This is a genomic window from Streptococcus oralis, assembly GCF_026782375.1.
GTDB classification, from domain to species: Bacteria; Bacillota; Bacilli; order Lactobacillales; family Streptococcaceae; genus Streptococcus; species Streptococcus oralis_CL.
The window spans coordinates 346,030-403,700 of sequence record NZ_JAKUWJ010000001.1; the positions used below are offsets into that span (position 1 = coordinate 346,030).

Genomic DNA, 57,671 nt, shown 5'->3' on the forward strand with positions numbered 1-57,671 from the left:
AGATGACAACGATAGTTCTTCTGTTACAGAATTTAATAAGTCAGACGGAAACAAGGATTTTAAAATATCTATTTCAGTTAATAATGTAGATGATTCATCTAACATTTTAAAGGTAATCATCTTATCTGACGGAAATAAGAATCATGAGATGGTATTTGCTAGTAGGAGTGATTATTTTAAAAATAGTAAGGATAATATTCTTCAAGGAGATTTAAGCTCTTTTGAAGGGACATACTCTAATGACTATTTAGAAAAAGCAATAGCGGAATCAAACTTTACTTTGTATGGGTACAGTCCTGAAGATTATTTTGAAGATAAAACTTCGGCCTTCCCCAAAATATCCAAACAAGAGGGAAATTGGCTGTTTTGGAGTAGTTCTACACATGCCCAATTCAAACTAGATAAAAGTAAAAAACCGAAGAAAAATAATGGTTATTATGAAGTCTATTTTGTAGGGGATAATAAAAATGCAATTATTGGGCAAGAGTTAGTGTTAACATTTATCCCTGCTAATGAAACTGGACCAGATAATGACAAAACTCAAGAGAACAGAATTCTTTATGGGAAAAGTTATCTTAGACCGTATAGATTGGATTGGTGGAAACTTTATCAACATAACTCAATTTTAGAAGTTGATTTAGATATTGAAGCGATTGAAAATGGAGATATTTCAACACTTGTTGGAACATGGAGAAATGGTCGTGGTAAGGAATTGATAATTAATTCTGATGGAACAACTGGGGACGGAAATAGGATTAAAGTAATAAAAGATTCATCTAAGAAGAGCAGTGTTCCATATGTTAGTTTACAAAGTGGTCCTACGAGTGCTGCTATTGGATTGTTTAAAATAGGTTTTAAAAATCCAATGGGTGATCAATCAGATAGCTCACGACCGCGATTAATTATTACTCAATCAGCTGGAAATTATGATGAAGATTTTTATTATTATAGAGTAGAGGCAAGTGTTTCTCATTAGTAGGTGAAATGTTCAGTAATCAGATAGCATTTGAGCTTTTTTTCGAGTTTAATAATTTTATGAAATACTTATTCTGATATACTCCTCTCAGCTGAACATGATGGCAAATTAACCCTTCTCACAGTTGATCCAGCTGTACCAAACGGAAGTGTGATTGGGTAAAAGCAAACAACCAACGTTAGGCACGTTGGTTTTTCTTGTTATGTACGAGATTTTCTAAGAAGTGGTCCATCTCCTTTTGCGATCTGAGGACAATTACTTTCTCTGGATAGGTTTCTTGAACCCGTTGATAACGTTCTTTAGCAGTTTTGGTCCGCCCATCCCAGAGAATCCATCTGATAAACTCCCAGTCAAAGCGTTCTGGGCAACCTGCAGCCATGCTTTCTCGAACTTGACCTCTGTATTTGAGATAACGCTTAAAGGCCCTCAGTAAGCAAGTCCAAGGTGAAAAATTGAGAAAGATGATTTGGTTAGCTTCCAGCATTCTTTCCTCGTAATAACACCAAGAGTAGTTGCCATCGATGACCCAGTCTGAGTGATTGGTGAGGAAGTTTTTCATCTCAGTTTTCATCCAATCACGATCACTGTCTTGCCAGCCTGGTTGAAATTGGAGGGTATCCATATGCAGTTTGGGTATGGAGTAGTAGTTAGATAAGTTCTCAGCTAGAGTTGACTTACCAGCTCCAGAATAGCCGATGATTGCGATTTTCATTTTCTACCTTTTCGTAATGGAGGACAAAAAAACAGCCTCGGTGGACTGTTTCTTATTTAGCAAGTTTAGCTGAAAGACGAGCTTTATCGCGGCTTGCTTTGTTTTTATGAATCAAACCTTTAGTTTCTGCTTTGTCGATAGCTGAGCTAGCAGCACGGAAAAGTTCTTCAGAAGGGTTTGCTTCGAAAGCTTTGATAGCAGTACGCATAGCTGATTTTTGAGCTGAGTTTTTTTCGTTTTGTTTAACGTTCAATTCAGCGCGTTTGATAGCTGATTTAATGTTTGCCAATGTTCTTACCTCCATATTTACTAACTATACTATTATATCTGAAAACTTATGTTTTGACAAGGGGAAATTATTTTTTTAGGTAAATTTCATCGATTTCATGGTTTTTAGCCTTGTGGAGAATAACCTCAGCCCGATTCCTTGTTGGTTCAATATAGTTTTGTAGATTTGTAAGGTTGATATCACTCCATACTTGGTGGGCAAAAGACTCTACTTCCCCTATTGGCATTTGCGTAAAGTGGTGGTAGTAGCTGTCTGGATCGTTTTGAGCAAAGCTGAGAAGTTTCAAAAAGCGGTCTAAATACCAGCTTTCAATGTCTTCGACAGCGGCGTCTACGTAGATGGAAAAATCAAAGAAGTCGGTGATGTAAAGACGCTCATTTTGAGGATTCTGAAAGACATTGATTCCTTCAACAATCACAAAATCTGCAGCCTTAACACGTTGTTTCTCCCCAGGAACAATATCATAAACCTCATGAGAATAGACAGGAATATCAACGTCTTGGCCATTTTTTAGGCGGTCAAGAAAATTCAGTAAGGCCTCCATGTTATAACTCTCTGGAAAACCTTTGCGATTTAAGATCCCTTGGTCAATTAACGTTTGATTGGGATAGAGAAAACCATCAGTCGTCACTAACTCCACAGTGGCGTCAGTCACTGTACGAGACAGAAGGATTTGCAGAAGTCGGCTAGTCGTTGATTTGCCAACAGCAACACTTCCCGAAACTCCGATGATGAAGGGTTGAGATTTACTCTCTCTTTGGAGAAAAATTCCCTTAGAAAAGGCTAAATCCTCTTTGGTGCGTTTGTAAATTTGGATGAGATGAGCTAATGGTAAATAAATATCTGTCACATCTTGTAGGCTGATTTGATCGTTAAAACTCTTGATTGAGTCTAGTTCTTCTTCCGTCAAGGGAGGAGTTGACTTGCGGTGCAAGGACTGCCAGGTTTCACGGCTGATTTTTTCAAAATGTAAAAATTCGTTGGTCATATTCTTTCCTCGTTCGATATCTTAGTATATCATATTTCTCATCTAAAGAGAGAACGAAATTCGATATTTCTCATTCTGATTCTTGAAAGTTGCTATAAGTTGCTCTAAAAGGTAAAAATAGAGGAAATAATACTGAAATTCTTTAATTATTATTATAACAGTTTTAGTTTGTTTGTTGAATTTTAGCTTTGTAAACGATTTTATATTTCCTTAAATTATGGTAAAATAGTTTTATGAGTAAAATGTATTATGCAGAAAATCCTGATGCAGCTCACGATATTCATGACTTGAGAGTAGAGTTGCTGGGACATAAATTGACCTTTTTAACGGACGCAGGTGTCTTTAGTAAAAAGATGATTGACTTTGGTAGTCAGCTTTTACTAAAGTGCCTCGAGGTTGAAAAAGGCGAGCGAGTGCTAGATGTCGGCTGTGGGTACGGTCCCTTAGGGATTTCTTTGGTCAAGGCTTATGGAGTTCAAGCAACCATGGTCGATATCAATAGTCGTGCTCTAGACTTAGCGCGAAAAAATGCTGAGAGAAACCAAGTTTCAGCAACTATTTTCCAATCCAACATCTATGAGCAAGTTGAAGGGAAATTTGACCATGTCATCTCCAATCCTCCGATTCGTGCGGGCAAGCAAGTTGTTCATGAGATTATCGAAAAGAGCATGGATTTTCTGGAAGACGATGGCGACTTAACAATCGTTATTCAGAAAAAACAGGGTGCCCCTAGTGCCAAAAGCAAGATGGAAGAAGTTTTTGGAAATTGTGAAATCATAAAGAAGGACAAGGGGTATTATATCCTTAAGAGTGTGAAATCATGAGAGCAGTTGATTTAATCCAAAAGAAACGAGATGGTCAAGAACTGTCTTCAAGTGAAATCAAGTGGTTGGTAGAGGGCTATGTGGCTGGAACAGTCCCAGACTATCAAATGTCTGCCTTTGCTATGGCGGTTTATTTCAAAGGAATGACCACACGTGAGATTTCTGACCTGACGATGAACATGGTAAAGACGGGGCAAGAGTTTGATTTGTCAGCCATAGAGGGCATCAAAGTAGATAAACACTCGACAGGTGGTGTTGGTGATAAGGTGACCTTGATTTTAGCTCCTTTAGTAGCCAGTTTTGGTGTTCCAGTAGCCAAGATGAGTGGTCGTGGACTAGGACACACTGGAGGGACCTTGGATAAGTTAGAGGCAATCAAGGGCTACCAAGTGGAGCGTAGTCAAGAGGATTTCATCAAACAGGTTCAAGATATTGGTGTATCTGTCATTGGTCAGTCTGACCAGCTGGTTAAAGCAGACAAACTTCTCTATGCTCTTCGTGATGTGACAGCGACTGTTGATACGATTCCTTTGATTGCTAGTTCTGTCATGAGTAAGAAAATCGCTGCTGGGGCAGATGCCATTTTGCTAGATGTGACTGTCGGTGAGGGTGCCTTTATGAAGACTGTTGAGGAGGCACGCGAATTGGCTCAAACCATGGTTGATCTTGGAAAGGCTGTTGGAAGAAAGACTGTAGCAGTTATTACCGATATGAGTCAGCCCTTGGGTCGAGCTATTGGCAATCGTCTCGAAATTCTAGAAGCAATCGAAATTCTTCAAGGAAAAGGTCGAGAAGATATCAGTCACTTTATCTGTGAACTAGCTCAGATTATGCTTAGTTTAGCAGATGTTGAGAAGACGGTAGAAGAAGTACGTCAACACCTTGAAAATGGGCAAGCCCTTGCCAAATTTGAGGAAATGGTGGCGGCTCAAGGCGGTGATCTAGAAGATCTCTACCGCCCAGTAAATGTTGCCCATGTAGTGGATATCCCGGCTCAAGAGACAGGTGTCATTTCAGCCCTTCCAGCTATGGATTTTGGCCTATATGCCATGCGATTAGGAGCTGGTCGTGCAGTCAAGTCTGATGACTTGGACTATGAAACAGGGATTGTTTTTGAAAAGAAAGTTGGTGACTCCGTTCAAAAAGGAGAAATTGTTGCAAAAGTTTATACAAATGGAAAAATTTCTTCTGAACTAGTTACAGAATTTCAAAAATATGTTAAAATAAATGATGGAGTGCAAAGTTTACGAGAAATTATAGAAATTATCTCATAAAATCAGGGAGAATCCGAATATGGAGTTAAACAAATATATAGATCATACGCTTTTAAAACAAGATGCAAGTCAAGAACAAATTGATCGTTTGCTATCTGAAGCGCGTGAGTATGACTTTGCCAGTGTTTGTGTTAACCCGACTTGGGTTGCTTATTCAAAGGCGGAGCTTGAAGGTTCAGATGTAAAGGTTTGTACAGTAGTTGGTTTTCCTTTGGGAGCAACAACTTCAGCTGTCAAAGCTTTTGAGACCAAGGAAGCCATCCAAAATGGAGCAGATGAGATTGATATGGTTATCAATGTCGGAGCTCTCAAATCAGGAAATCGTGATTTAGTTGAATCAGACATTCGTGCTGTCGTAGAAGCAAGTGGCGATAAGCTAGTGAAGGTTATTATTGAAGCTTGCTTATTGACTGACGAAGAAAAGGTTGTGGCCTGCCAGCTGTCTCAAAAAGCGGGAGCAGACTTTGTTAAAACATCTACTGGCTTCTCAACTGGAGGAGCAACTCTGCCAGATGTCAAATTAATGCGTCAAACAGTGGGACCTGATATGGGTGTTAAGGCTGCTGGTGGAGCGCGTTCTTACGCAGACGCTCTTGCCTTTGTGGAGGCAGGTGCTACTCGTATTGGAACATCCGCTGGTGTAGCAATCTTAAAAGGAGAATTGGCTGATGGCGACTACTGAGTTAATTGAACTAGCAATTGAAGCCAGCAAGAATGCCTACGTGCCCTATTCTCACTTTCCTATCGGAGCTGTTTTAGTTGCCAAGGACGGTAGCATTTATACGGGTGTCAATATCGAGAATGCTAGTTATCCCTTGACTAACTGTGGGGAGCGTACAGCTATCTTTAAAGCAGTCTCTGAGGGACAATGGGAGTTTTCAGAATTGATTGTCTACGGTCAGACTGAGAAACCTATCTCACCATGTGGAGCTTGTCGCCAAGTCATGGTTGAGTTTTTTGAACAAGATCTAAAGGTGACGCTTGTCGCCAAAGATAAAACGACGGTCGAGATGACGGTCGGTGAGTTACTTCCATACTCATTTACAGACTTGAACTAGTCTGTGCTGCTCACTGAGTGGCAAGGGTCCTTGTGACCAAACAATCCATACTTGCAACATCGTTGCGTATCTTATTTAGGAGGTTCAGTAATGAACAAGAAACAATGGCTAGGCCTTGGTCTAGTTGCAGTAGCAGCATTTGGACTTGCTGCATGTGGTAATCGCTCTTCTCGTAACGCAGCTTCATCTTCTTCTGATGTGAAGACTAAAGCAGCTATCGTTACAGATACTGGTGGTGTTGATGATAAATCATTTAACCAATCAGCTTGGGAAGGTCTTCAAGCTTGGGGTAAAGAGCATAACCTTTCTAAAGATAAAGGTTACACTTACTTCCAATCAACAAGTGAAGCGGACTATGCAAACAACTTGCAACAAGCAGCTGGAAATTACAACTTAATCTATGGTATTGGTTTTGCACTTAAAAATGCAGTTGCTGATGCTGCAAAAGAACATACAGATATAAACTATGTTTTGATTGACGATGTGATCAAAGATCAAAAAAATGTTGTAAGTGCTACTTTCGCGGATAACGAAGCAGCATACCTTGCAGGTGTGGCTGCAGCTAAAACTACTAAAACAAAACAAGTTGGTTTTGTAGGTGGTATGGAATCTGAAGTTATTTCTCGCTTCGCAGCTGGTTTCAAAGCTGGTGTTGAGTCAGTTGACCCATCTATCAAAGTACAAGTAGACTACGCTGGTTCATTTGGTGATGCTGCTAAAGGTAAAACAATTGCTGCAGCTCAATACGCTGCAGGTGCAGATGTTATCTACCAAGCAGCTGGTGGTACCGGAGCAGGTGTTTTCTCAGAAGCTAAATCTTTGAATGAAAGCAAAAATGAAAGTGAAAAAGTTTGGGTTATCGGTGTAGACCGTGACCAAGTAGATGAAGGTAAATACACTTCTAAAGATGGTAAAGAAGCTAACTTCGTACTTGCTTCTACTTTGAAACAAGTTGGTACAGCTGTAAAAGACCTTGCCAACAAAGCTGAAAAAGGTGAATTCCCTGGCGGTCAAGTTATCGTTTACTCATTGAAGGATAAAGGTGTTGACTTGGCAGTGACAAACCTTTCTGAAGAAGGTAAAAAAGCTGTTGAAGATGCAAAAGCTAAAATCCTTGATGGTAGCATCAAAGTTCCTGAAAAATAATTGATGGAAGTCATTTCTTAGGAAGCGGCCAGTGGCCGCTTCTTTAAGAATTGAGGCAATTTTTGTCTCAATAGAGCTTGTTAATGTGATTAGCAGGTTTTATTGAAATAAAATAAACCTCTGAAAGGAAGAGCATATGGCACACGAAAATGTCATTGAGATGCGGGATATTACCAAGGTGTTTGGTGAATTTGTAGCAAACGACAAAATCAACTTGCAACTGCGAAAAGGTGAAATCCATGCACTTTTAGGAGAAAACGGAGCGGGTAAATCCACTCTGATGAACATGCTAGCGGGACTTCTTGAACCAACTAGTGGTGAGATTGCGGTGAATGGTCAGGTTGTAAAACTAGACTCACCATCTAAAGCTGCTAGTTTGGGAATCGGAATGGTTCACCAACATTTTATGTTGGTTGAGGCTTTTACAGTAGCTGAGAATATCATTTTAGGGAGTGAAATCACAAAAAATGGTGTTCTAGATATAGCTGGTGCTACTAAAGAAATCAAGGCTCTTTCTGAACGTTATGGTTTGGCAGTGGATCCTGCTGCCAAGGTAGCGGATATTTCCGTTGGTGCCCAACAACGTGTAGAAATCTTGAAAACACTCTATCGTGGTGCTGATATCCTTATCTTTGACGAACCAACAGCGGTATTAACTCCTTCGGAAATTGATGAGTTGATGGCAATCATGAAAAACCTTGTTAAAGAAGGCAAATCCATCATCTTGATTACCCACAAGTTGGATGAAATCCGTGCAGTCTCTGATCGTGTTACGGTTATCCGTCGAGGAAAATCTATTGAAACTGTTGAGATTGCAGGAGCAACCAATGCAGATTTGGCTGAAATGATGGTTGGACGTTCCGTATCCTTTAAGACAGCCAAACAAGCAGCCCAGCCGAAAGATGTTGTCTTGTCTATCAAAGACCTAGTTGTCAATGAAAACCGTGGTGTTCCAGCTGTGAAGAACCTTTCTTTGAATGTTCGTGCTGGTGAAATTGTCGGTATTGCGGGTATTGACGGAAATGGTCAGTCAGAACTGATTCAAGCTATCACAGGTCTTCGTAAAGTTGAGTCTGGTAGCATTGATTTGAAAGGAAAGTCAGTTGTCGGTATGCATCCTCGACAAATTACTGAGATGAGTGTCGGACACGTTCCAGAAGACCGTCATCGTGATGGTTTGATTTTGGATATGATGATTTCAGAAAACATTGCTCTTCAAACCTATTACAAAGAACCGCTCAGTAAAAATGGTATCTTGAACTATGCCAATATTACTTCTCATGCTAAGAAATTGATGGAAGAATTTGACGTTCGTGCTGCTAGTGAGTTTGTTCCAGCAGCAGCTCTCTCAGGGGGAAATCAACAAAAGGCCATTATCGCCCGTGAGATTACCCGCGACCCTGATCTCCTCATTGTTAGCCAACCAACACGTGGTTTGGACGTTGGTGCCATTGAGTACATTCACAAACGCTTGATTGAAGCCCGTGATAATGGTAAGGCTGTCCTTGTTGTCAGCTTTGAATTGGATGAGATTTTGAATGTCTCTGACCGCATCGCTGTTATCCACGATGGGAAGATTCAAGGTGTTGTGACACCAGAAACAACCAATAAACAAGAACTTGGTGTCTTGATGGCTGGCGGAAGCTTGGGAAAGGAGAAGAGTGATGTCTAAAAAATTACAACAAATTTCGGTTCCCTTGATTTCTGTATTCTTAGGAATCCTGCTCGGAGCCATTGTCATGTGGATTTTCGGCTACGATGCTATTTGGGGTTATGAGGAATTATTCTACACAGCCTTTGGTAGTCTTCGTGGAGTAGGTGAAATTTTCCGTGCCATGGGGCCTCTAGTCTTGATTGGTCTTGGTTTTGCGGTTGCCAGTCGTGCAGGTTTCTTTAACGTCGGTTTGCCAGGTCAAGCTCTTGCAGGTTGGATCCTCAGTGGTTGGTTTGCCTTGTCAAATCCTGATATGCCACGTCTCATCTTGATTCCATTAACAGTGATTATCGCTTTGATTGCAGGTGGAATTGTTGGTGCCATTCCAGGTGTCCTCAGAGCCTATCTGGGTACGTCAGAAGTTATCGTGACCATCATGATGAACTACATTGTACTGTATGTGGGAAATGCCTTTATTCATGCCTTCCCTAAAGATATCATGCAAAGTACAGACTCAACGATTCGTGTCAGTGCAAATGCAACTTACCAGACGCAATGGTTGTCTGAGTTGACTGGAAACTCTCGTATGAATATCGGGATTTTCTTTGCAATAATTGCTGTAGGAGTCATCTGGTTCTTGCTCAAGAAAACAACTCTCGGTTTTGAAATTCGTGCAGTTGGTCTTAACCCAAATGCTTCTGAATACGCAGGTATCTCTGCAAAACGTACAATCATTCTTTCGATGATTATCTCAGGAGCTTTGGCAGGTTTAGGTGGAGCAGTCGAAGGTCTAGGAACTTTCCAAAACGTATATGTACAAGGATCTTCATTGGCTATCGGATTTAATGGTATGGCAGTTAGTCTACTAGCTTCAAATTCACCAATTGGAATTCTATTTGCAGCCTTTCTATTTGGTGTTCTCCAAGTTGGAGCACCTGGTATGAATGCGGCGCAAGTACCATCAGAGCTTGTTAGTATCGTAACAGCATCAATTATCTTCTTTGTCAGCGTTCACTACCTAATCGAGCGCTTTGTCAAACCTAAAAAACAAGTAAAAGGAGGTAAGTAAGTATGTCTATTACAACAATGCTAACCCTCTTGGTATCATCCATGTTGATTTATTCAGCACCACTTGTATTTACAAGTATCGGAGGCGTTTTCTCTGAACGTGCTGGTGTTGTCAATGTCGGTCTTGAAGGAATTATGGTTATGGGTGCTTTTTCTGGAGTAGTCTTTAACCTTGAATTTGCAGAACAACTTGGAGCTGTAACTCCATGGATATCTTTATTAGTTGGGGGACTTGTTGGAGCAATCTTCTCCATCATTCACGCAGCAGCCACTGTTCACTTCCGTGCGGACCATGTTGTCAGTGGTACGGTATTGAACTTGATGGCGCCTGCTTTAGCAGTCTTTTTGGTCAAGGTTCTTTATAACAAAGGACAAACGGATAATCTAACCCAGACTTTTGGACGTTTTGATTTCCCAGTCTTGGCCAATATCCCAGTGATTGGAGATATCTTCTTCAAGTCAACAAGCCTACTTGGCTACTTAGCCATTGCCTTCTCATTCCTTGCTTGGTTTATCCTCTTCAAAACCCGCTTTGGTCTTCGACTTCGCTCGGTTGGTGAACACCCTCAAGCAGCGGACACCTTGGGAATCAACGTCTACAAGATGCGATATCTTGGAGTTATCATTTCAGGATTCCTTGGTGGAATTGGGGGAGCGATTTATGCTCAATCCATTTCCGTCAACTTCTCAGTAACAACCATTGTAGGGCCAGGATTTATTGCCCTTGCTGCAATGATCTTTGGGAAATGGAATCCAATCGGTGCTATGCTTTCAAGTCTCTTCTTTGGACTCTCTCAAAGTTTGGCCGTTATCGGATCTCAACTTCCTTTCTTGCAAGGAGTTCCTACGGTATACCTTCAAATCGCGCCTTATGTCTTGACAATTCTTGTCTTGGCAGCCTTCTTCGGAAAAGCAGTTGCTCCTAAGGCAGATGGGATTAACTACATTAAGTCTAAATAATCATACAAAAAACGCCAGTTTGAAACTGGCGTTTTATTTTTTAGGATTTTGATGTGTCAAGTTTAGTCCCCAAGGAACGAGGTTTTCAGTTTTGTTTTTGATGCGTGTGATATTATCCTTGTGACGAATGATAATTAGGCTAGCAAGAGCTAAGATAATTACGATAAAAAGAAGGTCATAGCTACTTAAGATAAACCCAAATAGTGGGAAAATTAGAACTCCAATTACAGCAGCAATAGAAGCAACAACGCTAGATAGTGAAATCATACTACCTAGATAGAGGGTTCCAAAGAATACGATTGCTAGATAGAGACAGAAGACAGGCGCAAATCCGAAAACAACCCCAGCGCTAGTTGCGACAGCCTTGCCCCCCTTAAATCCTGCAAAGATAGGAAAGGTATGTCCAATTACGGCCAAAAGTCCAAAGACGAGAGGTGATACACCTTGTTGGTAGAAAAGAATAGGAAGGAGAGTGGCCAAGGTCCCTTTAAAGAAGTCAATCACAAAGGTTGCCATACCTGCCTTCTTACCTAAAATACGGAAAGTATTGGTCGTTCCAGTATTTCCAGAACCGTGTTCACGCAAATTTGTTTGAAAAAAAGCTTGTCCAATCCAGAGACCAGACGGAATCGAACCTAGCAAATAAGCTAGAATTAATAATACAAATGTCATCATAGACCTATTATACCATGAAATGGTATAGAAAGTCAGAGAATATCTTGTGATATTGTGACAGCTGAATGGGAAAAACTTTGCAAAATCCCTAGAAAACCTGTAAAATAGTAAAGATGAACAAATAGGAGGTTCCTTGTGTCAAAAAAGGAAATCAATATTAATAACTACAATGATGACGCCATTCAGGTGCTAGAAGGGTTGGATGCAGTCCGTAAACGTCCGGGGATGTATATCGGATCGACTGACGGTGCTGGTCTCCATCACCTAGTCTGGGAAATTGTGGACAATGCAGTCGATGAAGCCTTGTCTGGATTTGGTGATCGCATTGATGTGACCATCAATAAAGACGGAAGTTTAACCGTTCAAGACCATGGTCGAGGAATGCCGACTGGGATGCACGCCATGGGAATTCCAACCGTTGAGGTTATCTTTACCATTCTCCACGCCGGAGGGAAATTCGGTCAAGGGGGTTATAAAACATCTGGTGGTCTCCACGGAGTGGGATCTTCAGTCGTTAATGCCCTATCAAGTTGGCTGGAAGTTGAAATCACCCGTGATGGTACAGTCTACAAGCAACGATTTGAAAATGGTGGCAAACCAGTAACAACTCTTCAAAAGGTTGGGACAGCAGCTAAGTCTAAGACAGGTACAAAGGTTACCTTCATGCCTGATGCAACTATCTTTTCCACGACAGACTTCAAGTACAATACCATCTCAGAACGCCTCAATGAGTCAGCCTTTCTCTTGAAAAATGTGACCTTGTCTCTAACTGACAAACGAACAGAAGAAGCGATCGAGTTCCACTATGAAAATGGGGTGCAGGACTTTGTTTCTTATCTCAATGAAGACAAGGAAACCTTGACGCCAGTCCTATACTTTGAAGGTGAAGACAATGGTTTCCAAGTGGAAGTTGCCCTCCAGTACAATGATGGATTTTCAGATAACATTCTATCCTTTGTCAATAACGTTCGCACCAAGGATGGGGGGACGCACGAGACAGGACTCAAGTCTGCTATCACTAAGGTCATGAATGACTATGCGCGTAAGACAGGTCTTCTCAAGGAAAAAGATAAAAACCTTGAAGGGTCAGACTACCGTGAGGGACTAGCAGCTGTTCTTTCTATCTTGGTTCCGGAAGAACACCTTCAGTTTGAAGGCCAGACCAAGGACAAGCTTGGAAGTCCACTAGCACGTCCGGTTGTGGATGGAATTGTGGCTGATAAGTTGACCTTCTTCCTTATGGAAAATGGTGAACTGGCTTCTAACCTCATACGTAAGGCTATCAAGGCTCGTGACGCTCGTGAAGCAGCACGTAAGGCGCGTGATGAGAGCCGAAATGGCAAGAAAAATAAAAAAGACAAGGGCTTGTTGTCGGGTAAATTAACGCCAGCCCAGTCTAAGAATCCTGCCAAGAATGAACTCTATCTGGTAGAGGGGGATTCTGCCGGTGGTTCTGCTAAGCAAGGTCGTGACCGTAAATTTCAGGCTATCTTGCCCCTTCGTGGTAAGGTGATTAATACAGCCAAGGCTAAGATGGCGGATATTCTCAAAAATGAAGAAATCAATACCATGATTTATACCATCGGAGCGGGTGTCGGAGCAGACTTCTCTATTGAAGATGCTAACTATGATAAGATTATTATCATGACCGATGCGGATACAGATGGTGCCCATATTCAAACTCTCCTTTTAACCTTCTTTTATCGCTATATGCGCCCCCTAGTAGAAGCAGGACATGTCTATATCGCCCTTCCGCCTCTCTACAAGATGTCCAAAGGAAAGGGCAAGAAAGAAGAAGTGGCCTACGCTTGGACGGACGGAGAGCTAGAAGAACTCCGCAAGCAGTTTGGTAAAGGCGCAACCCTCCAACGCTACAAGGGTCTTGGTGAGATGAACGCGGACCAACTCTGGGAAACAACCATGAATCCAGAAACCCGCACTCTTATCCGTGTTACAATCGAAGATCTAGCACGCGCTGAACGTCGCGTAAACGTCCTCATGGGAGACAAGGTCGAACCACGCCGTAAGTGGATTGAGGATAATGTCAAGTTTACGCTGGAAGAAGCGACAGTGTTTTAAGGAGCATGAATAATGATTGATTCAAGACATTCGATTTTTGGTAGTTACTTGGGTTTGATTTTCTTAGTTTCTTTACCCTCGGCTATTCTTGCATTCTACATTAACAGTCGAAAAAAAAGTTTCCAAGGATTATATGCACCGATTGTATTTACTTTATTTATGATCTTGATGCTTTTATTCAATATGGATTCTTCAGAATCCAGTGCTTTGGTGGCGTCTGCTATTATGCTTTTTATTGGTTTTCCTTTGATAGCGGGAGCCTTAGTATACACACTTATTCGATTGTGTTACGTCTATCCGGAGAAACGGTGGAAGGCTTTTTTGATTTTCCTATCCTATGTTTTAGGTCCCCTATCTGTAGGTATTCTGGGATGGTATGTGGTAAATTTAGTTCAGATCCATCTGTTGACATTCTTGGTAATGATTTTGATGATTCTAGTTTCCTATCTTCCTCCTCTCTACCTCCATTACACTAAACGAAATCAGTAAGACACAGAATACTTTTTGGTTGGGTATAGTGATTAATTGCTTAGATTATGTCAGAGATGGCAAATGGTTTACGATTTATAATGAAAAACAATTTTAAACAGCTCTAAGTGATGAAGAAGTGAAATATGAGAACAGAATCCTAAATGCTTGGACAGATTTTAAGAACAGTTAAAACTTTAAAAGTCGATGCTGTTGCTTTATCGGGTTCTAGAACAAATGAGCAAGCTCCAAAAGATGAATTTCAAGACTACGATGTTGTTTATATCGTGGATGATTTAGATAATCTAACGAGAGATCCTTCTTGGTTGGACCAGTTTGGCAAACGTATTATTGAGCAAGAAGTCATTCTTGGTCACCGTCGTCTTTATCTCCTGCTTTTTGAAGATGGCAATCGGATCGATTTGACTCTATGTCCTAAAGTGCATATCAAGGAGTGGGTAGATAGTGAGGCTGATTATATAGTATTGAAAGATGAGAAAGGCTTGTTTGAGTCCTATACTACAAGTCCAGAGCATTACTGGACAAGCCCAGCTAGTGAGACGGATTTTGAAAAAACTTGTAATGAATTTTGGTGGGTTTCCGCTTACGTGGTCAAGGGGATATGCCGTAAGCAAGTCATATATGCGACTGACTGAGCTCAAGGGCAAGACTCCCAGCCAGAATAAGACCGTCCGTCTCAAACTGCAAGAAATCTATGACTTCCTTGTGGATTTTACTGCAATCAACGCCTATGCTTATCCAGATAAAAAGCAGTATGCCGATCTCCGTGACCATCTCAACGCTATCCGTAGTCGATATAAAAAACGCAAGTCAGCTAAGGAGTCGAGGGAAGAAGCGACGGAGAGCAACTAGAATATAACTAAATTTGAGTTGAAAAATTGTTAGTGGTCGCATTGGATTTGAAAGGAGTAGAAAATGATAATCAGATCTGCAAGCACAAAGGATTGTCAAGCTATTTATTCCCTTTATCAAAATGAAAAATGGCTTTCTTTTACAGAGGAAAAAGTGACATCATTATTTTTAACAAATCTGTCCCATTACTTGGTAGTTGAAGAGAACCAGAAAATCCTTGGTTTTGCCCGCTACTTGACAGATGAAGTCATGACGACCTTTTTAGCTGAGATTATCATTGATAAAGCCTATCGCGGAAAAGGATTGGGACGACGATTGATTGCTGAAATTCATCAAAAACATCCTTTGACTCGCATTGAATTAATATCAGAAGCGGATGGATTTTATCAGACAGTAGGTTTTAAACCTGTGGGAACAGGGCTTAGAAAATCTATCTAAATGAAAGGAGCTGTATTTATGACGCTTGACAATAAACTTGGTCTGATGGATTCGCTTGAACTAGCCAAGATGGAAGAAAAAAATCAGCAAAACCCGAGCGAAAGAGCTTTTTGAAAACCAGCTTCTGGACGATTAAGCAGCTGGCACCTATGCGACTCTGGTCGTTATTCATGGTTTCTTATTTGAAGAAATCTATGACTTCGCCGGCCAGATTCGGACAGTCAATCTCGCCAAAGGGAATGTTCGCTTTGCGCCTGTCATGTATCTAGCATCTTCCTTGGAAAATATTGACAGGATGCCTCATCAGACCTTTGAGCAGATTGTCGAAAAGTACCTTGAGCTAAATATCGCCCACCCTTTTCGAGAAGGGAACGGAAGAAGTATGAGGCTCTGGCTGGATCATCTCCTCAAGGCTGAGCTGGGGGAAGTCGTGGACTGGTCTCACGTGGACAAGGAAGATTACCTCCTAGCCACGAAGCGTAGCGCGGTATCGACTGGAGAACTCAAGTATCTCCTCCTCAATAATCTGACGGATGACCTCACTCAGGCCAGTTTCTTTAAGGGTGTGGATGCTTCATATTATTACGAAGGGTATAACCTTTACCAGACAGGGGAGATATAAAGTTCAAGTAAAGGTGACGATCATCTTTTGTATGTAAACAATCGCTAAAACTATTGGAGGTGCGGTATTGATTACGTTATTAATGATGCCTTTTTTCCTTGTTCTCTTAGCCATTTTTGGAATTATATATGATTTAATGACCAATAAAGGTAGAAAAGAGTGTGCTCGCACAGTATCTTTGTTTATATTGAACATCCTCACTATTGGTATCTGTCTATTAGATCTACCAATGGAAAGTAAACCATACTCAGGAATAGGGTTTATCTTATTTTATGCACTTGCGTTCACCCCTTTGATGATTGTTTTTTCACTATATACTCTCTATCGGATTGGAAAACATTATAGGTATTTTAAGAGTAAGTTTGCTATAACACTCCTATTCAATGCTATTTTACTTTTCCTTCTTTCATTAGTAAATACTTTTGTATTATGGAGAAGCTTTCAAATATATCATAGAAACGATATGAATTTGTTTTATTTTATTTTAATCGTTTTAGGGATTTGTTCAACTATCCAATTGATAGTCGGCGAACTTGAGATGAAAAGAATACGAGGCATCCAAAAACAAGAGGAGCAAGACGGCAATGAAAAATAATTCTATAAAAGATATGTGCAGACAACATAGAAGTGAAGCGCAAATGCTGAGATTAATTTTACAAACCGCAAAAAGTCTAAAAGTCGAGGCTGTCGCTATGTCTGGTTCACGGACAAATCCAAAAGCACCAAAAGATGAATTTCAGGATTACGACGTGGTTTATGTCGTGGACGATTTAGATAATCTGACGAGTGACCTTGCTTGGTTGGACCAGTTTGGAACACGTATCATTGAGCAACATAATGTCCTAGGCAACCGTCGTCTCTATCTCATGCTCTTTGAAGATGGTAACCGTATTGATTTGACTCTCTGCCCCAAAGACCACATTCAAGAGTGGGTGGATAGTGAGGCAGGATTCACAGTTTTAGTAGATGAGAAGGGTTTGTTTGAGTCTTATTCTCCCAGTCCTCTGCGTTTCTGGATGAGCCCAGCTAGTCAGACAGATTTTGAAAAAGTCTGCAATGAATTTTGGTGGGTATCAGCCTACGTGGTTAAAGGGATTTATCGTAATCAGCTCATCTACGCGATCGACCATCTCTACGGTATTTGCCAACAAGAACTCCTGAGGATCTTGGCTTGGCAGGTTGCAAGTGATAATGGAACAGTCGATATCGGCAAGAACTACAAGTATCTTTTTCAGTATTTACCTGCAGAGAAGGAGAAGGAATTCTCAAATCTGCTTGATTTTTCAAGTGTAGAGAAAATCACTCAATCCCTATTCTCCACAATGAATCTCTTCCACAGAGAAGCTCAAATTCTTGCTCAAAAGATGGGATTTGATTACGATAAGGAAGTGGCGGAGAAGATGATTCAGTATGCTGAGGAGAAACTTCCTAATCGCTAAATAATTAAGCAATGTTTTTTAAACTACAGAAAGGGTCGTTTGGTTATTTATCGTAACTGAACACGGTACTAATTTCCGTAAAATATCCTTTATTCTACAAAACCTACTCTATATTCTTTGAAAGGAGTTGAACACGCTCTAGATACTGTGTAAAAAAATAAATTCTTTTGAGAGCTTACTTCAAGAATTTATCTTTACACTTGGTATTTTACGGGCTCTGTATCCTATATGAGTAATATCCAAAACATGTCCCTTGAGGACATCATGGGAGAGCGATTTGGTCGCTACTCCAAATACATCATTCAAGACCGGGCTTTGCCAGACATTCGGGATGGCTTGAAGCCGGTTCAGCGTCGTATTCTTTATTCAATGAATAAAGATGGCAATACTTTTGACAAGAGCTACCGTAAGTCGGCCAAGTCTGTCGGGAACATCATGGGGAATTTCCACCCACACGGTGACAGTTCCATCTATGATGCCATGGTCCGTATGTCTCAGGACTGGAAAAATCGTGAGATTCTAGTTGAAATGCACGGTAATAACGGTTCTATGGATGGGGATCCGCCTGCGGCAATGCGTTATACTGAGGCGCGTTTGTCTGAGATTGCTGGTTATCTCCTTCAGGACATCGAGAAAAAGACCGTTCCTTTTGCGTGGAACTTTGACGATACCGAGAAAGAACCAACTGTCTTACCAGCAGCTTTTCCAAACCTTTTAGTCAATGGTTCGACTGGGATTTCAGCTGGTTATGCCACAGATATTCCACCACATAATTTGGCTGAAGTTATCGATGCGACAGTCTACATGATTGACCACCCAACAGCCAAGGTGGACAAACTCATGGAATTCTTGCCTGGGCCAGACTTCCCTACAGGAGCTATCATCCAAGGGCGTGATGAAATCAAGAAAGCCTATGAAACTGGGAAGGGGCGCGTGGTTGTTCGTTCTAAGACGGAGATTGAAAAGCTAAAAGGCGGTAAGGAACAAATCGTTATCACTGAGATTCCTTATGAAATCAATAAGGCTAATCTAGTCAAGAAAATCGATGATGTTCGTGTCAATAACAAGGTAGCTGGGATTGCCGAGGTTCGTGATGAGTCTGACCGTGACGGTCTTCGTATCGCTATTGAACTTAAAAAAGACGCGAATACCGAGCTTGTACTCAACTATCTCTTCAAATATACTGACTTGCAAATCAACTACAACTTTAACATGGTGGCGATTGACAATTTCACCCCTCGTCAGGTTGGGATTATTCCAATCTTATCTAGCTACATCGCCCACCGTCGTGAAGTGATTCTAGCACGTTCCCGCTTTGACAAGGAAAAGGCTGAGAAACGTCTGCATATCGTTGAAGGTTTGATTCGCGTGATTTCGATTTTGGACGAAGTCATTGCCCTTATCCGTGCTTCTGAGAACAAGGCTGACGCTAAGGAAAACCTCAAGATCAGCTATGAGTTTACTGAGGAGCAGGCAGAAGCCATCGTGACCTTACAACTTTACCGTTTGACCAATACAGACGTGGTTGTCTTGCAGGAAGAAGAAGCAGAATTGCGTGAAAAGATTGCCATGCTTGCGGCTATCATCGGTGATGAACGGACTATGTACAATCTCATGAAGAAAGAACTTCGTGAGGTCAAGAAGAAATTTGCGACACCACGTTTGAGTACTTTGGAAGATACTGCGAAAGCAATCGAGATTGACACAGCTAGTTTGATTGCCGAGGAAGGTACCTATGTCAGCGTAACTAAGGCAGGCTATATCAAGCGTACTAGCCCACGTTCCTTTGCGGCATCTACTCTGGAAGAAATTGGCAAGCGTGATGATGATCGTTTGATCTTTGTACAAACTGCCAAGACAACCCAGCACCTCTTGATGTTCACTACTCTTGGAAATGTCATTTATCGACCAATCCATGAATTGGCAGATATTCGTTGGAAGGATATCGGAGAGCATCTGAGCCAGACCATTACAAACTTTGAAACTAACGAAGAAATACTCTATGCAGAAGTCGTGGATCAGTTTGATGATGCGACAACTTATTTTGCAGCGACTCGTCTTGGTCAAATCAAACGTGTAGAACGCAAAGAATTCTCTCCATGGCGGACCTACAAGTCGAAGTCTGTCAAGTATGCTAAGCTCAAAGACGAGACAGACCAAATTGTAGCAGTGGCTCCGATTAAACTAGATGATGTTCTTTTGATTAGTCAAAACGGCTATGCCCTTCGTTTCAACATCGAAGAGGTTCCGGTTGTTGGTGCCAAGGCTGCAGGTGTCAAGGCTATGAACCTGAAAGTAGATGATACACTTCAGGCTGGCTTTATCTGTAACACCTCATCCTTCTACCTCTTGACTCAGCGTGGAAGTTTGAAACGTGTTTCTATTGAGGAAATTCCAGCGACCGGCCGTGCCAAACGAGGTCTACAAGTCTTGCGTGAGTTGAAAAACAAACCACACCGTGTCTTTTTAGCAGGAGCAGTTGCAGAGCAAGGTTTCGTTGGTGATCTCTTTAGTACAGAAGTAGAAGAAAACGACCAAACGTTACTTGTCCAATCTAACAAGGGAACAATCTATGAGAGTCGATTGCAAGACCTCAACTTGTCAGAACGTACTAGCAATGGAAGCTTTATTTCAGACACGATTTCAGATGAGGAAGTTTTCGATGCTTACCTCAAAGAAGTCTTTAAAGAGGACAAAACAAATTCGTAAAAAGAATCAGTCCAGAGGGCTGATTTCTTTATGTTGAAAAAATTTTCAGAAAATTACAAATAATACTTGAAATTTTACTAGAAAAGTGTAGAATAGAACACATAGTTTGAATAGTATAAAGGAGAAACACATGACAGTTGCAATTGATTGGGAAAACCTTGGATTTGCTTATATGAAATTACCTTACCGTTATATCGCTCACTACAAAAATGGTCAATGGGATCAAGGAGAATTGACAGAGGATGCAACCTTGCATATTTCAGAGTCTTCTCCAAGTCTCCACTATGGACAGCAAGCGTTTGAAGGTTTGAAAGCCTATCGTACCAAGGACGGCAGTGTTCAATTGTTCCGTCCTGACGAAAATGCTAAGCGTTTGCAACGTACTTGCGACCGTCTTTTGATGCCACAAGTTCCGACAGAAATGTTTGTAGAAGCTTGTAAAGCAGTTGTGCGTGCAAATGAAGAATACGTCCCACCATATGGAACGGGTGGAACCCTTTATCTTCGTCCACTTTTGATTGGTGTTGGGGATATTATTGGGGTTAAACCAGCAGAAGAGTATATTTTCACCATCTTTTCCATGCCAGTTGGCAACTACTTCAAAGGTGGCTTGGTTCCAACGAATTTCTTGATTCAAGATGAATTTGACCGAGCAGCCCCACATGGTACAGGAGCTGCCAAGGTAGGCGGTAACTACGCTGCCAGTCTTCTACCAGGTAAAATGGCAAAATCACGTAATTTTTCAGATGTTATCTACCTAGATCCAGCTACCCACACCAAGATTGAGGAAGTCGGATCAGCCAACTTCTTTGGAATCACGGCAGACAATGAATTTGTTACGCCATTGAGTCCATCTATCTTACCATCTATTACCAAGTACTCTTTGCTTTACTTGGCAGAACACCGCTTGGGCTTGACTCCGATTGAAGGTGATGTCCCAATCGATAATTTGGATCGTTTTGTAGAGGCAGGTGCTTGTGGAACAGCAGCGGTTATTTCGCCAATTGGAGGTATCCAACATGGCGATGATTTCCATGTTTTCTACAGTGAAACAGAAGTAGGTCCTGTTACACGTAAACTCTATGATGAATTGACCGGTATCCAATTTGGTGACATAGAAGCGCCTGAAGGATGGATTGTCAAAGTGGACTAAAAGACATGAAGTAAAGAAGAACTCCGTAGCAGTTGTAAGGACTGAAATGGAGTTTTTTCTTGCTAGTTTGCGCATTTTCTTGTACAATAGAAAAAGTGAAAAGAGGTATAGTATGAGTAAAAAAGATAAGAAAATTGAAATCAAATTAACTGATGCAAAAGTGACTGTTGGAAAAGACAGTTATGAAGGTTACGTTTTGACGATTGGGAAAAAGGTTATTGGTGAAATTGCCGAATTAGATAACCAATTTGCCATCATAAAGAATGGAAATGTCGATAGTTTTTATAAAAAACTTGAAAAAGCTGTGGAAATTTTGATTGAAAACTATAATTTGACAAAATAATACTTGTTTTATTGAAAATTTCATGATATAATAGTTCTCGTTAAACATTGGAGAGATAGCGAAGAGGCTAAACGCGGCGGACTGTAAATCCGCTCCTTCGGGTTCGGGGGTTCGAATCCCTCTCTCTCCATTTATCAATGGGGTATAGCCAAGCGGTAAGGCAAGGGACTTTGACTCCCTCATGCGTTGGTTCGAATCCAGCTACCCCAGTTCTTAGGTAATAAATTCAAGATAAAAAGAAAATATCTTAGGGTATTTTATTTTTATAATTGATAGACGTGAACGATATGAACATGTCCTTGCGGGTGCTTAGGAAAAAAATTATAAGTATGTCAAGTTTAGAAAAAACTTGATTGTTGGAGGATTTTTTAGATGAACGAATTTGAAGATTTGCTAAATAGCGTTAGCCAAGTTGAGCCTGGTGATGTTGTTAGTGCTGAAGTATTGACAGTTGATGCGACTCAAGCTAACGTTGCAATCTCTGGGACTGGTGTTGAAGGTGTCTTGACTCTTCGCGAATTGACAAACGATCGCGATGCAGATATCAATGACTTTGTTAAAGTAGGAGAAGTATTGGATGTTCTTGTACTTCGTCAAGTAGTTGGTAAAGATACTGATACAGTTACATACCTTGTATCTAAAAAACGCCTTGAAGCTCGCAAAGCATGGGACAAACTTGTAGGACGCGAAGAAGAAGTTGTTACTGTTAAAGGAACTCGTGCCGTCAAAGGCGGACTTTCAGTAGAATTTGAAGGCGTACGTGGATTTATCCCAGCTTCAATGTTGGACACTCGTTTCGTACGTAACACTGAGCGTTTCGTAGGTCAAGAATTTGATGCTAAAATCAAAGAAGTTGATGCTAAAGAGAACCGCTTCATCCTTTCACGTCGTGAAGTTGTTGAAGCAGCTACTGCAGCAGCTCGTGCTGAAGTATTCGGTAAATTGGCTGTTGGTGATGTCGTAACTGGTAAAGTTGCTCGTATCACAAGCTTCGGTGCTTTCATCGACCTTGGTGGTGTTGATGGATTGGTTCACTTAACTGAATTGTCACACGAACGTAACGTTTCACCTAAATCAGTTGTAACTGTTGGTGAAGAAATCGAAGTGAAAATCCTTGATCTTAACGAAGAAGAAGGACGCGTATCACTTTCACTTAAAGCAACAACACCTGGACCATGGGATGGCGTTGAGCAAAAATTGGCAAAAGGTGATGTAGTAGAAGGAACAGTTAAACGTTTGACTGACTTCGGTGCATTTGTTGAAGTATTGCCAGGTATCGATGGACTTGTTCACGTATCACAAATTTCACACAAACGTATCGAAAATCCAAAAGAAGCTCTTACTGTTGGTCAAGAAGTTACTGTTAAAGTCCTTGATGTTAATGCTGATGCAGAACGTGTATCACTTTCTATCAAAGCTCTTGAAGAGCGTCCAGCTCAAGAAGAAGGACAAAAAGAAGAGAAACGTGCTGCTCGTCCACGTCGTCCAAAACGTCAAGAAAAACGTGATTTCGAACTTCCAGAAACACAAACAGGATTCTCAATGGCTGACTTGTTCGGTGATATCGAACTTTAATCAAATTGATAATCGCAAAATCCTTTGTTTAAAACAAGGGATTTTTCTTTTGTCTCTTTCTCATTTTTGATATAATAGTTCTATGTTAGATTCAGAAAAACAATCACAATATCAAATGTTAAATGAGGAACTCTCTTACTTACTAGAAGGTGAGACCAATGTTCTTGCCAATCTTTCAAATGCTAGTGCCCTCCTAAAATCTCGCTTCCCCAATACTGTATTTGCAGGTTTTTATCTGTTTGATGGAAGTGAGTTGGTTTTAGGTCCTTTTCAGGGTGGAGTTTCTTGCATTCGCATCCCGCTTGGAAAAGGCGTGTGTGGAGAAGCTGCTGAGTTTCAGGAGACTGTTTTAGTTGGTGATGTGAGCACCTATCCAAACTACATTTCTTGTGATAGTATGGCAAAGAGTGAAATCGTGGTTCCCATGCTTAAGAATGGTCGATTGCTAGGTGTTTTAGACCTAGATTCTTCACTTATTGATGATTACAATGCCATTGACCGTGATTACTTGGAACAATTTGTCGCTATTTTGCTTGAGAAGACAGAATGGGACTTTACGATGTTTGAGGAGAAAGCCTAATGTATCAAGCACTTTATCGAAAATATAGAAGTCAAACTTTTTCACAACTAGTAGGTCAAGAAGTTGTGGCAAAAACTCTAAGACAAGCAGTTGAGCAGGAAAAGATTAGTCACGCTTATCTTTTCTCAGGCCCTCGTGGAACTGGGAAAACCAGCGTCGCTAAGATTTTTGCTAAGGCTATGAACTGTCCGAACCAAGTGGACGGAGAACCGTGTAATAACTGCTATATCTGCCAAGCAGTGACAGAAGGTAGCCTAGAAGATGTTATCGAAATGGATGCGGCATCGAATAATGGAGTAGATGAAATTCGTGAAATTCGTGATAAATCGACCTATGCTCCTAGCTTGGCTCGTTATAAGGTCTACATTATCGACGAGGTTCATATGCTGTCTACCGGAGCCTTTAATGCGCTTTTGAAGACCCTTGAAGAACCAACTCAGAATGTCGTCTTTATTTTGGCAACCACTGAATTGCATAAGATTCCAGCAACTATTTTATCGCGTGTTCAACGTTTTGAGTTTAAATCGATTCGAACGCAAGATATTAAGGACCATATCCAAACTATTTTGTCAAAAGAGAATATTAGTTCTGAACCAGATGCTGTAGAAATCATTGCCAGACGAGCTGAAGGTGGAATGCGGGATGCCTTGTCCATTCTGGATCAAGCCTTGAGTTTAACACAGGGAAATGAGCTCACGACTGCTATCTCTGAGGAGATTACAGGCACCATTAGTCTATCAGCACTAGATGATTATGTAGCCGCCTTGTCCCAACAGGATGTCTCAAAAGCTCTCAATTCTTTGAATCTTTTGTTTGAAAATGGTAAGAGTATGACTCGTTTTGTGACGGATCTCTTGCAGTATTTGCGTGATCTACTGGTTGTTCAGACAGGTGGCGAAAATACTCATCATAGTTCAGTTTTTATGGACAATCTAGCTCTGTCTCAGGAAAGTCTCTTTGAAATGATTCGTCTAGCGACAGTGAGTTTAGCAGATATGAAGGCCAGCTTGCAACCTAAGATTTACGCTGAGATGATGACCATTCGTTTAGCGGAAATTAAGCCTGAATCTGCGGTTTCGGTAGCTGTTGAAAGTGAAATTTCTGCACTGAGACAGGAGGTCGCCCGTCTCAAACAAGAGCTTGCTAACGTAGGCACATCTCCTAAACAAGTTGTGGCAGTCCCTAGTCGTCCAGCCACTTCCAAAACAGTCTATCGAGTGGATCGCAATAAAGTTCAGTCTATTCTGCAAGAAGCTGTTGAAAATCCTGATTTAGCACGACAAAACTTGATTCGCCTCCAGAATGCGTGGGGAGAAGTAATTGAAAGTTTAGCTGGACCAGATAAGGCTCTTCTCGTAGGTTCTCAACCAGTTGCGGCCAATGAACACCATGCTATTTTAGCCTTTGAGTCTAATTTCAATGCTGGTCAAACCATGAAACGGGATAATCTCAATACCATGTTTGGCAATATTCTCAGCCAAGCAGCTGGATTTTCACCTGAGATTCTGGCTATTTCCCTAGAGGAATGGAAAGAGGTTCGTGCAGCATTTTCAGCTAAAATCAAGTCTCCTCAAGCTGACCAAGAGGTGGAAGTAGAGAGCTTGATTCCAGAAGGATTTGAATTTCTAGCTGATAAAGTCATGGTTGAAGAAGACTAAAAGTGGATTTCATGATACAATAATCCTATGAATAGACAACAATTTATCATAATAGCGTTATTCACGGCAGCTGAGACTTATTTTTTCAATGAATCCTTGATGACTGGTCGCTATGTTATGGCAGCTTTTTGGGCGATTTTACTCTTTCGAAACTTTAGGTTAAGTTACCTGATGGGAAAAATTGTAGACGCTATTGATCAGCACCTAAACCGCAAGGATTAGCCCCCCAGCTTCTAGACAAAATCAAAGCCTTTTAGGCTTTTTTTTGTTATACTAGTAGAGTATATTTATTGACCTTTTGTCCTATTTTTTAGGGATTGTAAGCAATTTCCTAAAGTATTGAGCAAAATGTTTGAAAAAGAAAGGAACTATTATGTCAGTATTAGAGATCAAAGATCTTCACGTTGAGATTGAAGGAAAAGAAATTTTGAAAGGAGTCAATCTGACTCTGAAAACAGGAGAAATCGCAGCTATCATGGGACCAAATGGTACGGGTAAATCGACTCTTTCAGCAGCTATTATGGGAAACCCCAATTATGAAGTCACCAAAGGTGAGGTCTTTTTTGATGGCGTAAATATCCTTGAGTTGGAAGTGGACGAGCGTGCGCGTATGGGACTTTTCCTTGCTATGCAATACCCGTCTGAAATTCCAGGAATTACCAATGCTGAGTTTCTGCGTGCAGCTATGAATGCTGGAAAAGAAGATGATGAAAAGATTTCAGTTCGTGAGTTTATCACTAAACTAGACGAGAAAATGGAATTGCTTAACATGAAAGAAGAAATGGCAGAGCGTTACCTCAACGAAGGCTTCTCTGGTGGTGAGAAAAAACGTAATGAAATTCTTCAACTCTTGATGTTGGAACCTACATTTGCCCTTTTGGATGAGATTGACTCAGGTCTTGATATTGATGCCCTTAAAGTTGTATCGAAAGGTGTGAATGCTATGCGTGGTGAAGGCTTTGGTGCCATGATCATCACTCACTACCAACGTCTCTTGAACTACATCACACCAGACGTGGTACACGTGATGATGGAAGGTCGTGTTGTTCTTTCTGGTGGCCCAGAATTGGCTGCCCGTTTGGAACGTGAAGGATACGCAAAATTAGCTGAAGAACTTGGCTATGACTACAAGGAAGAATTGTAATTCCCTCGTATCTTTTAGGAGAAGTAAATGACTAAAGAAACTATTAAACTTTTTTCAGAAATACACGCTGAACCAAGCTGGTTGTCCGAACTCCGTCAAAAAGCTTTTGATAAGATTGAGAGTTTGGAATTACCAGTTATCGAGCGTGTGAAATTTCACCGTTGGAATCTGGGAGATGGAACCATTACAGAAAGCGAACCATCAGCAAATGTTCCTGACTTCACAGCTCTAGACAATCATTTGAAGTTGGTTCAAGTAGGAACTCAAACAGTTTTTGAACAAATTCCAGTTGAGTTGGCAGAACAAGGGGTTGTTTTTACAGACTTCCACTCAGCTTTAGAAGAAATTCCAGAGCTTATTGAGGAATTCTTCATGTCATCTGTTAAATATGACGATGATAAATTAGCAGCCTACCACACAGCTTACTTTAACAGTGGTGCTGTTCTCTACATTCCTGATAATGTTGAGATTGCTGAACCAATTGAAGGTATTTTCTACCAAGACAGCGATAGCGATGTGCCATTTAACAAGCATATCCTGATTATTGCTGGTAAAAACTCTAAATTAAGCTATCTTGAACGTCTAGAGTCACGAGGTGGAGGTAGTGCAAAAGCAACTGCCAATATCACAGTTGAAGTGATTGCTCGTTCTGGTGCGCAAGTAAAATTTGCTGCTATTGACCGTTTAGGTGAAAATATCACTGCCTACATTAGCCGCCGTGGCAAACTAGGAAACGATGCAAGCATTGACTGGGCAATCGGTGTTATGAACGAAGGAAACGTCGTTGCGGACTTTGATAGTGACTTGATTGGAAATGGTAGCCATGCTGACCTTAAAGTCGTAGCTCTTTCAAGTGGTCGTCAGGTGCAAGGGATTGACACTCGTGTAACCAACTACGGGTGCAACTCTATCGGAAATATCCTCCAACATGGGGTTATCCTTGAAAAAGCAACTTTGACCTTCAACGGTATCGGTCATATCATCAAAGGCGCTAAGGGAGCAGATGCGCAACAAGAGAGTCGTGTTCTCATGCTTTCAGACCAAGCACGCTCAGATGCCAACCCAATTCTTTTGATTGACGAAAATGACGTTACTGCAGGTCACGCGGCTTCTATCGGACAAGTGGATCCAGAAGATATGTACTACCTTATGAGCCGTGGCTTGGACAAGGCAACTGCAGAACGTTTGGTTGTTCGTGGCTTCCTTGGATCCGTTATCGTAGAGATTCCAGTCAAGGAAGTTCGTGATGAAATGATTGCAACCATCGAAGAAAAATTGTCAAAACGCTAAGGGGAAGCCTATGTTAGATGTAGAAGCGATTCGCAAGGATTTTCCAATTTTAGACCAGATTGTCAACGATGAACCTCTGGTCTATCTGGACAATGCTGCGACGACACAAAAACCACTAGCAGTTCTTGAAACAATCAACCGCTACTATGAGGAGGACAATGCCAATGTTCACCGTGGGGTTCATACTTTGGCAGAGCGTGCGACAGCATCTTATGAAGCTGCTCGTGAAACCATTGGTCAGTTTATCAATGCTGGTTCGACAAAGGAAGTTCTCTTTACTAGAGGAACGACAACCAGTCTTAACTGGGTAGCACGTTATGCTGAGGAAGTGTTGACTGAGGGAGACCAGGTCTTGATTTCCGTCATGGAACACCATTCCAATATCATTCCTTGGCAGGAAGCCTGTCGCAAGACTGGAGCGGAGCTTGTCTATGTCTATCTCAAGGATGGAGCTCTGGATATGGATGACTTGCGTTCTAAATTGACTGACAAGGTCAAGTTTGTTTCACTAGCTCACGCATCAAACGTTCTTGGAGTGGTTAATCCGATCAAAGAAATCACACAAATGGCTCACCAAGTTGGAGCTATCATGGTGGTGGATGGTGCTCAATCTACGCCTCATATGAAGATTGATGTTCAGGACTTGGATGTGGACTTCTTTGCCTTTTCAGGTCATAAGATGGCTGGTCCAACTGGTATTGGTGTCCTTTACGGTAAAGAAAAGTATCTGGAGCAAATGTCACCAGTAGAATTTGGCGGCGAGATGATTGATTTTGTCTATGAGCAATCTGCTAGTTGGAAGGAATTGCCTTGGAAATTCGAGGCTGGTACTCCTAATATGGCTGGGGCAATTGGACTAGCTGCTGCAGTGGATTATCTAGAAAAGATTGGCATGGATGCTATTGAAGCCCATGAACAAGAATTGATTGCCTACGTCTATCCAAAACTTCAGGCAATTGAGGGACTGTCTATTTATGGTTCTCAGGATCTGGCTCAACGTTCGGGTGTTATTGCCTTTAACCTAGGTGATCTCCATCCTCATGACCTAGCGACTGCTTTGGATTATGAGGGAGTAGCCGTTCGTGCGGGCCATCATTGTGCCCAACCCTTGCTCCAGTATTTGGACGTCCCAGCAACTGCTCGCGCAAGTTTTTATATCTACAATACCAAGGCAGATTGCGACAAACTAGTCGATGCCTTACAAAAGACAAAGGAGTTTTTCAATGGCACTTTCTAAACTAGATAGCCTTTATATGGCAGTGGTAGCAGACCATTCGAAAAATCCACATCACCAAGGGAAGTTAGAAGACGCTGAGCAAATCAGTCTCAACAATCCAACCTGTGGGGATGTCATCAACCTCTCTGTCAAGTTTGATGCAACCGATCGTTTGGAAGATATCGCTTTTCTAAACTCGGGTTGTACTATCTCAACTGCCTCTGCTAGTATGATGACGGATGCAGTTTTAGGTAAAACAAAGCAAGAGATTTTAGAATTAGCAACTATTTTTTCAGAAATGGTCCAAGGACAAAAAGATGAACGTCAAGACGAGCTTGGAGATGCAGCCTTCTTATCAGGAGTTGCTAAGTTCCCTCAACGAATCAAGTGTGCAACCCTAGCTTGGAATGCCCTTAAGAAAACAATTGAAAATCAAGAAAAACAGTAAGACAAGTTTCTTTTGTCTTATGAATCAGTAGAAATGAAGAATGAAAGAAAGGATATTATGGCTGAAGAAAGAGTAGAACCAAAACCAATTGATCTTGGTGAATATAAATTTGGTTTCCATGACGATGTAGAGCCTGTCCTATCGACAGGAAAAGGATTGAACGAAGAAGTCATTCGCGAATTATCAGCTGCCAAGGGTGAGCCTGAGTGGATGTTAGAATTCCGTTTGAAGTCTTATGAAACCTTCAAAAAAATGCCTATGCAAACCTGGGGAGCAGACTTGTCAGAGATTGACTTTGATGATTTGATCTACTACCAAAAACCATCTGACAAACCAGCCCGTTCTTGGGATGAAGTTCCTGAAAAAATTAAAGAGACCTTTGAACGTATCGGGATTCCAGAAGCTGAACGTGCTTATCTAGCAGGTGCCTCTGCCCAGTACGAGTCAGAAGTGGTTTACCACAACATGAAGGAAGAGTTTGAGAAGTTAGGAATTATCTTTACAGATACAGATTCTGCCCTCAAGGAATACCCAGACTTGTTTAAACAATACTTTGCGAAGTTGGTACCGCCGACAGATAACAAGTTGGCAGCCCTCAACTCAGCAGTATGGTCTGGTGGAACCTTTATCTACGTGCCAAAAGGTGTCAAGGTAGATATTCCACTTCAAACTTACTTCCGTATCAACAACGAAAATACAGGTCAGTTCGAACGTACCTTGATTATTGTTGATGAAGGAGCAAGCGTCCATTACGTAGAAGGATGTACAGCACCAACATATTCAAGCAACAGCTTGCACGCTGCCATTGTAGAAATCTTTGCTTTGGATGGAGCTTACATGCGCTATACAACCATCCAAAACTGGTCTGATAACGTCTATAACTTGGTTACAAAACGTGCTAAAGCTCAAAAAGATGCTACTGTTGAGTGGATTGATGGGAACTTGGGTGCCAAAACAACTATGAAATATCCATCTGTTTATCTAGATGGAGAAGGGGCGCGTGGTACCATGCTTTCGATCGCCTTTGCCAATGCTGGTCAACACCAAGACACGGGTGCCAAGATGATCCACAACGCTCCACACACAAGCTCGTCTATCGTTTCTAAATCCATCGCTAAAGGTGGAGGAAAGGTGGACTACCGTGGACAAGTAACCTTTAACAAGAACTCTAAGAAATCTGTTTCTCACATCGAGTGTGATACCATTATCATGGATGACTTGTCAGCATCTGATACCATTCCATTTAATGAAATTCATAACTCGCAAGTTGCATTGGAGCACGAAGCCAAGGTATCTAAGATTTCAGAAGAACAACTCTATTACCTCATGAGCCGTGGATTGTCAGAATCTGAGGCAACCGAGATGATTGTCATGGGATTTGTCGAACCATTCACTAAAGAACTTCCAATGGAATACGCAGTTGAGCTGAACCGCTTGATTAGCTATGAAATGGAAGGTTCAGTCGGTTAAAACCCAAAAGGAGAAGTAAATGGGATTCTTAAAAAAATTATTTGGCAATGTCGAAAAAGCGAATAAAGGTGCAATTCCTGCCGAGGAAATTGTTCCACCGTTTATAAATGATTTAGCAGAAGAAGCAGATGATTATTGGCGACAAATGGAACAAAACCTCTTGATAAACGCTGTCAAGGCTGTTGGTGGTCCAGAGGCAGTGGAACGTGCTTTTGTTCTTACCAATTTTAAGGAAAATCAAGAAACCTTTGAGCTCTTTTATCAGGTAAATGGTCAACTTCTTTCATGGAGAGAGATAGATGCGACTGTTGTCGATAAAATCAGCAATCAACTCCTTCCACAAGCGGCAGAAGTAGCGCGTGCAGTAAATGAAAATTATGAAGAAGCGAAGGTTCCAGTTATTGAGTACGCTATGCTTCAGTTTGAAACTGCCACCATGGCTTGGTTTGGTCGAAAGCTGACAACAGCTTCTCCAGAAGCACAACTGACTTTTGAAGAATTGGTATCAGGTTGGCGTGCTATTTTGGAACAAGAAGTTCCAAACCGTCCTTTAGATAGTGACCGTCCGTTCCCTTACTTTGAAGTTTAAAAAATCCCAAATCCCCAAAAACTTTCAATGGAGTATACTGTTGAGCCTACTCGCTTGATCAGTAACAAATTGAAAGAATCAGCGGATAAAAATGCAAAATCTGAACAGGAAGTCTGCCTGTTCAGAATTTTTTTCAAAAAAGAACCTAATAAATATTCACAAAAATGCTTTTATGTGGTAAAATAAAACAATTACATTTAGTGGAGATGAAGTATGAATATTTTTAGAACCAAGGATGTTAGTCTGGGACGAACGGAAATGCGTCGCCATTTGAAATTATGGGATTTGATTTTACTAGGAATTGGTGCCATGGTAGGGACAGGGATTTTCACCATTACAGGAACAGCAGCTGCTACATTGGCTGGTCCATCTCTAGTTGTTTCCATTGTGATTTCTGCCCTATGCGTTTCTTTATCAGCCCTCTTTTTTGCAGAATTTGCCTCTCGTGTGCCTGCAACAGGAGGTGCTTATAGTTATCTCTATGCGATCTTAGGAGAATTTCCAGCCTGGATTGCCGGTTGGTTGACCATCATGGAATTCATGACGGCCATATCGGGTGTTGCATCTGGCTGGGCAGCTTACTTTAAGGGCTTACTCAGTAATTACGGTATCTCCATGCCCCAAGCCTTAAATGGTACTTTTAACCCCGAACAAGGTACCTATATCGACCTTTTACCTATTTTAGTGCTTGCTTTGGTAACAGGACTAGTTTTATTGAATTCCAAGGCAGCCTTGCGCTTTAATTCGCTTCTAGTGGTCTTGAAATTCTCTGCTCTCGCCCTGTTCATCCTAGTTGGGATTTGGCACATCAAACCTGAAAATTGGTCAAATTTTGCCCCCTTTGGCTTTGGTCAGCTTTATGGCGGAAGTACTGGGATTATGGCAGGAGCCTCTTTGATGTTCTTTGGTTTTCTCGGTTTTGAGTCAATTTCCATGGCAGTTGATGAAATTCAAAGTCCGCAAAAGAATGTTCCTCTAGGAATTGTCCTTTCTCTGTCAATCGTCACTATTCTCTATGCTTTGGTAACCTTAGTATTGACTGGGGTTGTTCATTATAGCCAACTCAATGTGGACGATGCAGTAGCCTTCTCATTGCGTAGTATTGGGATTGGCTGGGCAGCCAACTATGTTTCGCTTGTAGCCATTTTAACCTTGATTACTGTATGTATTTCAATGACCTACGCTCTTTCTCGAATGATTTATAGCTTAGCACGTGATGGACTTTTGCCTCAAAGCTTCAAACAACTAAGCAAAAGCAGCCGAGCTCCAAAGAATGCAACCATCTTAACAGGGATTGCTTCAGCCATAGCTGCGGGCATTTTCCCCTTGGCAAGCATTGCAGCCTTTCTAAATATCTGTACACTAGCCTATCTCATCTTACTTGCCTATGGCATTATCAAACTCAGAAAAGATAAGGGGATGCCAAAAGAAGGAGAGTTCAAAACTCCTTTAGTGCCGCTTTTGCCAATCCTTTCCATTCTTATCTGTCTTTCCTTTATGCTTCAATATACCAAGGAAACATGGATTGCCTTTGGACTTGCTTTGTTGGTTGGACTAGTGATTTACTTTTCTTATGGCTATCGTCATTCTACACTTTCTAAACAAAAATAAAAGCTGGGATTTCCCAGCGATTTTGTTTTATTCTTTTATGTAGGTAAATCCTTCCCCAAGAATCTCATGGGCTTCAGTGATGGTAATAAAGGCTTGAGGGTCTATATGGTGAATCATATCCTTCATTTTAACGATTTCATTTCGACCGACGATACAATAAATGATTTTCAAATCTTTCTTACTGTAGTAGCCTTGACCAGAGATATAGGTCACGCCACGTCCTAGTTCTTCGTTGATTTTATCAGCTAATTGCTCAGGATACTGAGTGATAATCATAAATCCTTTACCAGCATAGCCCCCTTCACCGATCAAGTCGATAACACGAGCGATGATAAAGTCAAACAAGAGAGTATAGGTAACGAGACGAAGATCTTGGAAGATGATTAAAATCAACATTAGGATAAAAAAGTCAATCCCAAAGAGCAATTTACCAATTGAGATATTGGTGTATTTATTGAGGATACGGGCAACAATATCTGAACCACCAGTAGTCCCACCAGCATTAAAAATAACTCCTAAACCGACTCCCAGTAAAACACCAGAAACTAGCGAAACGATAATGAGATCCCCTTGTAGGTCAAACTGTAAAGGAATTTTTTCAAAGACAGCAAGCCAGACCGAGAGGGAGATAGTTCCCAAGAGACTGGTGTAGAGAGTTTTAGGACCAAATATTTTCCAGGCAAGGATAAATAAAGGAATATTGATCAAGAGGTTCATCAGTGAGACTGGAATTTTAAAGAGGTAGAAGGTAATGAGTGTAATACCTGTCGCACCACCCTCAAATAGATGATAGGGAACTACAAAGTAGGTGAGACCAAAGGCATAAATAGCTGCCCCTAGTATGATAGTGATAATAGGCTGAACTTTTCGGATCATGATTCTCCCTCGCTTTTTCTATAGATAGATTATACCAAATTTTCAAGCGTTTTAATTGGATCTCTTATGATTTTTTAACAAAATTTTGATATAATAAAAGTGATAAATCCCTATCTTATTGAAAAGAATAGAAAGATTGAAATTATGACACAAGTAAAAATTGTAACAGATTCTTCTGTTACCATCGAACCAGAAGTAGTAAAAGAGTTAAATATTACGGTTGTGCCGCTATCCGTTATGATTGATAGTGTGCTTTATTCAGACGCAGATTTGAAAGAAGGGGAGTTCCTTCATCTTATGCAACAAAGTAAGAATCTGCCGAAAACCAGTCAGCCTCCAGTGGGAGTGTTTGCTGAGGTTTTCGAAGAACTAGGTAAAGACGGTAGTCAGATTCTGGCGATTCACATGTCCCATGCCTTGTCAGGAACTGTTGAAGCTGCTCGTCAAGGAGCGAGTCTCTCAACTGCTGATGTGACGGTTATTGATAGTTCTTTTACAGACCAAGCTATGAAGTTTCAAGTAGTTGAAGCAGCTAAACTTGCCCAAGAAGGGAAAGATTTAGAAACCATCCTAGCTCATGTAGAAGACGTTAAGAATCATACTGAACTCTATATCGGTGTTTCAACATTAGAAAATCTAGTTAAGGGCGGACGTATCGGACGTGTGACAGGATTATTAAGCTCTCTGTTGAACATCCGAGTTGTGATGCAGATGAAGAATCATGAACTCCAGCCTATCGTTAAGGGACGAGGTGCTAAGACCTTCAAAAAATGGCTCGACGAGTTGACTGAGACGCTCTCACATCAATCAGTGGCTGAGATTGGAATTTCGTATGCAGGTACGAATGAATGGGCAAATGAGATGAAGAACTTGTTGCAAACTTATGTAGAAAAACCAATCTCTGTATTGGAAACAGGGTCTATTATTCAAACACATACGGGAGAAAATGCCTGGGCTATTCTAATTCGTTACAATTCCTAAAAAAATAGAGAAAAATCGTTAGAAATAGTGTTTTTGACTTGACCTATAGCCAATTTTAGGATATGATTATATTTGTTAATTAGAAATTATTTGGAGGATTTATTAACATGGCAAACAAACAAGATTTGATCGCTAAAGTAGCAGAAGCTACAGAATTGACTAAGAAAGATTCAGCAGCAGCAGTTGACGCTGTATTCGCAGCAGTAACTGAATACCTTGCAGCTGGTGAAAAAGTTCAATTGATCGGTTTTGGTAACTTTGAAGTTCGTGAGCGTGCTGCACGTAAAGGTCGCAACCCACAAACTGGTAAAGAAATCAAGATCGCAGCTTCTAAAGTTCCAGCATTCAAAGCTGGTAAAGCTCTTAAAGACGCTGTTAAATAATGACACTTTAATAAGCCTATTGTATCAAGCTTTCTAGCTTGGTCGATAGGCTTTTTTTGTTGCTTTGGGGTATTTTTGGGGCAAAAAGAAAAAAGAAAAAGGTTCCCATGGATGAGAACCTTCTTTTCATTAGTTTTTAGAAGCTGCTTGGAATTCAGGGTTTTTCCACGCTTCATTAATAATTGCTTGCAATTCTTTTGCAGATGCTTGCATTTTTTGTGTTTCAGCGTCGTTCAATGGGATGTTTACTGGACGAACGATACCGTGTGCACCAACGATAGCAGGTTGACCGATAAAGACGTTTTCAACACCGTATTGACCTTCTTGGAATACAGAAAGTGGAAGCACCGCATTTTCATCGTCAAGGATAGCACGAGTGATACGAGCAAGGGCAACTGCGATACCGTAGTATGTAGCGCCTTTCTTGTTGATGATTGAGTAAGCTGCATCACGAACTGAGATGAAGAGTTCAACAAGGTCAGCTTCATTCAAGTCACGGTTAGCTTGCAACCAGTGTTCCAATTTAACACCGGCAACGTTAGCGTGAGACCAAACAGCGAATTCTGAGTCACCGTGTTCACCCATGATGTAGGCATGGACTGAACGAGCGTCAACACCGATTGTTTCAGCAAGAGCTTGACGGAAACGAGCTGAGTCAAGAGAAGTACCAGAACCGATAACGCGTTCTTTAGGGAATCCAGAGAATTTCCAAGTTGAGTAAGTCAAAACGTCAACTGGGTTAGCTGCTACAAGGAAGATACCATCGAAACCAGAAGCAACAACTTGCTCAACGATTGATTTGTTGATTGCAAGGTTTTTACCTACAAGGTCAAGACGAGTTTCACCTGGTTTTTGAGGAGCACCAGCAGTGATAACTACAAGGTCAGCGTCAGCACAGTCTTCGTATTTTGCAGCGTAGATTTTTTTAGGTGAAGTGAAGGCAAGGGCATGGCTAAGGTCTTCTGCGTCACCAACCGCTTTTTCAAACAATTGAGGAATTTCAATGATTCCAAGCTCTTGTGCAATTCCTTGGGTAACAAGCGCGAAAGCATAAGATGAACCTACGGCACCGTCACCGACAAGGATCACTTTTTTGTGTTGTTTAGTAGAAGTCATTTTCTAAACATCTCCTTCAATTTTTTTAGGGAATTCCCCAGATATTTTCATTCTATCACTTTTAAAAAGCTTTGTCACGGAAATGCCTTCTTGTTCTTGATGTAAACGTTTTAGTGATTTCCAAAAACTGAAATGATCTACACTTTATGGTATAATATATCTAGTTACTAATTGTGAAATGAGGCATTTATTAATGCAGGATAAAAACTTAGTGAATGTTAATCTGACAAAGGAGATGAAGACCAGCTTTATCGACTACGCCATGAGTGTTATCGTAGCGCGTGCTCTTCCTGATGTTCGAGATGGCTTAAAACCAGTTCACCGTCGTATTCTTTACGGAATGAATGAACTAGGTGTTACTCCAGATAAACCCCATAAAAAATCAGCTCGTATTACAGGAGATGTTATGGGTAAATACCACCCTCACGGAGACTCGTCTATTTACGAGGCTATGGTTCGTATGGCCCAGTGGTGGAGCTATCGTTACATGCTCGTTGATGGGCATGGAAACTTTGGTTCTATGGACGGGGATGGTGCTGCCGCCCAGCGTTATACTGAGGCACGTATGAGCAAGATTGCTCTGGAAATGCTTCGTGATATCAATAAAAACACAGTTGATTTCGTAGACAACTACGACGCCAATGAGCGTGAACCCTTGGTCTTGCCAGCTCGTTTTCCAAACCTTTTGGTCAATGGGGCAACTGGGATTGCCGTAGGGATGGCTACCAACATTCCTCCTCACAACCTAGGTGAAACGATTGATGCCGTTAAGCTAGTTATGGACAATCCAGATGTGACTACTAAGGACTTGATGGAAGTCTTGCCTGGTCCAGATTTTCCAACTGGTGCCCTTGTTATGGGGAAATCAGGTATTCATAAGGCCTATGAAACTGGTAAAGGCTCCATTGTTCTTCGTTCTCGTACAGAGATTGAAACCACTAAGACTGGCCGTGAACGAATCGTTGTAACGGAATTTCCATACATGGTCAACAAAACCAAGGTACATGAGCATATTGTTCGCTTGGTTCAGGAAAAACGAATTGAGGGCATTACAGCCGTACGTGATGAGTCCAACCGTGAAGGCGTCCGCTTTGTAATCGAGGTTAAACGCGACGCGTCTGCCAACGTTATCCTTAACAACCTCTTCAAGATGACCCAGATGCAAACCAACTTTGGTTTCAACATGTTGGCGATTGAAAATGGTGTGCCAAAAATCTTGTCCCTTCATCAAATTTTGGATGCTTATATCGAGCACCAAAAAGAAGTGGTTGTGCGTCGTACACGTTTTGACAAGGAAAAAGCAGAAGCGCGTGCTCACATCTTAGAAGGTCTTCTAATTGCGCTAGATCATATCGACGAAGTGATTCGTATTATCCGTGCAAGTGAAACAGATGCCGAAGCACAAGCTGAGTTGATGAGCAAGTTTAAGCTTTCAGAGCGTCAAAGTCAGGCAATCCTTGATATGCGTCTTCGTCGTTTGACAGGATTGGAACGTGATAAGATTCAGTCTGAATATGATGAATTGATCGCCTTAATTGCAGATTTGGCAGATATTCTTGCCAAACCAGAACGTGTGGCGCAAATCATCAAAGACGAGTTAGATGAAGTCAAACGCAAGTTTGGTGACAAACGTCGTACCGAGTTGATGGTCGGAGAAGTCTTGACACTTGAGGACGAAGACTTGATTGAGGAGACGGATGTCTTGATTACCCTTTCGAACAAGGGCTACATCAAACGTCTGGACCAAGGTGAGTTCACTGCCCAAAAACGTGGTGGCCGTGGGGTTCAAGGTACTGGGGTTAAGGATGATGATTTTGTGCGTGAATTGGTTTCAACTAGCACTCATGATCATCTGCTCTTCTTTACCAATAAAGGACGCGTATACCGACTAAAAGGTTATGAAATCCCAGAATATGGTCGTACCGCTAAGGGCTTGCCAGTTGTCAATCTTTTGAAGTTGGACGAAAGCGAAAGCATTCAGACCATCATCAATGTTGATTCTGAACGTAGTGATGATGCTTATCTCTTCTTCACAACTCGTCACGGTGTCGTGAAGAGAACCAGTGTCAAAGAATTTGCAAATATTCGTCAAAATGGACTTAAGGCCTTGAATCTCAAGGATGAGGATGAGTTGATCAATGTCTTGCTGACAGAAGAAGATACCGATATCATTATTGGAACCAAGTTTGGTTATTCTGTTCGCTTTAATCAGTCAGCTGTTCGTGGCATGAGCCGTATCGCGACAGGTGTCCGAGGAGTCAATCTTCGTGAAGGAGATACAGTAGTTGGCGCAAGTGTTATTACTGACCAGGATGAGGTCCTTATCATCACTGAAAAAGGTTATGGTAAGCGTACCCTTGCTACTGAATATCCAACTAAAGGCCGTGGTGGTAAAGGAATGAAGACTGCCAATGTTGCTGAGAAGAATGGTCCTCTTGCAGGCCTCCTCACTGTTAAAGGTGATGAAGACCTGATGATTATCACGGATACAGGGGTCATGATTCGAACAAACGTTGCCAATATTTCACAAACTGGACGCTCAACTATGGGAGTTAAGGTGATGCGTCTAGACCAAGATGCCAAGATTGTGACCTTTACAACGGTTGCTGCGGCAGAAAAAGAAGAAGTTGGAACTGAAATTGAAACAGAAGGTGAAGCATAATGTCTCGTAGAAAAACGAAAAATAAGAAGAATAAGCGTAGAAATCTATTTATCAATATTCTAGCCGGTTTCTTGATTCTTCTTTCCTTAGCTTTGATTTTTAATTCTAAGATTCGTGACCTCTTTTTGGTCTGGAATACCAATAAATATCAAGTCAATCAGGTTACTAAAGAAAATATAGATGAAAACCTAAAATCAGAAGGAAATTTTGATTTTGACTCTGTTAAGTCTATTTCATCTGAAGCTGTTCTTGCTTCTCAATGGGATGCCCAAAAGCTTCCAGTTATCGGTGGGATTGCTATTCCTGAAGTAGAAATCAACCTGCCTATTTTCAAAGGTTTGGATAATGTAAACTTGTTCTACGGAGCAGGGACCATGAAACCCGATCAAAAAATGGGAGAAGGCAACTATTCTCTAGCTAGTCACCATATCTTTACTGCTGAAAATGCTAGCCAGATGCTCTTCTCACCTTTGGTCAATGCCAAAGCAGGTATGAAAATTTACCTGACGGATAAGGATAAAGTTTATACTTATGAAATTACAGAAGTTAAACGTGTTACACCAGACCGTGTAGATGAAATCGAAGATCGTGACGGCGTAAAGGAGATTACTTTGGTTACCTGTGTTGATTATAATGCGACCGAGCGTATAATCGTCAAAGGAATCTTTAAAGAATCAAAAGCTTATTCTGAGACTTCTGAGGATATTTTGAAGGCCTTTAATCAACCGTATAGACAACGTTATTAAGAATGAATGAACCAGTGAAGTGCTATTTCACTGGTTTTTTATGTCAACAAATAGGATCAAAATAGTTCTTATAAAAAAGGATAAGAAGGTTTATGATAAATATTTTAGAATTTTACAGAAAACGCTTTCTAGAAAACAAGAATTATGTTATAATTATCACAAATAAAAGTTTAGGAGTTTTTTTTATGGTCTCTTCAGAATTTATTTCAAAGATTGAATTTGCTTGCAAGAAGAAAGAAAGTCTTTATAGCCAAAGTAAGTTTAAGTATGCGATTCGTTCCATGTTTGCAGGTGCCTTTCTAACATTTAGTACGGCTGCCGGTGCAGTTGGGGCTGACTTGATTAATAAGATAGCTCCAGGTAGTGGACGTTTTCTCTTCCCATTTGTTTTTGCTTGGGGATTGGCCTACATTGTTTTCTTGAATGCTGAATTGGTCACTTCAAACATGATGTTCCTAACCGCGGGCAGTTTTTTGAAGAAAATTTCTTGGAGAAAAACAGCTGAGATTCTACTTTACTGTACCTTCTTCAACCTCATCGGAGCTTTGATAGCAGGTTGGGGTTTTGCCCACTCAGCAGCCTATGCAAATCTAACACATGATAGCTTCATTTCAGGAGTTGTAGAGATGAAGTTAGGCCGTTCCAATGAGCTAGTCTTACTTGAAGGTATTTTAGCCAATATCTTTGTAAACATTGCCATTCTTTCATTTGTTTTGGTGAAAGATGGTGGGGCCAAACTTTGGCTTGTCTTATCAGCAATTTACATGTTTGTATTCTTAACAAACGAACACATTGCTGCGAACTTTGCTTCTTTTGCGATTGTTAAGTTTAGTGTTGCAGCAGATTCCATTGCTAATTTTGACATACCTAATATTCTTCGTCACTGGGGTGTAACCTTTGTCGGAAACTTTATCGGAGGAGGTCTCTTGATGGGCTTGCCATACGCCTTCCTCAATAAAAACGAAGATACTTATGTCGATTAAAGAAATGAGCACGAGCTAATCGTGCTTTTTTGTTTGATGTGTATGACTAGTCATAGTTGTTCCTTATATCAAAATATAGAAAAACTGTATTGGAAAAGGCTAACCCAAGATGATACAATATACCTAATGAAGCTATTTGGAGGCCGTCTTATGACTCGTGATTTTAAATTTGAAACTCTACAATTACATGCTGGGCAAGTAGTTGATCCAGCAACTAAGTCTCGTGCAGTACCGATTTATCAAACAACATCCTTCGTTTTTGATGACACACAGGAAGGTGCTGATTTATTTGCCTTGAGAAAACCAGGCAATATCTATACTCGTATCACCAATCCCACAACAGCAGCCTTTGAGGAAAGAATCGCTGCCCTTGAAGGTGGTGTTGGAGCGCTAGCGACAGCATCTGGTATGGCTGCGCTTACTTATACAATTCTTGCCCTTGCTCATGCGGGTGACCATGTGGTAGCAGCCTCAACAATTTACGGCGGAACCTTCAATCTCTTGAAAGAAACCCTTCCTCGTTATGGGATCACAACTACCTTTGTCGATGTGGATAATTTGGAGGAAGTAGAAGCAGCTATCGGTGACAATACCAAACTTGTCTTGATTGAAACCTTGGGGAATCCCTTAATTAACATTCCTGACTTGGAAAAATTGGCTGAGATTGCGCATAAACACCAGATTCCTCTCGTTTCGGACAACACCTTTGCCACACCATATTTGATTAACGTCTTCTCTCACGGTGTAGATATTTCCATTCACTCAGCAACTAAGTTTATCGGTGGACATGGTACGACTATTGGAGGAGTGATTGTCGATAGCGGTCGTTTTGATTGGGAAGCATCAGGAAAATTCCCTCAATTTATTGAGGAAGACCCAAGCTACCATAACTTGAGCTATACTCGTGACGTGGGTGCTGCAGCCTTTATTATCGCTGTTCGTGTTCAATTGCTCCGTGATACAGGTGCTGCCTTGTCGCCATTTAATGCCTTTCTCTTGCTCCAAGGGCTTGAAACTCTCTCTCTTCGTGTTGAACGTCATGTGCAAAATGCAGAGAAAATTGTTGATTTCCTTGTCAACCATCCTAAGGTAGAGAAGGTAAATTATCCAAAACTAGCTGACAGTCCTTATCATGCCTTGGCTGAGAAATATTTGCCAAAAGGTGTTGGTTCAATCTTTACCTTCCATGTTAAAGGTGGAGAGGCAGAAGCTCGCAAGGTAATTGATAATTTGGAAATCTTCTCTGACCTTGCAAACGTGGCAGATGCCAAATCTCTTGTTGTCCATCCTGAGACAACCACTCACGGTCAGTTGTCAGAAAAAGATCTAGAAGCAGCAGGTGTAACACCAAACCAAATCCGCTTGTCTATCGGTCTTGAAAATGTAGAGGATTTGATTGAAGATTTGCGCTTGGCCTTGGAAAAAATTTAAAGTAACAGATATAAACAGTGGGTTTCGACTCGCTGTTTTTGATTTTCCCTCAGGCATGATATAATGGTTACAGAAGTCTAGAAAGAGGAAAGTTATGAACGAAATCAAATGTCCCAACTGTAGGGAAGTCTTTACAGTAAATGAGAGTCAGTATGCCGAACTTTTATCCCAAGTGAGAACTGCCGAGTTTGATAAGGAATTACACGATCGCATGAAGCAGGAGCTGGCCTTGGCTGAGCAAAAGGCTATGAATGAACAACAGACTAAACTGGCTCAAAAAGATCAAGAAATTGCGCAACTGCAGAGTCAAATCCAAAACTTTGATACAGAGAAAGAGTTGGCCAAGAAAGAAGTTGAACAGACAAGTCATCAGGCTTTATTGGCAAAGGACAAGGAAGTACAGGCCTTGGAAAACCAATTGGCTACCTTGCGTTTAGAGCATGAAAACCAACTGCAAAAGACTCTCTCTGATTTAGAAAGAGAGCGTGATCAGGTCAAAAATCAGCTCCTCTTGCAAGAAAAGGAAAATGAGTTGTCTTTGGCTTCTGTTAAGCAAAATTATGAAGCTCAGCTTAAAGCAGCAAGTGAACAAGTCGAATTTTACAAGAATTTCAAGGCCCAACAATCTACAAAAGCTATCGGTGAAAGTTTGGAACAGTATGCAGAGAGTGAGTTCAATAAGGTTCGAAGTTTTGCCTTTCCAAATGCCTACTTTGAGAAGGATAACAAGCTCTCTGCGCGTGGATCTAAAGGCGACTTTATCTTCCGTGAATGTGATGAAAATGGAGTGGAAATTATTTCCATCATGTTTGAAATGAAAAATGAAGCGGATGGAACAGAGAAAAAGCACAAGAACTCGGATTTTTACAAGGAATTGGACAAGGACCGTCGGGAGAAAAACTGCGAATATGCGGTTCTGGTGACCATGCTAGAAGCAGATAACGACTACTTTAATACAGGGATTGTTGATGTCAGCCACGAGTATGAAAAGATGTATGTGGTCCGTCCTCAATTCTTTATTCAGTTGATTGGGCTCTTGCGTAATGCGGCGCTTAATTCCCTCAAGTACAAGCAGGAGTTGGCCTTGGTTCGCGAGCAAAATATCGATATCACCCATTTTGAAGAAGACTTGGATGCCTTTAAACAGGCTTTTGCCAAGAACTACAACTCCGCTTCGACCAACTTTGGTAAAGCCATCGATGAAATCGATAAGGCCATCAAACGGATGGAAGAGGTCAAAAAGTTCCTAACCACATCTGAAAACCAACTCCGCCTTGCAAATAACAAGCTGGAAGATGTTTCCGTTAAAAAATTGACTCGGAAGAATCCAACAATGAAAGCGAAATTTGAAGCACTGAAAGGGGAGTAGAAAGCAACACATGAACGGTATTATCAACTTAAGAAAAGAAGCGGGGATGACCTCGCATGATGCGGTTTTTAAACTGCGTAAGATTTTGGGAACTAAGAAAATTGGTCATGGTGGGACCTTAGATCCGGATGTGGTGGGTGTTTTACCTATTGCGGTGGGCAAGGCAACCCGCATGGTCGAGTTTATGCAGGATGAGGGCAAGGTCTACGAGGGGGAGATTACTATCGGCTATTCAACGACGACCGAGGATGCCAGTGGGGAAGTGGTCGCAGAGACCCCTGTTTTGTCGCCCTTGGATGAAACCATTGTCGATGAAGCGATTGTGAGCCTGACTGGGCCTATTACTCAGATTCCACCTATGTATTCGGCTGTCAAGGTTGATGGTCGCAAGCTCTATGAGTATGCGCGTGCTGGTCAGGAGGTGGAGCGTCCAGAACGTCAGGTAACCATTTATCATTTTGAGCGGACCAGTCCCATCTCTTATGAAAACAATCTTGCACGCTTTACTTTTCGTGTAAAATGCAGTAAGGGAACCTATATCCGTACCTTGTCTGTTGACTTGGGAGAGAAGCTGGGCTATGCAGCTCATATGTCCCATTTGATACGGACGAGTGCTGCAGGTTTACAACTGGTAGATGCTCTTACCTTGGACGAAATTGCTGCAAAAGTGGAGGCAGGGCAACTGGATTTTCTTTATCCCTTAGAGATTGGAACAGGGGATCTTGTCAAAGTTTTCCTAACTCCAGAAGAGGCTACAGAAGTTCGCTTTGGTCGTTTTATCGAGCTAGACCAAACGGACAAAGAATTGGCTGCCTTTGAAGATGATAAATTGCTAGCAATTCTAGAAAAACGGGGCAATCTCTACAAGCCAAGGAAAGTTCTATGCTAGTCAAACTGGAGTGTGGGGATGGAATTGTTAGCCATAGTCTATCAAAATCAGACTATAAATTTGGCTAATAATGTGATAGAATAGACGACGGATTAAAAAACGGAGGATAGCATGCAAAATAGACCAATCATTATCGGAGTGACAGGTGGTTCTGGTGGTGGTAAGACCAGTGTTTCAAAAGCCATTTTATCGCATTTTCCTGATGAAAAGATTTCCATGATTGAGCATGATTCATACTACAAGGATCAGTCTCATTTGACCTTTGAAGAGCGTGTGAAAACTAACTACGACCATCCATTTGCCTTTGATACAGACTTGATGATCGAGCAGATTAAGGAATTGTTGGCAGGACGTCCAGTGGATATTCCAACTTATGACTATACAGAGCATACACGGAGTAGCAAGACCTATCGTCAGGAGCCTCAGGATGTCTTTATCGTTGAGGGGATTCTGGTCTTGGAGGACAAGCGTCTGCGCGATTTGATGGATATCAAGATTTTTGTGGATACAGATGATGATGTGCGCATTATTCGTCGTATCAAGCGTGATATGGAGGAGCGTGGTCGTAGCTTGGATAGCGTTATTGATCAGTATTTGGGTGTGGTCAAACCTATGTACCACCAGTTTATCGAACCGACCAAGCGTTATGCCGATATCGTCATTCCTGAGGGAGTCAGCAATACCGTCGCTATCGACCTTTTGACGACAAAAATTGCAAAGATTTTGGAAGAAGCACGAAACAGCAAATAATCAGATGAGGAGGCCATGCCTCCTTTTTCTATTTTTCCTTTAGTTTCGGTAGGAAAAAGGTGATTTTTAAGCATGTTTTTGGTATAATAATACCCATGGAAAAGCAAGAAAATGAATAGTAGGTGGAGATGGAAAAGTATTTATCGGTAACAACTTTGACCAAGTATCTGAAAATGAAATTCGATAAAGACCCTTACTTGGAACGGGTCTATTTAACTGGTCAAGTTTCCAACTTTCGTAAACGACCTACTCACCAATATTTCTCCTTAAAAGATGACAATGCAGTTATTCAAGCGACCATCTGGTCAGGGATTTATCAGAAATTAGGTTTCGACCTCGAAGAGGGAATGAAGATCAATGTAATTGGGCGTGTGCAGGTCTATGAACCCAGCGGGAGCTACTCTATCATCATTGAGAAGGCTGAACCTGATGGGGTCGGGGCGCTTGCAATTCAGTTTGAACAACTCAAGAAAAAATTGACGGAAGAAGGTCTGTTTCAAGAGAGGTTCAAGCAACCTCTTCCCCAGTTTGCTAAGCGAATTGGTGTGGTGACCAGTCGTAGTGGAGCTGTTATTCGAGATATTATCACGACCGTCAGCAGACGTTTTCCTGGTGTCGATATCCTTCTCTATCCGACTAAGGTGCAGGGTGATGGAGCGGCGGAGGAAATAGCACGGAATATCGCTCGTGCCAATCAGCGTGAGGATCTAGATGTCCTCATCATTGGTCGTGGTGGGGGTTCTATCGAGGATCTCTGGGCCTTTAACGAAGAGATTGTGGTACGGGCTATTTTTGAATCTCGTCTGCCAATCATTTCTAGTGTTGGGCATGAGACGGATGTGACCTTGGCAGATTTTGTAGCGGATCGTCGGGCGGCAACGCCAACGGCTGCAGCAGAACTGGCAACACCTGTAACTAAGTTAGATCTTTTGACCCATTTGCAAAATCAGGAAAAACGGATGGCGACAGCTGTACAAAATGTCCTGTCAAGAAAAAAAGAAGCTCTGAAAAAATGCAGTCAGTCTGTTATCTTTAGACAACCAGAGCGCTTGTATGACGGCTATTTGCAGCGGTTAGATCATCTGCAACTGCGATTAAAACAAAGTTTGCGAACACAGATTTCCGATAACAAGCAATTAGTCCAAGCAAGGACACACCAATTGGTGCAATTATCACCTGTTACCAAAATCCAACGCTATCAGGATCGGCTTGCTCAGTTGGACAAGCTCCTCCGTAGCCAAATGGCGTTAGTTTATGATGCCAAGGTTGCTGAAGTCAAGCGACTTTCAGAAGCCTTGCTGATGTTGGATACCAGTCGAATCGTGGCGCGTGGCTATGCAATTGTCAAAAAAGAAGAGTCAGTAGTAGATTCGGTTGAGAAGTTGAAGAAAAAAGACCAAGTGACGCTTTTGATGCGAGATGGTCAAGTAGAATTAGAGGTTAAAGATGTCAAAACAAAAGAAATTTGAGGAAAATCTAGCAGAACTGGAGACCATTGTCCAAAGTTTAGAAAATGGTGAAATTGCTCTGGAAGATGCGATTGCGGCCTTTCAAAAGGGTATGGTCTTGTCAAAAGAACTCCAAGCAACCTTGGACAAGGCTGAAAAGACCTTGGTCAAGGTCATGCAAGAAGACGGAACAGAAAGTGATTTTGAATGAAGAAGCAAGAAAAATTAGCTCTTGTGGAGTCGGCTTTGGAAGACTTTTATGGAGACCAGCAGTTTGCCTCTAGTTTACGAGAGTCTGTTCTCTACTCCATTCATGCCGGTGGCAAGCGCATTCGTCCTTTTCTCTTGTTAGAAGTTCTGGAATCCTTGCAAGTAGTTATCCAACCAGCACATGCTCAAGTGGCAGCGGCTTTGGAAATGATTCACACAGGGAGCTTGATTCACGATGATCTTCCTGCCATGGATGATGATGATTACCGTCGAGGGAGGTTGACCAATCATAAGAAATTTGGCGAAGCGATGGCCATTTTGGCTGGAGATGCTTTGTTCCTAGATCCCTATGCCTTGATAGCGCAGGCAGATTTGCCAAGTCAGATCAAGGTGGACTTGATTGCCAACTTATCCCTTGCTTCAGGAAGTCTGGGAATGGTTGCAGGGCAGGTTTTGGACATGGAAGGCGAACACCAACATTTGTCTTTGGAAGAACTTCAGACCATTCATGCCAATAAAACAGGTAAGTTACTAGCTTATCCTTTCCAAGCAGCAGCTATCCTAGCAGAATTGGCACCTGAAATCCAAGCAAAATTGAAAACTGTGGGTGAATTGATTGGCCTTGCCTTTCAAGTTCGAGATGATGTGCTAGATGTGACCGCTAGTTTTGAGGAAATCGGCAAGACACCACAAAAGGATTTGCAGGCAGAAAAGTCAACCTATCCAGCCTTGTTGGGCTTGGAAGAGGCCATTGCATTTTGTAACCAAACCTTGGATCAAGCTAATGCCAAGTTAGAAGAAATTGCCCAGCAAGTCAGCTTTGAAACAGAGCCGATTGTGAAAGTAGTAGAAAGTTTGAGAATCAATGGCTAAGGAAAGAGTGGATGTACTAGCTTATAAACAGGGTTTGTTTGAGACACGAGAACAAGCCAAGCGAGGTGTTATGGCTGGGCTTGTTGTGGCTGTTCTTAATGGAGAACGCTTTGACAAGCCAGGAGAGAAAATCCCAGATGATATTGAGCTAAAACTCAAAGGTGAAAAACTCAAGTATGTCAGTCGTGGTGGTCTAAAACTGGAAAAGGCCTTGCAGGTCTTTGATTTGTCAGTGGATGGGGCGACCACGATTGATATTGGGGCTTCTACTGGTGGCTTTACCGATGTCATGTTGCAGAATGGTGCTGAGCTCGTCTACGCGGTGGATGTTGGGACCAATCAGTTAGCCTGGAAATTGCGCCAAGATCCTCGGGTTGTCAGCATGGAGCAGTTTAATTTCCGCTATGCAGAAAAGACTGACTTTGAGCAGAAACCAAGTTTTGCCAGTATTGATGTGAGTTTTATTTCCCTTAGTCTGATCTTACCAGCCCTACATCGAGTTTTGGCTGATCAAGGTCAGGTGGTAGTTCTCGTTAAACCTCAGTTTGAGGCAGGCCGGGAGCAAATTGGAAAGAATGGAATCATTCGCGATGCTAAGGTTCACCAACATGTCCTTGAATCAGTCACTGCTATGGCGGTCGAGCAAGGCTTTTCTGTGCTTGGATTAGACTATTCACCAATCCAAGGAGGACATGGAAACATCGAATTTTTAGCATATTTGAAAAAAGAAGATGGAGCAAGTAATCAAGTTGCCCCAGAAATAGAAAATGTTGTAGAGAGAGCACATAGAGAATTTAAAGATGAATAAAAAAGAAAGACTTGAAAAAATTAGAAGATTTGTAACAGATTACCAAATCGGAACACAGGAAGAAATCGTTGAGCACTTAAAGGAAGCAGGTATCTCTGCCACTCAAGCTACTGTATCGAGAGACATCAAAGAGCTTGGTATTGTTAAAATTCCTTTGAAAAACAACACTTATATCTATGAATTGCCAAAATCAATTGTGAAGAGTTTGCAGTTGGCTGAGAATAACATCGAAGGTTCTCAAGTAATGGGTAACATGCTTAACCTCAATGTCATTCCGGGAAATACAGTATTTGTGAAAGGTCAGCTGGTTGCAGCATTTTCTGATAAGATTTTTAGCTGTATCGCGGATGATAATTCAATCTTGATTGTGGCAAAAACAGAGGAAGCAGCTAAGGAAATATCTGAACAAGTTAAAAAATGGTAGGTCGATATGTTACTTGAAATTTCGATTAAAAATTTTGCCATTATAGAGGCGATTTCGCTCAATTTTGAAAAAGGCATGACAGTCTTAACTGGTGAAACAGGTGCTGGTAAATCAATCATCATCGATGCCATGAACATGATGCTAGGAGCTAGAGCGGCTACGGATGTCATTCGTCATGGTGCTCCTAAGGCTGAGATTGAAGGGCTTTTCTCTGTTGAGAATAGTCGTTCTTTGCAAGAACTTTTTGAGGAGCAAGGCTTAGAATTGGGGGATGAGATTATCATTCGTCGTGAAATTCTTCAAAATGGGCGAAGTGTTAGTCGCGTCAATGGACAGATGGTCAATCTTTCTGTCCTGCGTGCAATCGGCCAGCATCTTGTCGACATTCATGGACAACATGACCAAGAAGAGTTAATGCGTCCGCAACTTCATATCCAAATGTTGGATGAATTTGGTGATGCAGCATTTTTTGAGTTGAAACAAGCCTATCAGACAAGCTTTGACGCCTATCGCAAAATGCGTAAACAAGTTCTTGAAGTCAAGAAAAATCAGCAGGAACACAAGTCTCGCATTGAGATGTTGGAATTTCAAATGGCAGAGATTGAGGCGGTAAATTTGCAATCTGGGGAAGATATTAGTCTCAACCAAGAAAGGGACAAACTCCTCAACCACAAGAATATAGCAGATACCTTGACAAATGCCTACACTATGTTGGACAATGAGGAATTCTCCAGCCTAGCAAATGTTCGTTCCGCTATGAATGACATGGAAAGTATCGAAGAATACGACCCTGAATACCGTGAAATTTCAAGTTCTCTATCAGAGACCTACTATGTCTTAGAAGATATTACCAAGCGTTTGGAAGATATCATCGAAGATCTAGATTTTGATGGAAATCGACTCATGCAGGTTGAAAATCGCTTAGATTTGCTCAACACGATCACACGTAAGTATGGGGGGACTGTAGATGAGGTCTTGCTTTACTTTACTAAAATTACGGATGAGTACAATCTCTTGACAGGAAATAACCTTTCCTCCGAAGACATGGAAGCAGAGCTTAAGAAATTGGAAGTCAATCTTGTTGCGTTGGCAAGTCAGCTTGCTTCAGCTCGCCATGACTTGGCCCAGCAGCTAGAAGCAGAGATAAAACAAGAACTGCAAGATCTTTATATGGAGAAGGCTCAATTTCAAGTTCGCTTTAGCAAGGGCAAATTTAGTCGTGAGGGGAATGAAACGGTCGAGTTTTACATTTCTACCAACCCAGGTGAAGACTTTAAACCTTTGGTTAAGGTGGCATCTGGTGGGGAATTGTCTCGTCTGATGTTGGCTATTAAGTCTGCTTTTTCTCGTAAGGAAGGTAAGACCAGTATTGTCTTTGATGAGGTGGATACGGGAGTTTCAGGTCGTGTTGCTCAAGCTATTGCTCAGAAGATTCACAAGATTGGCCAACATGGTCAGGTTTTAGCAATCTCTCACCTACCACAAGTAATTGCCATCGCGGATTATCAATTCTTTATTGAAAAGATTAGTGACGAACATTCAACTGTTTCGACAGTTCGTCTCTTGACTTTAGAAGAACGAGTAGAGGAAGTTGCTAAGATGTTAGCAGGAGAGAATGTAACAGAAGCAGCCCTTACCCAAGCGAGAGAATTATTGCAAACGAGGGAGAAATAAATGACAGACTATTATGTAATTGGAGATGTCCATGGAAAAGCAGGTATGCTGGAAGACCTGCTCAAAACATGGGATGGTCACACCCAGTTGCTCTTTCTAGGGGATTTGATTGACCGAGGTGAAGATAGTCGACGTGTTCTAGAAATGGTTAAGGACTTGGTGGACAATCAAGGGGCTATCTGTCTATCAGGAAACCACGAGTATATGTTTCTGACTTGGTTGGACAATCCTGAAGAAAGCTATGACCACTATCGTCGAAATGGTGGTGATACAACTATTAACTCTATCCTAGGTCGTCCCTTGGATGCACCTGTGGATGCAGTTGAAGACGCTAAACGCGTCGAGACGGAAGCAGCAGATTTAGTCGAATTTATTCGTCAAATGCCTTTTGTTGTTGAGACAGACAAGTATATCTTTGTGCATGCTGGTATTGATTTGACCTTGGATGATTGGCATGAAACGACTGATTACAAGAAGGTCTGGCTCAGAAAACCATTCCACGAAGCCGAAAATCATACTGGGAAAAACATTGTCTTTGGGCATACACCAGTCTATGGTCTACTAGATCAGAAACCAGGTACTGCTGACCTTTGGGTGACAGAAGATGGCAAAGTTGGGATGGATGGAGGAGCCGTCTATGGTGGTGTCCTTCATGGAATCGTCTTTACTGACCAAGGCATGACCGAACACTATTTTATTGAAAATGACGGCTTTATCGCCGAAGATTAGTACTCCTTACAGGGTATGGTCTTGTCAAAATATTAAAAACAATTTATAATAAATAGATACCCTGAAAGGAAGAGAATCATGAATTTAGAAGAATTGAAAAAACGACAGGAGAAGATCCGGAACTTTTCTATTATCGCCCATATTGACCACGGGAAGTCAACGCTGGCAGACCGCATTCTGGAAAAGACGGAGACGGTTTCTAGTCGTGAAATGCAAGCCCAGCTTCTGGATAGTATGGATCTTGAGCGTGAACGTGGGATTACCATCAAACTCAATGCCATTGAGCTCAATTACACTGCAAAAGATGGGGAGACCTATATCTTCCACTTAATTGACACACCTGGGCATGTGGACTTTACCTATGAAGTGTCGCGTTCGCTAGCAGCCTGTGAGGGAGCTATTCTGGTGGTCGATGCAGCCCAAGGGATTGAGGCTCAGACGCTTGCCAATGTTTATCTAGCCTTGGATAATGATTTGGAAATTCTTCCAGTTATTAACAAGATTGACCTACCAGCAGCCGATCCTGAGCGAGTTCGTACAGAGATTGAGGATGTCATCGGACTAGATGCCAGCGAAGCAGTTTTAGCTTCTGCCAAAGCTGGTATTGGTATTGAAGAAATTCTCGAGCAAATCGTAGAGAAAGTTCCCGCACCAACTGGTGATGTTTCAGCTCCACTCAAAGCCTTGATTTTCGACTCAGTTTATGATGCTTATCGTGGGGTTATCCTCCAAGTTCGTGTCATGGACGGAGTTGTTAAACCTGGCGATAAGATTCAGCTCATGAGCAATGGCAAGACCTTTGATGTGACGGAGGTCGGAATTTTCACTCCGAAAGCAGTAGGACGTGATTTCCTAGCCACAGGTGACGTTGGTTATATTGCGGCTTCTATCAAGACGGTTCAAGATACTCGTGTCGGTGATACAGTGACCCTAGCAAGCAATCCTGCCACAGAGCCTCTAGATGGCTACAAGCAAATGAACCCTATGGTCTTTGCAGGTCTTTATCCAATTGAGTCAAATAAGTACAATGACCTTCGTGAAGCTCTTGAAAAATTGCAGCTCAATGATGCCAGTCTTCAATTTGAACCAGAAACATCTCAGGCTCTTGGATTTGGTTTCCGTTGTGGATTCCTTGGACTTCTCCATATGGATGTTATCCAAGAGCGTTTAGAGCGTGAGTTTAACATTGACCTCATTATGACAGCTCCTTCTGTTATCTACAAGGTTAACCAAACTGACGGTGAGTCTATGGATGTGTCAAATCCATCAGAATTCCCAGATCCAACTAAGATTGCGACCATTGAAGAACCGTATGTTAAGGCTCAAATCATGGTACCGCAGGAGTTTGTTGGAGCGGTGATGGAACTGGCTCAGCGCAAGCGTGGGGACTTTGTGACTATGGATTATATTGATGACAATCGTGTCAATGTCATCTATCAAATTCCACTTGCTGAAATTGTATTTGACTTTTTTGATAAGCTCAAGTCTTCGACACGTGGTTATGCAAGCTTTGACTACGAATTGTCAGAGTATCGCCCATCTAAGCTGGTCAAAATGGACATCCTTCTCAATGGTGATAAGGTCGATGCTCTTAGCTTTATCGTCCACAAGGACTTTGCCTACGAACGCGGGAAACTCATCGTTGATAAGCTCAAGAAAATCATCCCTCGTCAACAGTTTGAGGTGCCAATTCAGGCAGCTATTGGCCACAAGATTGTGGCTCGTACGGATATCAAGGCCCTTCGTAAAAACGTACTGGCCAAGTGTTATGGTGGTGACGTTTCTCGCAAACGCAAACTTCTTGAAAAACAAAAAGCTGGTAAGAAGCGTATGAAAGCGATTGGTTCTGTCGAAGTTCCTCAAGAAGCCTTCCTCAGCGTCTTGAGCATGGATGAAGAATAGAAATAGAAAACTCTTGAATTTTTCTCAAGAGTTTTTTCTATTTTTGATAAACGCAAGCTATCAAATACGAAAGCTGAATAAATGTAAAAATCAGATTATCATGTCTTCTTTTTATGATTTTTACGAATAGATAAGAGAGTAGAAATAGAAATGGAGTTTCTTATGAAAATTGATAACTATGAAATCTATAAACTGCGCAAAGCTGGACTGACCAATCAACAGATTTTAACTGTCCTTGAATATGACGAGACTGTAGAGCAGGAACTTTTGTTAGGTGATATTGCAGAAATATCAGGTTGCCGTAATCCTGCGGTCTTTATGGAACGCTATTTCCAGATAGATGATGCACAGTTGGAAAAGGAGTTCCAAAAATTTCCATCCTTTTCTATTCTTGATGACTGTTATCCTTGGGATCTGAGTGAGATTTATGATGCTCCAGCGCTCTTATTTTATAAAGGAAATCTGGACTTGTTGAAATTTCCAAAGGTTGCTCTTGTAGGGAGTCGTTCTTGTTCGAGTCAAGGTGCTAAGTCGATCCAGAAAATTATCCAAGGTTTAGAAAACGAGTTAATCGTGGTTAGTGGATTAGCAAAAGGAATCGATACCGCTGCCCATATGGCTGCGCTCCAGAATGGAGGGAGAACGATTGCTGTCATTGGAACAGGATTGGATGTTTTTTATCCACGTGCTAATAAACGCTTGCAGGACTACATTGGAAATCATCATCTAGTGCTAAGTGAGTACGGTCCAGGTGAAGAACCCTTGAAATTTCACTTTCCAGCCCGTAATCGTATCATTGCAGGATTGTGTCGTGGAGTTATAGTAGCAGAGGCAAGGATGCGGTCAGGGAGTCTCATTACCTGTGAACGCGCCATGGAGGAAGGACGCGATGTCTTTTCTATTCCAGGGAACATTCTTGATGGCCATTCAGATGGTTGCCACCACTTGATCCAAGAGGGAGCAAAACTGGTCACTAGTGGTCAAGATGTGTTGGCAGAGTTTGAATTTTAAGGAGAAATTGATTATTCAGTTAAACTTTTCTTCTATATATAGGAGTTAAGTCTTGACAGCTATAGAAAAATGGTTTACACTTTATAAAGTTTATTACTTTGAAAAGGTGTGATAGTGTGGCTACGGCAACAAAGAAGAAAAAATCAACAGTTAAAAAAAATCTAGTCATTGTGGAGTCGCCTGCCAAGGCGAAAACGATTGAGAAGTATCTAGGACGAAATTACAAGGTTCTAGCCAGTGTCGGGCATATCCGTGATTTGAAAAAATCCAGTATGTCTGTCGACATTGAAAACAACTATGAACCGCAGTATATCAATATCCGTGGAAAAGGTCCTCTCATTAATGACTTGAAAAAAGAAGCTAAAAAGGCCAATAAAGTCTTTCTTGCGAGTGACCCGGACCGTGAAGGAGAAGCGATTTCCTGGCATTTGGCTCATATTCTCGATTTGGATGAGAATGATGCCAATCGTGTGGTCTTTAATGAAATCACCAAGGACGCAGTGAAAAATGCTTTTAAAGAACCTCGCAAGATTGATATGGACTTGGTCGATGCCCAACAAGCTCGTCGTGTCTTGGACCGCTTGGTAGGCTATTCGATTTCGCCAATTTTGTGGAAAAAGGTCAAGAAGGGCTTATCAGCAGGACGCGTGCAGTCTGTTGCCCTTAAGCTCATCATTGACCGTGAAAATGAAATCAATGCCTTCCAACCGGAAGAATACTGGACAATTGATGGTGTCTTTAAGAAGGGAACCAAGCAATTTCAAGCTTCTTTCTATGGTATGAATGGCAAAAAGATGAAATTGACCACCAATGAAGAGGTCAAAGAAGTCTTGTCCCATCTAACGAGTAAAGATTTTACAGTGGATCAGGTAGATAAGAAGGAGCGCAAACGCAATGCGCCCCTACCTTATACGACCTCAACCATGCAGATGGACGCTGCCAATAAAATCAACTTCCGTACTCGTAAGACCATGATGGTTGCTCAACAGCTTTATGAAGGGATTAATATCGGTACAGGCGTGCAAGGTTTGATTACCTATATGCGTACAGACTCTACTCGTATCAGTCCTGTGGCTCAGAATGAAGCAGCAAGCTACATCAACGACCGTTTTGGTAGCAAGTATTCCAAGCATGGTAGCAAGGTCAAGAATGCTTCAGGTGCTCAAGATGCCCACGAAGCCATTCGTCCATCTAGTGTCTTTAACACACCTGAAAGCATCGCTAAGTACTTGGACAAAGACCAGCTCAAGCTCTACACCCTTATCTGGAACCGTTTTGTGGCTAGCCAGATGACAGGCGCTATCTTTGATACCATGGCTGTTAAGCTCTCTCAAAATGGGGTTCAATTTGCAGCTAATGGTAGTCAAGTGAAGTTCGATGGTTATCTTGCTATTTACAATGACTCTGACAAGAACAAGATGTTGCCAGATATGGCAGTAGGAGATGTGGTCAAGCAGGTCAATAGCAAGCCAGAACAACATTTCACCCAACCGCCAGCTCGCTATTCGGAAGCGACTCTTATCAAGACCTTGGAAGAAAATGGTGTTGGACGTCCTTCAACTTATGCTCCGACCATTGAAACCATTCAGAAACGCTATTATGTTCGTCTGGCAGCCAAACGCTTTGAACCAACAGAATTAGGAGAAATCGTTAACAAGCTCATCGTTGAATATTTCCCAGACATCGTAAATGTGACCTTTACAGCTGAAATGGAAGGAAAACTGGATGATGTCGAGGTTGGAAAAGAACAGTGGCAACGTGTTATTGACGAATTTTACAAACCATTCTCCAAAGATGTAGCCAAGGCTGAAGCTGAAATGGAAAAAATTCAGATCAAGGATGAGCCAGCTGGATTTGACTGTGAGGTCTGTGGTAGTCCAATGGTGATTAAGCTAGGCCGTTTTGGTAAATTCTATGCTTGTAGCAATTTCCCAGACTGCCGTCACACACAAGCGATTGTCAAAGAGATTGGAGTCGAGTGTCCAAGTTGTCATCAAGGACAAATCATCGAACGCAAAACCAAGCGCAATCGTATCTTCTATGGTTGCAATCGTTACCCAGAATGTGAATTTACTTCCTGGGACAAACCAATTGGACGTGATTGTCCAAAATGCGGACACTTCCTCGTGGAGAAAAAGGTCCGTGGTGGTGGCAAGCAGGTTGTATGTAGTAATGGCGACTACGAAGAAGAAAAAATTAAATAACACGAAGAGTCCTGAAAATAAATTTCAGGCTCTTTTTACTTGAAGCTTGACAAATTTCCTCACTTTGTGGGAAACTAGTAGAAGATTATTTCAATTAGGAGAAGACATGCGTATTATTTACCTAGTTATTGGTTTTATTTCTTTAGCCTTGGCTCTTGTTGGGGTTGTCTTGCCCCTCTTGCCAACAACGCCCTTCCTTTTGCTATCAATTGCTTGCTTTTCCAAGTCTTCAAAGAGATTTGAAGACTGGCTTTATCACACCAAGCTCTATCAGACTTATGTAGCTGACTTTCGCGAGACCAAGTCAATAGCGCGAGAACGAAAGAAAAAAATCATCGTATCTATCTATATCTTGATGGGGATTTCTATCTATTTTGCCCCTCTTTTGCCAGTCAAAATCGGTCTGGGAGCCTTGACTATCTTTATCACCTACTATCTCTTTAAAGTCATTCCTGACAAAGAATAGATAAAAATAGTAGTTATTTTCCTTGATAAAAATGAAAGCATATTTAAATAATATGATATAATAAATTAAAAGTAATCTTCAAGGAGAATCAAATGATTTACGAATTTTGTGCTGAAAATGTGACCTTGCTTGAAAAAGCGATGCAGGCTGGGGCTCGTCGAATCGAACTCTGTGATAATTTAGCCGTTGGCGGGACAACACCAAGCTATGGAGTAACCAAGGCAGCTGTTGAATTAGCAGCTAACTACGATACGACCATTATGACCATGATTCGTCCACGTGGTGGCGATTTTGTCTATACTGATCTTGAAATTGCCATCATGCTAGAAGACATTCGTTTAACTGCTCAAGCAGGTAGTCAAGGGGTCGTCTTTGGTGCTTTAACTGCTGATAAAAAGTTGGATAAG

54 protein-coding genes, 2 tRNA genes and 3 pseudogenes (2 of these 59 only partly in view) are annotated in these 57,671 nt (G+C 41.5%); 53 read left to right on the plus strand and 6 right to left on the minus strand.

The window, feature by feature from the left end; genetic code table 11:
- Positions 1-976 carry the 3' portion of a DUF6287 domain-containing protein gene (locus tag MK409_RS01645; RefSeq protein WP_268705110.1) on the plus strand. The gene continues 275 nt to the left of window position 1, outside the view, so only the last 976 of its 1,251 coding nucleotides appear in the window; its start codon lies beyond the left edge, outside the window; it ends in the stop codon at positions 974-976.
- Between the two features lie 178 nt (positions 977-1,154).
- Here the strand turns inward: MK409_RS01645 and MK409_RS01650 are convergent, their stop codons facing one another.
- The 3 genes from MK409_RS01650 to coaA all read right to left on the minus strand — a co-directional run bounded on the left by MK409_RS01650 (position 1,155) and on the right by coaA (position 2,965).
- The gene (locus tag MK409_RS01650; RefSeq protein WP_268705111.1) at positions 1,155-1,688 is read right to left on the minus strand and encodes a DNA topology modulation protein; all 534 of its coding nucleotides are present in this window, start codon (positions 1,686-1,688) and stop codon (positions 1,155-1,157) included.
- A gap of 52 nt (positions 1,689-1,740) precedes the next feature.
- A complete protein-coding gene (gene rpsT / locus MK409_RS01655) occupies positions 1,741-1,977 on the minus strand; it encodes a 30S ribosomal protein S20 (RefSeq protein ID WP_001274000.1) in 237 nt (78 codons plus the stop codon).
- Between the two features lie 67 nt (positions 1,978-2,044).
- A complete protein-coding gene (gene coaA, locus MK409_RS01660) occupies positions 2,045-2,965 on the minus strand; it encodes a type I pantothenate kinase (protein WP_268705112.1) in 921 nt (306 codons plus the stop codon).
- Positions 2,966-3,198: 233 nt separating this feature from the next.
- Between coaA and MK409_RS01665 the strand changes: the two genes are divergently transcribed.
- The 8 genes from MK409_RS01665 (at position 3,199) to MK409_RS01700 (ending at position 10,949) form a co-directional block, all read left to right on the plus strand.
- Complete coding sequence (locus MK409_RS01665) at positions 3,199-3,789, plus strand: class I SAM-dependent methyltransferase (RefSeq protein WP_326845904.1); 591 nt, start codon at positions 3,199-3,201, stop codon at positions 3,787-3,789.
- Positions 3,786-5,063, plus strand: a complete 1,278-nt coding sequence (locus MK409_RS01670; RefSeq protein ID WP_268705113.1) for a pyrimidine-nucleoside phosphorylase — start codon at positions 3,786-3,788, stop codon at positions 5,061-5,063. The genes MK409_RS01665 and MK409_RS01670 overlap by 4 nt, the downstream gene beginning before the upstream one ends.
- A 19-nt stretch (positions 5,064-5,082) precedes the next feature.
- Positions 5,083-5,745, plus strand: coding sequence for a deoxyribose-phosphate aldolase (gene deoC / locus MK409_RS01675; RefSeq protein ID WP_268705114.1), 663 nt, complete (start codon positions 5,083-5,085; stop codon positions 5,743-5,745).
- A complete protein-coding gene (locus MK409_RS01680; protein WP_268705115.1) occupies positions 5,732-6,121 on the plus strand; it encodes a cytidine deaminase in 390 nt (129 codons plus the stop codon). The genes deoC and MK409_RS01680 overlap by 14 nt, the downstream gene beginning before the upstream one ends.
- 90 nt (positions 6,122-6,211) lie before the next feature.
- Positions 6,212-7,267: a BMP family lipoprotein gene (locus MK409_RS01685; RefSeq protein WP_061406961.1), complete on the plus strand. Its 1,056-nt coding sequence runs from the start codon at positions 6,212-6,214 to the stop codon at positions 7,265-7,267.
- A 136-nt stretch (positions 7,268-7,403) separates the two neighbouring features.
- On the plus strand, positions 7,404-8,939 hold the full coding sequence (locus MK409_RS01690) for an ABC transporter ATP-binding protein (RefSeq protein ID WP_268705116.1): 1,536 nt from the start codon (positions 7,404-7,406) through the stop codon (positions 8,937-8,939).
- Positions 8,932-9,990, plus strand: a complete 1,059-nt coding sequence (locus tag MK409_RS01695) for an ABC transporter permease (RefSeq protein ID WP_061406965.1) — start codon at positions 8,932-8,934, stop codon at positions 9,988-9,990. The genes MK409_RS01690 and MK409_RS01695 overlap by 8 nt, the downstream gene beginning before the upstream one ends.
- Positions 9,991-9,992: 2 nt before the next feature.
- On the plus strand, positions 9,993-10,949 hold the full coding sequence (locus MK409_RS01700; protein ID WP_000029141.1) for an ABC transporter permease: 957 nt from the start codon (positions 9,993-9,995) through the stop codon (positions 10,947-10,949).
- A gap of 33 nt (positions 10,950-10,982) precedes the next feature.
- Here MK409_RS01700 and plsY read toward each other — a convergent pair whose 3' ends face one another.
- Positions 10,983-11,624 carry a glycerol-3-phosphate 1-O-acyltransferase PlsY gene (gene plsY / locus MK409_RS01705; RefSeq protein WP_268705117.1) on the minus strand — a complete coding sequence of 214 codons (642 nt, stop codon included), beginning with the start codon at positions 11,622-11,624 and terminating at the stop codon, positions 10,983-10,985.
- A 135-nt stretch (positions 11,625-11,759) separates the two neighbouring features.
- Between plsY and parE the strand changes: the two genes are divergently transcribed.
- The 23 genes and pseudogenes from parE to MK409_RS01820 all read left to right on the plus strand — a co-directional run bounded on the left by parE (position 11,760) and on the right by MK409_RS01820 (position 33,329).
- Entirely contained in the window at positions 11,760-13,703 is a 1,944-nt protein-coding gene (parE, locus tag MK409_RS01710) for a DNA topoisomerase IV subunit B (protein ID WP_268705118.1), read from the plus strand.
- Positions 13,704-14,335: 632 nt separating this feature from the next.
- Positions 14,336-14,824, plus strand: a pseudogene (locus tag MK409_RS01715) (aminoglycoside 6-adenylyltransferase); the annotation flags it as partial.
- A pseudogene (locus tag MK409_RS01720) lies at positions 14,817-15,044 on the plus strand (hypothetical protein); the annotation flags it as partial. The pseudogenes MK409_RS01715 and MK409_RS01720, both read left to right, overlap by 8 nt.
- A 63-nt stretch (positions 15,045-15,107) precedes the next feature.
- Entirely contained in the window at positions 15,108-15,482 is a 375-nt protein-coding gene (locus MK409_RS01725; protein ID WP_268705119.1) for a GNAT family N-acetyltransferase, read from the plus strand.
- Positions 15,483-15,500: 18 nt separating this feature from the next.
- Positions 15,501-16,104: pseudogene (fic, locus tag MK409_RS01730) on the plus strand (protein adenylyltransferase Fic).
- A gap of 82 nt (positions 16,105-16,186) precedes the next feature.
- Positions 16,187-16,699: a hypothetical protein gene (locus tag MK409_RS01735; protein WP_129313160.1), complete on the plus strand. Its 513-nt coding sequence runs from the start codon at positions 16,187-16,189 to the stop codon at positions 16,697-16,699.
- Positions 16,689-17,543 carry an aminoglycoside 6-adenylyltransferase gene (locus MK409_RS01740; protein ID WP_268705120.1) on the plus strand — a complete coding sequence of 285 codons (855 nt, stop codon included), beginning with the start codon at positions 16,689-16,691 and terminating at the stop codon, positions 17,541-17,543. The genes MK409_RS01735 and MK409_RS01740 overlap by 11 nt, the downstream gene beginning before the upstream one ends.
- A gap of 228 nt (positions 17,544-17,771) precedes the next feature.
- The gene (gene parC / locus MK409_RS01745; protein WP_268705121.1) at positions 17,772-20,252 is read left to right on the plus strand and encodes a DNA topoisomerase IV subunit A; all 2,481 of its coding nucleotides are present in this window, start codon (positions 17,772-17,774) and stop codon (positions 20,250-20,252) included.
- Positions 20,253-20,367: 115 nt separating this feature from the next.
- Positions 20,368-21,405, plus strand: a complete 1,038-nt coding sequence (locus MK409_RS01750; protein ID WP_326845909.1) for a branched-chain amino acid aminotransferase — start codon at positions 20,368-20,370, stop codon at positions 21,403-21,405.
- Positions 21,406-21,517: 112 nt separating this feature from the next.
- Positions 21,518-21,748, plus strand: coding sequence for a DUF2969 domain-containing protein (locus MK409_RS01755; protein ID WP_268705123.1), 231 nt, complete (start codon positions 21,518-21,520; stop codon positions 21,746-21,748).
- Positions 21,749-21,797: 49 nt separating this feature from the next.
- Positions 21,798-21,878: transfer RNA gene (locus MK409_RS01760), tRNA-Tyr, on the plus strand.
- An 8-nt stretch (positions 21,879-21,886) separates the two neighbouring features.
- A tRNA-Gln gene (locus tag MK409_RS01765) sits at positions 21,887-21,958 on the plus strand.
- A gap of 162 nt (positions 21,959-22,120) precedes the next feature.
- On the plus strand, positions 22,121-23,323 hold the full coding sequence (rpsA, locus tag MK409_RS01770) for a 30S ribosomal protein S1 (protein WP_001001616.1): 1,203 nt from the start codon (positions 22,121-22,123) through the stop codon (positions 23,321-23,323).
- Positions 23,324-23,405: 82 nt separating this feature from the next.
- Positions 23,406-23,903 carry a GAF domain-containing protein gene (locus MK409_RS01775; RefSeq protein WP_061406982.1) on the plus strand — a complete coding sequence of 166 codons (498 nt, stop codon included), beginning with the start codon at positions 23,406-23,408 and terminating at the stop codon, positions 23,901-23,903.
- Positions 23,903-25,561 carry a DNA polymerase III subunit gamma/tau gene (dnaX, locus tag MK409_RS01780; RefSeq protein ID WP_268705124.1) on the plus strand — a complete coding sequence of 553 codons (1,659 nt, stop codon included), beginning with the start codon at positions 23,903-23,905 and terminating at the stop codon, positions 25,559-25,561. The genes MK409_RS01775 and dnaX overlap by 1 nt, the downstream gene beginning before the upstream one ends.
- Positions 25,562-25,588: 27 nt before the next feature.
- Entirely contained in the window at positions 25,589-25,783 is a 195-nt protein-coding gene (locus MK409_RS01785; protein WP_001081604.1) for a DUF3272 family protein, read from the plus strand.
- Positions 25,784-25,934: 151 nt separating this feature from the next.
- Positions 25,935-26,705, plus strand: coding sequence for a Fe-S cluster assembly ATPase SufC (gene sufC / locus MK409_RS01790; protein WP_268705125.1), 771 nt, complete (start codon positions 25,935-25,937; stop codon positions 26,703-26,705).
- Positions 26,706-26,732: 27 nt separating this feature from the next.
- Positions 26,733-27,995, plus strand: coding sequence for a Fe-S cluster assembly protein SufD (gene sufD / locus MK409_RS01795; protein ID WP_268705126.1), 1,263 nt, complete (start codon positions 26,733-26,735; stop codon positions 27,993-27,995).
- A 10-nt stretch (positions 27,996-28,005) separates the two neighbouring features.
- Positions 28,006-29,232, plus strand: a complete 1,227-nt coding sequence (locus MK409_RS01800) for a cysteine desulfurase (protein WP_268705127.1) — start codon at positions 28,006-28,008, stop codon at positions 29,230-29,232.
- Positions 29,219-29,659 (plus strand): Fe-S cluster assembly sulfur transfer protein SufU, encoded by a 441-nt coding sequence (gene sufU, locus MK409_RS01805; protein WP_268705128.1) that lies wholly within the window; start codon positions 29,219-29,221, stop codon positions 29,657-29,659. The genes MK409_RS01800 and sufU overlap by 14 nt, the downstream gene beginning before the upstream one ends.
- 57 nt (positions 29,660-29,716) lie before the next feature.
- On the plus strand, positions 29,717-31,129 hold the full coding sequence (gene sufB / locus MK409_RS01810) for a Fe-S cluster assembly protein SufB (protein WP_061427556.1): 1,413 nt from the start codon (positions 29,717-29,719) through the stop codon (positions 31,127-31,129).
- Between the two features lie 19 nt (positions 31,130-31,148).
- Positions 31,149-31,718, plus strand: coding sequence for a hypothetical protein (locus MK409_RS01815; RefSeq protein ID WP_268705129.1), 570 nt, complete (start codon positions 31,149-31,151; stop codon positions 31,716-31,718).
- Between the two features lie 213 nt (positions 31,719-31,931).
- The gene (locus MK409_RS01820; protein ID WP_268705130.1) at positions 31,932-33,329 is read left to right on the plus strand and encodes an APC family permease; all 1,398 of its coding nucleotides are present in this window, start codon (positions 31,932-31,934) and stop codon (positions 33,327-33,329) included.
- Positions 33,330-33,356: 27 nt separating this feature from the next.
- On the opposite strand, the gene MK409_RS01825 is transcribed toward MK409_RS01820, so the two are convergent.
- Positions 33,357-34,205 (minus strand): YitT family protein, encoded by an 849-nt coding sequence (locus tag MK409_RS01825; RefSeq protein ID WP_096406913.1) that lies wholly within the window; start codon positions 34,203-34,205, stop codon positions 33,357-33,359.
- Between the two features lie 144 nt (positions 34,206-34,349).
- Between MK409_RS01825 and MK409_RS01830 the strand changes: the two genes are divergently transcribed.
- Positions 34,350-35,186: a DegV family protein gene (locus MK409_RS01830; RefSeq protein WP_061406999.1), complete on the plus strand. Its 837-nt coding sequence runs from the start codon at positions 34,350-34,352 to the stop codon at positions 35,184-35,186.
- A 107-nt stretch (positions 35,187-35,293) separates the two neighbouring features.
- Positions 35,294-35,569, plus strand: a complete 276-nt coding sequence (locus MK409_RS01835) for an HU family DNA-binding protein (protein WP_001284636.1) — start codon at positions 35,294-35,296, stop codon at positions 35,567-35,569.
- A 129-nt stretch (positions 35,570-35,698) separates the two neighbouring features.
- Here MK409_RS01835 and MK409_RS01840 read toward each other — a convergent pair whose 3' ends face one another.
- Positions 35,699-36,685 carry an L-lactate dehydrogenase gene (locus tag MK409_RS01840; RefSeq protein WP_000204734.1) on the minus strand — a complete coding sequence of 329 codons (987 nt, stop codon included), beginning with the start codon at positions 36,683-36,685 and terminating at the stop codon, positions 35,699-35,701.
- 193 nt (positions 36,686-36,878) lie between these two features.
- On the opposite strand from MK409_RS01840, the gene gyrA reads away from it, so the two are divergent.
- From gyrA to MK409_RS01935, 19 genes are all read left to right on the plus strand, one after another.
- Positions 36,879-39,347 carry a DNA gyrase subunit A gene (gene gyrA, locus MK409_RS01845; RefSeq protein ID WP_268705618.1) on the plus strand — a complete coding sequence of 823 codons (2,469 nt, stop codon included), beginning with the start codon at positions 36,879-36,881 and terminating at the stop codon, positions 39,345-39,347.
- A complete protein-coding gene (locus tag MK409_RS01850) occupies positions 39,347-40,093 on the plus strand; it encodes a class A sortase (protein WP_268705131.1) in 747 nt (248 codons plus the stop codon). Before gyrA ends, MK409_RS01850 begins: the two co-directional genes overlap by 1 nt.
- A 185-nt stretch (positions 40,094-40,278) precedes the next feature.
- Entirely contained in the window at positions 40,279-41,076 is a 798-nt protein-coding gene (locus MK409_RS01855; protein ID WP_049478154.1) for a formate/nitrite transporter family protein, read from the plus strand.
- 150 nt (positions 41,077-41,226) lie between these two features.
- Positions 41,227-42,507 (plus strand): O-acetylhomoserine aminocarboxypropyltransferase/cysteine synthase family protein, encoded by a 1,281-nt coding sequence (locus tag MK409_RS01860; RefSeq protein ID WP_268705619.1) that lies wholly within the window; start codon positions 41,227-41,229, stop codon positions 42,505-42,507.
- A gap of 94 nt (positions 42,508-42,601) precedes the next feature.
- A complete protein-coding gene (locus MK409_RS01865; protein ID WP_268705132.1) occupies positions 42,602-43,876 on the plus strand; it encodes a DUF2130 domain-containing protein in 1,275 nt (424 codons plus the stop codon).
- A 10-nt stretch (positions 43,877-43,886) separates the two neighbouring features.
- Positions 43,887-44,765 (plus strand): tRNA pseudouridine(55) synthase TruB, encoded by an 879-nt coding sequence (gene truB, locus MK409_RS01870; protein WP_268705133.1) that lies wholly within the window; start codon positions 43,887-43,889, stop codon positions 44,763-44,765.
- Positions 44,766-44,876: 111 nt separating this feature from the next.
- On the plus strand, positions 44,877-45,515 hold the full coding sequence (udk, locus tag MK409_RS01875) for a uridine kinase (RefSeq protein ID WP_268705134.1): 639 nt from the start codon (positions 44,877-44,879) through the stop codon (positions 45,513-45,515).
- A gap of 128 nt (positions 45,516-45,643) precedes the next feature.
- Positions 45,644-46,984, plus strand: coding sequence for an exodeoxyribonuclease VII large subunit (gene xseA / locus MK409_RS01880; protein WP_268705135.1), 1,341 nt, complete (start codon positions 45,644-45,646; stop codon positions 46,982-46,984).
- Positions 46,962-47,174 carry an exodeoxyribonuclease VII small subunit gene (locus MK409_RS01885; RefSeq protein ID WP_000043226.1) on the plus strand — a complete coding sequence of 71 codons (213 nt, stop codon included), beginning with the start codon at positions 46,962-46,964 and terminating at the stop codon, positions 47,172-47,174. The genes xseA and MK409_RS01885 overlap by 23 nt, the downstream gene beginning before the upstream one ends.
- Positions 47,171-48,046 (plus strand): polyprenyl synthetase family protein, encoded by an 876-nt coding sequence (locus tag MK409_RS01890; RefSeq protein ID WP_268705136.1) that lies wholly within the window; start codon positions 47,171-47,173, stop codon positions 48,044-48,046. Before MK409_RS01885 ends, MK409_RS01890 begins: the two co-directional genes overlap by 4 nt.
- On the plus strand, positions 48,039-48,854 hold the full coding sequence (locus MK409_RS01895) for a TlyA family RNA methyltransferase (RefSeq protein ID WP_268705137.1): 816 nt from the start codon (positions 48,039-48,041) through the stop codon (positions 48,852-48,854). The genes MK409_RS01890 and MK409_RS01895 overlap by 8 nt, the downstream gene beginning before the upstream one ends.
- Positions 48,847-49,278 carry an arginine repressor gene (locus tag MK409_RS01900; RefSeq protein WP_001034393.1) on the plus strand — a complete coding sequence of 144 codons (432 nt, stop codon included), beginning with the start codon at positions 48,847-48,849 and terminating at the stop codon, positions 49,276-49,278. The genes MK409_RS01895 and MK409_RS01900 overlap by 8 nt, the downstream gene beginning before the upstream one ends.
- Before the next feature lie 6 nt (positions 49,279-49,284).
- Positions 49,285-50,952: a DNA repair protein RecN gene (gene recN / locus MK409_RS01905; protein WP_268705138.1), complete on the plus strand. Its 1,668-nt coding sequence runs from the start codon at positions 49,285-49,287 to the stop codon at positions 50,950-50,952.
- Positions 50,953-51,681 carry a metallophosphoesterase family protein gene (locus MK409_RS01910; protein WP_268705139.1) on the plus strand — a complete coding sequence of 243 codons (729 nt, stop codon included), beginning with the start codon at positions 50,953-50,955 and terminating at the stop codon, positions 51,679-51,681. It begins immediately after the preceding gene.
- Positions 51,682-51,759: 78 nt separating this feature from the next.
- Positions 51,760-53,583, plus strand: coding sequence for a translation elongation factor 4 (gene lepA / locus MK409_RS01915; RefSeq protein WP_001047195.1), 1,824 nt, complete (start codon positions 51,760-51,762; stop codon positions 53,581-53,583).
- Between the two features lie 162 nt (positions 53,584-53,745).
- Entirely contained in the window at positions 53,746-54,594 is an 849-nt protein-coding gene (dprA, locus tag MK409_RS01920; protein WP_268705140.1) for a DNA-processing protein DprA, read from the plus strand.
- Positions 54,595-54,710: 116 nt separating this feature from the next.
- Entirely contained in the window at positions 54,711-56,798 is a 2,088-nt protein-coding gene (gene topA, locus MK409_RS01925; RefSeq protein WP_268705141.1) for a type I DNA topoisomerase, read from the plus strand.
- A gap of 106 nt (positions 56,799-56,904) precedes the next feature.
- Entirely contained in the window at positions 56,905-57,264 is a 360-nt protein-coding gene (locus MK409_RS01930; protein ID WP_001220361.1) for a YbaN family protein, read from the plus strand.
- A 92-nt stretch (positions 57,265-57,356) separates the two neighbouring features.
- Positions 57,357-57,671, plus strand: partial view of a copper homeostasis protein CutC gene (locus MK409_RS01935; protein ID WP_268705142.1) — the beginning only. It continues 318 nt past the right edge of the window; the window shows 315 of its 633 coding nt (coding positions 1-315); its start codon is at positions 57,357-57,359; the stop codon falls past the right edge of the window.

Bases quoted from the DNA above. Each gene is read 5' to 3' on its own strand.
- sufD (WP_268705126.1), top strand. From the start codon at position 26,733: ATGACTAAAGAAACTATTAAACTTTTTTCAGAAATACACGCTGAACCA.
- MK409_RS01800 (WP_268705127.1), top strand. From the start codon at position 28,006: ATGTTAGATGTAGAAGCGATTCGCAAGGATTTTCCAATTTTAGACCAG.
- MK409_RS01825 (WP_096406913.1), bottom strand. From the start codon at position 34,205: ATGATCCGAAAAGTTCAGCCTATTATCACTATCATACTAGGGGCAGCT.
- dprA (WP_268705140.1), top strand. From the start codon at position 53,746: ATGAAAATTGATAACTATGAAATCTATAAACTGCGCAAAGCTGGACTG.
- MK409_RS01930 (WP_001220361.1), top strand. From the start codon at position 56,905: ATGCGTATTATTTACCTAGTTATTGGTTTTATTTCTTTAGCCTTGGCT.
- sufU (WP_268705128.1), top strand. From the start codon at position 29,219: ATGGCACTTTCTAAACTAGATAGCCTTTATATGGCAGTGGTAGCAGAC.
- MK409_RS01735 (WP_129313160.1), top strand. From the start codon at position 16,187: ATGATGCCTTTTTTCCTTGTTCTCTTAGCCATTTTTGGAATTATATAT.
- MK409_RS01855 (WP_049478154.1), top strand. From the start codon at position 40,279: ATGGTCTCTTCAGAATTTATTTCAAAGATTGAATTTGCTTGCAAGAAG.
- MK409_RS01725 (WP_268705119.1), top strand. From the start codon at position 15,108: ATGATAATCAGATCTGCAAGCACAAAGGATTGTCAAGCTATTTATTCC.
- lepA (WP_001047195.1), top strand. From the start codon at position 51,760: ATGAATTTAGAAGAATTGAAAAAACGACAGGAGAAGATCCGGAACTTT.
- MK409_RS01850 (WP_268705131.1), top strand. From the start codon at position 39,347: ATGTCTCGTAGAAAAACGAAAAATAAGAAGAATAAGCGTAGAAATCTA.
- MK409_RS01680 (WP_268705115.1), top strand. From the start codon at position 5,732: ATGGCGACTACTGAGTTAATTGAACTAGCAATTGAAGCCAGCAAGAAT.
- MK409_RS01815 (WP_268705129.1), top strand. From the start codon at position 31,149: ATGGGATTCTTAAAAAAATTATTTGGCAATGTCGAAAAAGCGAATAAA.
- MK409_RS01670 (WP_268705113.1), top strand. From the start codon at position 3,786: ATGAGAGCAGTTGATTTAATCCAAAAGAAACGAGATGGTCAAGAACTG.
- MK409_RS01840 (WP_000204734.1), bottom strand. From the start codon at position 36,685: ATGACTTCTACTAAACAACACAAAAAAGTGATCCTTGTCGGTGACGGT.
- dnaX (WP_268705124.1), top strand. From the start codon at position 23,903: ATGTATCAAGCACTTTATCGAAAATATAGAAGTCAAACTTTTTCACAA.
- truB (WP_268705133.1), top strand. From the start codon at position 43,887: ATGAACGGTATTATCAACTTAAGAAAAGAAGCGGGGATGACCTCGCAT.
- udk (WP_268705134.1), top strand. From the start codon at position 44,877: ATGCAAAATAGACCAATCATTATCGGAGTGACAGGTGGTTCTGGTGGT.
- MK409_RS01860 (WP_268705619.1), top strand. From the start codon at position 41,227: ATGACTCGTGATTTTAAATTTGAAACTCTACAATTACATGCTGGGCAA.
- MK409_RS01785 (WP_001081604.1), top strand. From the start codon at position 25,589: ATGAATAGACAACAATTTATCATAATAGCGTTATTCACGGCAGCTGAG.
- MK409_RS01910 (WP_268705139.1), top strand. From the start codon at position 50,953: ATGACAGACTATTATGTAATTGGAGATGTCCATGGAAAAGCAGGTATG.
- MK409_RS01690 (WP_268705116.1), top strand. From the start codon at position 7,404: ATGGCACACGAAAATGTCATTGAGATGCGGGATATTACCAAGGTGTTT.
- MK409_RS01900 (WP_001034393.1), top strand. From the start codon at position 48,847: ATGAATAAAAAAGAAAGACTTGAAAAAATTAGAAGATTTGTAACAGAT.
- MK409_RS01820 (WP_268705130.1), top strand. From the start codon at position 31,932: ATGAATATTTTTAGAACCAAGGATGTTAGTCTGGGACGAACGGAAATG.
- sufC (WP_268705125.1), top strand. From the start codon at position 25,935: ATGTCAGTATTAGAGATCAAAGATCTTCACGTTGAGATTGAAGGAAAA.
- MK409_RS01755 (WP_268705123.1), top strand. From the start codon at position 21,518: ATGAGTAAAAAAGATAAGAAAATTGAAATCAAATTAACTGATGCAAAA.
- gyrA (WP_268705618.1), top strand. From the start codon at position 36,879: ATGCAGGATAAAAACTTAGTGAATGTTAATCTGACAAAGGAGATGAAG.
- sufB (WP_061427556.1), top strand. From the start codon at position 29,717: ATGGCTGAAGAAAGAGTAGAACCAAAACCAATTGATCTTGGTGAATAT.
- MK409_RS01830 (WP_061406999.1), top strand. From the start codon at position 34,350: ATGACACAAGTAAAAATTGTAACAGATTCTTCTGTTACCATCGAACCA.
- deoC (WP_268705114.1), top strand. From the start codon at position 5,083: ATGGAGTTAAACAAATATATAGATCATACGCTTTTAAAACAAGATGCA.
- MK409_RS01775 (WP_061406982.1), top strand. From the start codon at position 23,406: ATGTTAGATTCAGAAAAACAATCACAATATCAAATGTTAAATGAGGAA.
- MK409_RS01685 (WP_061406961.1), top strand. From the start codon at position 6,212: ATGAACAAGAAACAATGGCTAGGCCTTGGTCTAGTTGCAGTAGCAGCA.
- MK409_RS01700 (WP_000029141.1), top strand. From the start codon at position 9,993: ATGTCTATTACAACAATGCTAACCCTCTTGGTATCATCCATGTTGATT.
- MK409_RS01835 (WP_001284636.1), top strand. From the start codon at position 35,294: ATGGCAAACAAACAAGATTTGATCGCTAAAGTAGCAGAAGCTACAGAA.
- MK409_RS01890 (WP_268705136.1), top strand. From the start codon at position 47,171: ATGAAGAAGCAAGAAAAATTAGCTCTTGTGGAGTCGGCTTTGGAAGAC.
- MK409_RS01865 (WP_268705132.1), top strand. From the start codon at position 42,602: ATGAACGAAATCAAATGTCCCAACTGTAGGGAAGTCTTTACAGTAAAT.
- MK409_RS01885 (WP_000043226.1), top strand. From the start codon at position 46,962: ATGTCAAAACAAAAGAAATTTGAGGAAAATCTAGCAGAACTGGAGACC.
- MK409_RS01695 (WP_061406965.1), top strand. From the start codon at position 8,932: ATGTCTAAAAAATTACAACAAATTTCGGTTCCCTTGATTTCTGTATTC.
- rpsA (WP_001001616.1), top strand. From the start codon at position 22,121: ATGAACGAATTTGAAGATTTGCTAAATAGCGTTAGCCAAGTTGAGCCT.
- MK409_RS01650 (WP_268705111.1), bottom strand. From the start codon at position 1,688: ATGAAAATCGCAATCATCGGCTATTCTGGAGCTGGTAAGTCAACTCTA.
- MK409_RS01665 (WP_326845904.1), top strand. From the start codon at position 3,199: ATGAGTAAAATGTATTATGCAGAAAATCCTGATGCAGCTCACGATATT.
- MK409_RS01895 (WP_268705137.1), top strand. From the start codon at position 48,039: ATGGCTAAGGAAAGAGTGGATGTACTAGCTTATAAACAGGGTTTGTTT.
- recN (WP_268705138.1), top strand. From the start codon at position 49,285: ATGTTACTTGAAATTTCGATTAAAAATTTTGCCATTATAGAGGCGATT.
- plsY (WP_268705117.1), bottom strand. From the start codon at position 11,624: ATGATGACATTTGTATTATTAATTCTAGCTTATTTGCTAGGTTCGATT.
- parC (WP_268705121.1), top strand. From the start codon at position 17,772: ATGAGTAATATCCAAAACATGTCCCTTGAGGACATCATGGGAGAGCGA.
- coaA (WP_268705112.1), bottom strand. From the start codon at position 2,965: ATGACCAACGAATTTTTACATTTTGAAAAAATCAGCCGTGAAACCTGG.
- MK409_RS01740 (WP_268705120.1), top strand. From the start codon at position 16,689: ATGAAAAATAATTCTATAAAAGATATGTGCAGACAACATAGAAGTGAA.
- xseA (WP_268705135.1), top strand. From the start codon at position 45,644: ATGGAAAAGTATTTATCGGTAACAACTTTGACCAAGTATCTGAAAATG.